Here is a 56686-nt window from a genome sequence, read left to right on the forward strand (position 1 = left end):
CCACCGGCCACCGCACCGGCTGCGGGACCACCCGCGGGAGCCGCCGGCGGTGGTGGTGTGCCCAGTCCGCCGCCGACACTGCCACCGCCGCCGATACCACCGGCACCACCGCCGATACCACCGGCGCCCATGCCGGGAACACCACCGGGCAGTGCGCTGGCCGCGACCGTGCTCGCCGGCGAATCCGGGTCTGCGAGTGTGTCGGGTCCGAGCTCACCGAGACTCTGGGCCGCGTCGGTCGGCAGGCCGGAAAGGGCATCATCGCCCGGCACGGCGGCGGGGCTGGTTCCCGCAGTGGTGTCAGGGTTTGCGGGCGTACCCGGCTGACCGGGGGCGTTCGGGTCGGTGGACGGGCCACCCGGTGTTCCGCCCGGTGACGGTGATCCGCCGAAGGGGCCACCGAAACCACCGGGGCCACCACCAGTAGGCCAGCCCGTCGAGTCATCGGCGACGGGTGACTCCACGGCGGGGAAGACGGGCATACTTTGCGCCGTCGGGGAGATACCGCTGCCGTAGTAGACCGTGTTGAGAAGCCGCACCGCCTGCTGCTTCGCTTCTTCGCGGCGTTCGTCGTCCCACCCGTCGGCGCCGAGGAACCCGAGAATCTTTCCCGGAACCGTTGCGGCGGGTTCGGCGGGGAAGTTGGTTTTTGTCCGATCCAACGAGTCGGCCAGCAAACCCACCTGCCGCGCAACCAAATTCGACGCATCAGCTGTCTTTGCTGCGTTCTTCGCATAGTCGACCATCGACGTGGCTACGGCGTCTCCCGCAGGCCCAGCCCACTTTTCGGCAATGGCGGCGCCGATCTTCGCGGCGAACGTTTCGAACGCGTCGGTGAACGTGTTGGTGCCGCTGGCCCACTCGCGTCGGAATGCCTCGTTCGACTCCGCCTGAATCGGGTTGACGTTCGCCACCAGTTCGCTGTGCTCGAAGGCATCGAAGAACGTGCAATGTACTGCCCGGCCGGGTATTTCGAGGTCGGCGTATTGTTCGGAGTTGGCGACGTTCGGTGGGCCGGAACCGGCCGGCCCGATGAACTGCTCCGCCCGACCGGTGACAAAGGGAATGCTCCGCAGATTCGCGATGACTTCGTTCATACCGGGTATCTGTGGCTGCGTCGGTGGTGCCATGCGTCAGCTACGCGATCTCGCCGGTCACCCGCGCCAGCGCCTGACTGGTCTGCTCATCGGTGGTCAGTGATTCAGCGATCTGGGCACCCACCGTGTCATGAATCGCACTCAAGCAGAGGATGTGGTCATCGATGCGGTCGATGAACTGCTGGGTCACCTCGGTGAGAATCTTCGACAAATCATCCCCGCACGCGAAGTCACCCAACGGCGGAGTCTTCGCGCGCAGGATCATCCCGTCTTTCACTTCCCGCAGGGAGGCAATCGCCTCCGTGCACGCGTTCGCGCAATCCTGCGCCACGCTGGGATCGAGAACGAGCTCCCCCGCCTTCGCCCGCGCCGCATTCGCCATCAACACATCCATCGTCGACGCCGTACCACTCATCTCAGCTACCCCCTCATGAAACGCCTGATTCGTCCGAATGGCCTCGATACTTTAACCGGCGTCAAGGTATCTCGGCAACGAGTGCGTCGCCGACTCGCACCGCTACTTCGCACATCGGCGTAGTGTCTTTGGTGAACGCCGACCTAGCGGCCTGCATCAGCACCAGCCCCTCACCCCGAAACGGGATGACCAGATGGCAGAAGGTGCCCTTCTCGTCGCTTGCTGTACGGAATGTTACTGCTGAACGGTCTCCGAGTGTCACGTTCCGAAAATCGATGTTGTCTGGACGGTCACGGAACTGGTCGATCGTCGTCGTGGATAGGGCACTCATCTGTACTCCGGTGTCGTCGTAGGCTCTCCATCCGCAGTTCTCTTCGCCGGTAGCCTCGGCAGCCAGCGCTTGCCCTCCGGTTGTCGGGTCCAGACCCGCGCTGCGCAGTATTTCGTCGGATAATGTGCACGGGTCCCACGGCTGCGGGATGGTCGTGGTACTCAGAGATTCTGAGGTGTCATCACTGCTGCACCCGGCGGCACCCAACGTGATTACCGCCAACAGTGCCGCCGCGCCTGCGGCCACTCGCCTCGAGGTCATGTGCTCATTCTTTCGCACTGCCCGAAGGGGCCCTGTATCGGATCGAGTTGCAGCTTGAATCGGACGGTTCCACCTTCGGTCAAGGTATCTCGGCAACAAGTGCGTCGCCGACTCGCACCGCTACTTCGCACATCGGCGTAGTGTCTTTGGTAAACGGCGACCTAGAGACCTGCATCAGCACCAGCCCCTCGCTCTCGAACGGCAGCAGCAGCCAACAATATGATCGCTCCTCGTCCCCTTCGGAACGGAACGTCAACGCTGAACGATCTCCCACTGTCACCGTCCGAAAATCGATGTTGTCTGGACGGCTACGAAATTGGTCGATCGTCGTCGTAGACAGCGCATTCATGCTCACACCGATATCGTCATAGGTCTTCCATCTGCAATTCTCTTCGCCGGCAGCCTCGGCGGCCAGCGCTGGCCCTTCGGTTGTCGGGTCCAGGCCCGCGTTGCGTAGAATTTCGTCGGATAATGTGCACGGGTCCCACGGCTGCGGGATGGTCGTGGTACTCAGAGATTCTGAGGTGTCATCACTGCTGCACCCGGCGGCACCCAACGTGATTACCGCCAACAGTGCCGCCGCGCCTGCGGCCACTCGCCTCGAGGTCATGTGCTCATTCTTTCGCACTGCCCGAAGGGGCCCTGTATCGGATCGACTTGTCGCCGAGCGAGTCGAACTGTCCTATCCGAGGTTCGCTCTTCGATTAGGGCATCTCAGGGACGAGTGCATCACCGACCCTCAGCGCCCACTCACACATCGGGGTGGTGTCCTTCGTGAACGGGGACTGCGAGAATTGAAGGATCACGAGTCCTCCCGACTGGACAGGCACATTGAGGAAGCAAAAGGTGTAGGGATCGCCGCCTAGGTCAAGGACCTGGGTGAACGCAGTCCTGCCACCGACCGCGACCTCCCGGAATTCGATGTTTCGCGGGTCGTTTCGAAACTGGTCGATGGTTGCCAGAGTGGTGAACGTCGCGATCACCCCGATGTCGTCGTTCTCCCAGCTGCAAGCTTCCTCCCCCGGCGCCTCGACAAGCCCCTGGTCCTTCGTTGCCGGGTCCAAACCCGCCTCTCGCAACGTCTCCTCGGACAGGGTGCACGGATCCCAGGGCTGCACGGCATCTGCTGTCGTCGACGTCTCGGAGGTGTCGTCGTTGCTGCACGCGGTGGCGCCCAACGTAAGTGCTGTCAACAACGCTGTGGCGCCTGCTGCTGCCCGAACCGACTTCATTCGCGCATTCTGTCAGAGGACCTTGCCGAGGAAATCCTTGGTGCGGTCCTGCTGCGGATTGCCGAATATGTCTTCCGGACTGCCTTCCTCGACGATGTACCCGTCGGCCATGAAGATGACGCGATCGGCCACTTCCCGGGCAAAGCCCATCTCGTGGGTCACGACGACCATCGTCATGCCGCCCTCCGCAAGATCGCGGAGAACTTGAAGTACCTCGCCGACCATTTCGGGGTCGAGCGCGCTCGTCGCCTCGTCGAACAGCATGATGTCCGGGCTCATCGCGAGTGCTCGTGCGATCGCGACGCGTTGCTTCTGGCCGCCGGACAGGTTCGCGGGCTTCGCGTCTGTCTTCTCGGCGAGTCCGACCTGACCGAGCAGCTTCACCGCCGACTCGCGCGCTTGATCCTTCGATGCCTTCTTCGTCTGCACGGGAGCGAGCATCACGTTCTCGAGCGCGCTCATGTGGGGGAACAGGTTGAAGTGCTGGAACACCATCCCGATGTGCTGACGCACCTGGTCGATGTCGGCCTTCTTGTCGCTGATGTCCGTGCTGTCGACCACGACGCTGCCGTCGGTGATGTCTTCGAGCCGGTTCAGGCATCGCAGAAACGTGCTCTTGCCGGACCCGGAGGGGCCGATCACACACACCACTTCGCCTGCGGTGATCTCGACATCGAGCCCCTTGAGTACTTCGTTGTCACCGAAGGACTTCTTCAGTCCCGCCACCCGGATCTTCGTTTCGGGTGCGGCGGTTTCCGGTGTTGCCGTTGTGGTCTGGTCGGTCATGCGTTGATCCTCTTCTCGAGGCGGTTCGACAACTTGGTCAGCGCCATGATGATGATGAAGTACATGATGCCGATGATCAGCCACATGTTGAACGACTGGAAGTTGCGGGCGATGATGATGCGCCCGGTTTGGGTGAGCTCGGCAAGCCCGATCACGGACAGGATCGACGTGTCCTTGAGCGTGATGACGAACTGATTGATGTACGACGGGATCATCGTGCGAACAGCTTGCGGCATCACCACTTTCCGCATCGACTTCAGATAGCTGATGCCGAGGCTGCGGGATGCTTCCATCTGGCCCTTGTCGACGGACAGGATGCCGCCGCGCACAATTTCTGCCATGTAGGCACCGGCGTTCAGTGACAGCGTGATGACACCGGCGGTGAAGGCGGACATCTGAAATCCCAGTGCGGTGGGAATGCCGAAGTAGATGAAGAACGCTTGCACCAGTAGCGGTGTGCCACGAAAGACGTCGACGTAGGTGGTGCCGACCGCCCGCAAGACGATGTTGCCGGACACTCGGAACAGGCCGAAGATCGCACCGAGGACCAAGGCGATCGCAATCGATACGGCGGTGAGAACGATCGTGAGCCACAGTCCCTCCAAGAGCTGTGGGTAGGTGCTCTTGATCAGTCCGAGGATGCTGTTGTCGTCGTTCGACGCGTCGGCTCCGAGGTATGTTTCCAGGATCTCGTCGTACTCGCCGCTCGCTTTGAGGTTCGCCAGCCCGTCGTTGAACGATTCGAGAAGCTGCGCGTTCTGTCCCTTGGCAACCGCGAATCCGTAACTGGCACCGGGTTCCTTGTCCGTCACGGTCTTGAATCCGTTGCCCTGTTTGATGCCGTACGCCAGTACGGGGTAATCCTCGAAGACTGCGGCCGAGTTGCCGGTGCGCACCTCGTTGAACATGCTCGAGGAGTCGGCGAAGTACTTGGTGCTGAACCCGTACTGGTCTTTGATGGACTCGGCGAACGCAGCGCCTTCGGTGCCGTTCTTGACGGCGACCTGCTTGCCCGCCAGGTCCTCGTAGCTCTTGATGTTCTCGTTCGATTCGGGGACGGCCATCTGGACGCCGGAATCGAAGTACGGGTCGGAGAAGTCGAATGTCGCCTTCCGCTCGTCGGTGATCGACATACCGGCGATCATCCCGTGCACCTGACCGCTGGTGACGGCTTGGAGTGCGGAGTCGAATCCGACCGGCTGGATCTCGACGTCGAAGCCTTGGTCCTCGGCAATGGCGCGAAGCAGGTCCATGTCGATTCCGACGAGTTCGCCGTTCTCGTTCTGGAACTCGAACGGGGCGAAGGTGATGTCGGTGGCGATCCGATACGTAGGACGGTCGCCGGGTGGTGCGGGTTGTGCCACGGCGAGTGATGGCGCGAAGACCATCGACAGAAGGGCGAGTAGGGCGGCGAGTATCGGTATCCGCCCGCGCGGCGTCGACCGTGCGGATCCGCCGGATCGATCGGGTGTGGTGTGCACGCAGTCCCCAGCTTTCTTTCGGCGCGTTACCTGCCTTTGCGCTCGAAAGTACGTCGTCCGGCTCACGTCCGTGGGGTTATCGGTCAAACGGCGCAATAGTCCCGATCTCAACGAGTTATCGAAACTTTATGCAGGTGAAACCCTATAAGTTGCCACATTGGGGCCTATTCGTTACCGTACCGTGACAATACATTCGTCAGCTTTGGGAAGTCTCGTGTCACCTTTCGCCAAGATCAACACCAGCACGTCGCCGTTGCTCTACGCGGTGATCGCCGCCCTGCTCGTCACCCTCATCGGTGGTGGTGTGCTGGCCGTGTCCCAGCACAAGAACGTCACCCTGGACGTCGACGGCGAACGAATCTCGCTCGGCACCATGTCGTCCTCCGTCGAGGGCGCCATCGAAGACGCCGGGTACGACATCGGAGAACGCGACGTCGTCGCACCGTCGGCCGCCGCGTCCATCGACGACGGCGACACCATCGTCTTCCGGCGAGCCCGCGAGGTCACACTCACCGTCGACGGTCAGCCGCGCACCGTGTGGACGACCGCGCTCACGGTGGACGAGGCGCTGAAGCAATTCGATCTCGCCGGCGACGTTCACCTGACGGCGTCGCGTTCGGATCGTCTGCCGCTCGAAGGTGCATCGCTCGGCGTGGTCAGCGCCAAGAAGGTCACGGTGATCGATGGCGAAGCCGCGCCCAGCGAGATGAACATCGCAGCACCGACCGTCGGCGAACTCCTCACGAAGATCGATGCCCCGCTCGAGCAGGCCGACTCGGTGACTCCCACAGCGGATACCCCGCTGACCGACGGACTCGAGGTGAAGGTCATTCGGGACCGCACCGAGACCGTCGTCGAGAAGCAGCCGATCGCTCCGCCCCAGAACCGAATCGAAGATCCGGAACTCGAAGAGGGCACGACGACCGTCGAGAATCCGGGCGTTCCCGGCGAGCGCGAAGTGACGCTGTCCATCCACAAGATCAACGGGGTCGAGGTCGGACGTGACGAGATCTCGTCCACGCCGATCCGAGAGCCCGAGCCGGCAACCATCCGGGTCGGAACGAAGCCGAGTTCGTCGGCCCCTGCAGTCCGCAACGGCTCCACGTGGGATGCACTCGCACAGTGCGAGGCGACCGGAGACTGGTCCATCAACACCGGCAACGGCTTCTACGGCGGACTCCAGTTCACCCAGAGCACGTGGTCCGCGTTCGGCGGCAACGAGTATGCTCCCCGCGCCGACCTTGCCAGCCGCCAAGAGCAGATCGCCGTCGCACAGAAGGTGCAGGCCCAGCAGGGCTGGGGCGCTTGGCCTTCCTGCACCAGCAAGCTCGGGTTGCGTTAACCGACAACGAGGAACGAATGTCACCGTTTGCCAAGATCAACTCCGCTCGATCGCCGCTGCTCTACGCGGTTGTGGCAGCACTTCTGGTGACATTGACAGTCGGTGGGTTCGTTGCCCTTTCCCGCCACAAGACCGTCACGGTCGACGTCGACGGCGAGGTCACGTCGCTGAACACCATGTCGTCGACCGTGAAGGACGTGCTCGCCGATGCGGGCTATTCGTTGAGCGAACGGGATGCGGTCGCCCCGGCCGCGGACTCCGAACTGTCGGACGGCGACACGGTGGTGTTGCGGCGTGCGAGGTTGGTCGATCTCACCGTGGACGGACACCAGCGTCCGGTGTGGACCACCGCCCTGACGGTGGAGGAAGCGCTCGAGCAGTTCGAGCTTGCCGACGACGTGCACGTGTCCGCCTCACGTTCGCAGAGACTGCCGCTCGACGGTGCAGCCCTCGACGTCGTGGAACCGGTTGTCGCCATGTTGTCCGACGGTGGGAGGGCTTCCGAGAAGGTGCGGTTGGCCGCGCCGACCGTGGGGGAGTTTCTCGCCGAACTCGGTCGCCCACTCGAGCAGGCCGACACCGTGGAGCCGCCCGCCGATACTCCGATGACGAACGGGCTCGCGATCACGGTTACTCGCGATCGCGTCGAGGAGGTCGTCGAAACCCTGCCTCTGCCGCCTCCGGTGGAACGTATCGAGGACGTGACCATGAACATGTCTCGCTCCGAGGTGGAGGACCCCGGGGTCCCCGGAGTGCAGGACGTCACCTTCGCCGTCCGTACGGTCGATGGTGTCGAGGTCGAACGACGCGAGGTCGATTCGGAGGTCACGACGCCCGCGCAGCCGAAGGTGGTCCGTGTCGGTGCCAAACCCGGCACCGAGGTTCCCCCGGTCGAGAACGGGGCAACGTGGGATGCGCTGGCGCAGTGTGAGGCCGGCGGAAACTGGCACATCAACACAGGCAACGGTTACTACGGTGGCGTCCAGTTCTCTCAGGACACCTGGGAACGTCAAGGCGGCCTGAAGTATGCGCCGCGCGCCGACCTCGCGACCCGCGAGGAGCAGATCGCGATAGCAAGCAAGACGCAGGAGAAGCAGGGTTGGGGCGCATGGCCGTCCTGTTCCGGTCGCATCGGCGTGCGTTAAGTTCACCTGGTGTCCGACACCCCAGATTCCACGTCACCCAGAGGTCTCGCCGCCCTGCTGGGGCCCGCCGAGGTGCGCCTCCTGGCGGAAGAGTTCGGTGTCCGGCCCACCAAGCAACTGGGGCAGAACTTCGTGCACGACGCCAACACGGTGCGACGCATCGTCGCGACGGCAGGGGTGGGACGCGGGGACACGGTACTCGAGGTCGGTCCCGGCCTGGGATCGTTGACCCTTGCCCTGCTCGACGTCGTGGATCGGGTGGTGGCGGTGGAGATCGATCCCAATCTGGCAGCGCGCCTGCCGGTCACGGTGGCGGACCGTTGCGCCGACCTCGCCGATCGCCTGACAGTGGTGGAAGCGGATGCCATGCGAGTGCAACCGTCGCAGATCCCCGGTGAACCCACGGCCTTGGTGGCGAACCTTCCGTACAACGTTGCGGTTCCCGTGTTGCTGCATCTGTTCTCGGAACTGCCGAGTCTGCGCACCGCATTGGTGATGGTGCAGGCGGAGGTGGCCGACCGGCTCGCGGCCACGCCGGGAAGTAAGATCTACGGAGTGCCCAGCGTGAAGGCCAACTTCTTCGGGCGGGTGCGACGAGCCGGCTCCGTCGGTCGTGCCGTGTTCTGGCCGGTGCCGAAGGTGGAGTCCGGGTTGGTGCGTATCGACCGGTACGACGATCCGCCGTGGCCGGTCGACGACGCGACACGTAAGCGCGTGTTCGCTGTGGTCGATGCTGCATTTGCGCAGCGCCGCAAGACATTACGTGCCGCGCTCGGTGGCTGGGCTGGATCGTCGGCGGAGGCGGAACGCCGGTTGGTTGCTGCAGGGATTCAGCCGTCTGCGCGTGGGGAAACCCTCGATGCAGCAGCGTTCGTCGAACTGGCCGCCCAGGGGCGGTAGCGTGACGCATGTCACATTGCTGAGCGTTTGCGGCCAGAGTGTGTTTCACTATGGGCGGTCGTAAGTGTTTGTGTTTGTGTTTCCACGCTCGCAAAACGATGGTTGCGAGCGTTCTGACTTCCTCCACAGGAAAAGTCTCAGCGCGTTCGTTCTACTGGACCCGGACAACCGCGTTGGTTGTTCGAAGAAGACACTGTGTTAGAGGAGATTTACATGGCAGAGGGCACCGTGAAGTGGTTCAACTCCGAGAAGGGGTTCGGCTTCATCGCCCCCGAGGATGGCAGCGCTGACGTGTTCGTCCATTACTCGGAGATCCAGAGCAGCGGCTTCCGCACGCTCGAGGAGAACCAGCGCGTTTCGTTCGAGATCGGTCAGGGCAACAAGGGCCCGCAGGCCACCGGCGTGACGCCGCTCTGAGACTCGCCATGATTTCCCGGGCAACCGGGACCTGAGGCGATTCGACGAAGGCCCCGTTCCATCAGGAGCGGGGCCTTCGTCGTGTTTCAAGCATTGTCGTAGCGCTGCGCGACGAGGCGGTGACGTTCCGCAACGGCTCGGCATTCCTCCCGCAGTTCGGGTGGGTCGACGACCGTGAAGTCGACGTCGAACGCGCTGAGCCAGCCGGCGATGGAGCCCAGTGACTGACCGCGAATGGTGACTACGCACCTACCGTCGGGTGATTCTTCTATCGCGCCCCAATCTTCGTGAACCATGGGCGCGATCCGATCGAACGGTGCATGAAGCAGCACCTGCGCGCGACTGCTCGATCTCGCGCGGTCGATTCCGCGTTCGACGAAGTCCGCGCCCCCTCCATCCGGCAGTGGACGCGGCGTGAAACGCGGGCCGGTCGGAATCTTCGGCGTCATACGGTCGAGACGGAACGACCGCCAGTCGTCACGGCCGAGATCCCAGGCCACGAGGTACCACCGCATCCCGGACCGTACGAGTCGGTGTGGTTCCACCTCGCGGCGGCTCTCGCTGCCGTCGTGGCGGCGGTAGTCGAACCGCAAACGTTCGTGGTTGTGGCATACGGCCGCCACATCGGCGAGAACGGTGGCATCGACGGCACTCGGTGCCGGGGCGTGCGGCACGACGTCCACCTGCAAGGTGTCCAAACGATGCCGCAGCCGGGACGGCATCACCTGTTGCAGCTTCGCGAGTGCCCGGGTCGACGCCTCGCCGATGCCGACGACCGAACCGGTGGATCCTGCCTGCAGGCCGAAGGCCACCGAAATGACTTCTTCGTCGTCGAGCAGTAGCGGCGGCATCTCCGCGCCGGCGCCGAGCCGGTATCCACCGCCGACACCCACGGTCGCGTCCACGGGATATCCGATGTCGCGGAGTTTGTCGATGTCACGACGAACCGTGCGCTGTGTGATACCGAGCCGACTTGCGAGCTCCGCACCGGACCATTCTCTGCGGGTCTGCAGCAAAGAGAGCAAGCGCAACAGCCGTGCCGATGTTTCTCGCATGATCCGAACGATGCCAGAAATCGAGGACGAGGAGTGTCCTCGATTGCCTGGTGCAGTGCGTGTGTCGACAGTACGTGTGTCGACGCCGTGCCCACGCAACCGCTCGGTGTACAGCCTCCGCTGGGCATCCGTGCCACCCAATATATGAGCGTAAGTGCGCACATATTGACGTATTGTGTGTGAGTAGTCCGATCCCTTCAGGAGGTGCGCGGGTGCTCGCGATATTGCGGAATCGCACGTTCCGCTGTCTGTTCACTGCTCAGGTCGTGGCGCTCGTCGGTACCGGCTTGCTGACGGTGGCGCTGGGCCTGCTGGCATACGACTTGGCTGGTTCCGAGGCGGGTGCGGTGCTGGGGACGGCATTGGCGATCAAGATGGTCGCCTATGTGGTGGTGGCGCCGGTGAGCTCGGCGGTCACCGACCGGATACCGCGCCGAGTGTTGCTCGTCGGTGCGGATCTGGTGCGGGCGTCGATCGCGTTGTTGCTGCCGTTCGTGGATCATCCATGGCAGATCTATGTGCTGATTTTCGTGTTGCAATCGGCGTCGGCCACATTCACTCCCGCGTTTCAGTCCGTCATCCCCTCGGTTCTGGTGGACGAGGACGACTACACGCGTGGGTTGTCGTTGTCGCGGCTGGCCTACGACCTCGAATCGTTGCTGAGCCCGATTCTGGCGGCGGTGTTGCTGTCGGTGACGACCTACAACTTCCTGTTCCTCGGCACAGTTGCCGGGTTCGTGCTGTCGGCGTCTCTGGTGGTGGCCACTGTGCTCCCGGCGATCACTCCGGCGGATCGGTCCGTTCCCTTGCCGCACCGAATTACGTTGGGGGCTCGGGTGATGGCCACTCGTCCCGTGCTGAGGGGTTTGTTGGCGATGAACTTGGTGGTCGCGGCTGCGACCGGGCTGGTGTTGGTCAACACCATCGTCTACGTCCGCGATCTTCTGGGCGGGTCGAACACCGGTGTTGCCGTCGCGCTCGGCATTTACGGTGGCGGTTCGATGCTGGTCGCGTTGACGCTGCCACGACTGCTGGGCCGGGTACCGGACCGGCGGGTGATGCTCACCGGCTGCACCGTTGTTCCGGTCGGCCTGGCCGCCACCGTCGTGCTGCTGCTGGCCGACCCTGGTCGAGGGTGGGGATGGGCGCTGCTGGCGGTGATCTGGCTGACGTTGGGTGCGGGGACATCGTCGATCAACACCCCGTCGGCGCGCCTCTTGCGTTACGAGTCCACACCGAGCGATCGGGGCGCGGTATTCACCGCACAGTTCTCCCTCTCCCACGCGTGCTTCTTCTTCACGTACCCGATCGCGGGATGGATCGGAGCGACCGCGGGACAACCTGTCGCAGCACTCATCCTCGCGGTTATCGCTACACTCGCAGCACTGGTAGCCGTGCGGGCCTGGCCGGTAGAGACCAAGCGGGGCACCGAGGCGGTGTCGATAGAGAGAGTGTGAACGATGAAGCCGGTCACGGAGTCGCCGCAAGCCGCGAGCCTCGTCCACCCGGTCACGCCGGACCGGCAGCGACTCGACGCCGCGACGTCCACGTTCCGGATGCTCGCCGACCCGACCCGGCTGCACATCCTCTGGCTGCTCACCCAGAACGAAGCCGACGTCACCGCGCTGACCGAAGCGTGTGAGGCCTCGCGCACCGCAGTCAGTCAGCATCTGGCCAAGCTCCGCTTCACCGGCCTCGTCGACACCCGCAAGGAAGGCCGCCGGGTCGTCTACCGCATCCGGGACGGGCATCTGGCCCGACTTGTCCTCGAGGGCATGAACCACGCCGATCACCTCGTCACGGGCGAACCTCCACACGAATAGGTCGTTGTGTCGAGCTGGTCCCACGGTGACGTTCTCACCTCCACCGGCGCTGCGTAGACACATTCCCGCTTCGTCGAGCTCCGTGTAGGCGAATTCTGCGTGTGCCCTGGCAGCGCCTATTGTTGTTCTCTGTGCCTTCCGTCGCTGAACACTCCGTGATCGTCCGGGCACCGTCCAAGGTCAATCTGCACCTCGCGGTCGGTGACCTGCGTGAAGACGGCTATCACGAGCTGACCACCGTGTTCCAGGCGTTGTCGCTGAGTGACACTGTGTCCGTGACACCCGCCGACACACTGTCGGTGATCGTGCGCGGTGACGACGCCGAGTCGGTGCCCACCGATTCGACCAACCTCGTGTGGAAAGCCGCCGAACTGTTGGCGACCGAGGGCGGGCTGCGTCCTGACGTCGCGATCAAGATCGACAAGGGCATCCCGGTCGCCGGCGGTATGGCCGGCGGTAGCGCGGACGCGGCTGCCGCGCTGGTGGCGTTGAACGCATTGTGGGAACTCGAGATGGGCCGCGACGAACTGGCGATGTTCGCAGCCGAACTCGGCAGCGACGTGCCGTTCTCGCTGCACGGAGGAACCGCGATGGGGACGGGTCGTGGCGAGAAACTCCTTCCGGTGCTCTCGCGGAACGAATTCCATTGGGTGCTTGCACTCGCGAAAGGCGGGCTCAGCACGCCCACCGTGTTCCGGGAACTCGACCGACTGCGCGAACAGGGCGCACCGCCGAGACTCGGGGGAACCGACGAGTTGCTGCAGGCGCTGGCCGCAGGTGATGCCTCCGCGCTGGCCCCCCTACTCGGAAACGATCTGCAGGCAGCAGCTCTGTCACTCGCTCCGGCCCTACGGCGGACACTGCGAGCCGGGGTCACCGCAGGAGCGCTCACCGGCATCGTGTCCGGCTCGGGACCCACCTGTGCATTCCTGTGCACCGACGCGGACGCCGCGGTCCGCGTCGGCGCAGAACTCGCCGGAGCGGGGGTGTGTCGCACCGTCCGCGTTGCGCACGGCCCGGTGCCCGGCGCGCGAATCGTCGACCACGCGGCAGAAGGATCACGCTGACATGGCCAACTTGATCAATCTCGAGCAGGTGTCGAAGTCCTTCGGCATCAAACCGCTGCTCGACTCGGTGTCACTCGGTGTAGAAGAGGGCGAACGTATCGGCGTCGTCGGCCTCAACGGCGGCGGCAAGACCACCATGCTCGAAGTCCTGGCCGGACTCGAGCCACCGGACTCAGGTCGAGTGTCTCGGGTCGGCGGATTGCGGATGGCCGTCGTGACGCAGCGTGGGGTGCTGCCCGCAGGCTCGACGGTCGAAGACGTCGTGCTCGGCCCACTCGGTCTCGAACATCACGAGTGGGCGTCAGACGCTCGGATTCGGAGCATCCTCACCGGGATCGGCATCGACGAACTCGGTGGCCGCGAGTCCGCGCTGACCGTGAAGGTCGACGGACTGTCAGGTGGCGAGCGCCGCCGCGTCGCGCTGGCAGCAGCCCTCGTCCAGGATCTGGATCTACTCGTTCTCGACGAGCCCACCAACCACCTCGACGTGGAAGGGGTGCAGTGGCTGGCCGAGCATCTGGTGTCGCGGCGCAGCGCGCTCGTCGTCGTCACGCACGATCGTTGGTTCCTCGACACCGTCGCGAACCGCACATGGGAAGTCGTGGGCGGCAAGGTCGAAAGCTACGAAGGCGGATACAACGACTGGACCTTCGCACGTGCGGAGCGTTCCCGCCAGGCCGATGCCGCGGAGGAGCGGCGCCGGAATCTCGCGCGCAAGGAACTCGCCTGGCTGCGACGTGGCGCTCCGGCACGCACGTCCAAGCCGAAGTACCGGATCGAAGCGGCCGAGGCGCTGATCGCGAACGTGCCCCCTCCGCGTGATTCGGTGGCCCTGTCGTCGTTCGCGCAGCGCCGTCTCGGCAAGGTCGTGATCGAACTCGAGAACGCCCGTCTCGAGACCCCCGACGGCCGCGCACTGGTGAACGATCTGACGTGGCGGCTCGCCCCCGGTGAACGTATCGGCCTCGTCGGGGTCAACGGTTCGGGCAAGACGACGTTGCTCCGAACCTTGGCAGGGGAGATCGAACCGGCCGCGGGTACACGCAAACAGGGGCAGACCGTCCACATCGGATGGTTGCGCCAGGAGCTGGACGATCTGCCGACCGACATGCGGGTGCTCGAGGCCGTCAAGGACGTCGCCGAGCGAATCACGTTGGGTGACAAAGAGGTATCGGCAGGTCAACTGGCTGAGCGACTCGGTTTCACGCCCGCGCGTCAGCGCACCCCGGTGGGGGATTTGTCCGGCGGCGAGCGGCGCCGGTTGCAGCTGACGCGCGTGCTCATGGCGGAGCCGAACGTGCTGCTTCTCGACGAGCCGACCAACGACCTGGACATCGACACCCTGCAGCAGCTCGAGGACATTCTCGACGGGTGGGCGGGGACCATGGTGGTCATCAGTCACGACCGTTACCTGATCGAACGCATCTGCGACTCCACGTGGGCGCTGTTCGGTGACGGGAAGCTCACCAATCTGCCGCGGGGGATCGAGGAGTACCTCGAACGTCGGGAGCTCATGGGTGATGGCGGCGCGCCCTCGGTCGCATCGACGGCCGCGGGTGCTTCCTCGAAGAAGACCCGAGACGGTGCGGCCGACCGCGCGGCCCGCAAAGAACTGTCTCGACTCGAGCGCTCGGTGGCGAAGCTGGACGACCGCGAAACGAAGCTGCACGCGCAGCTGGCCGACGCTGCCACCGACCCCGAGCGTCTGCAGAAGTTGGATGCACAGTTGAAGGAGGTCGTCGCCGAGAAGGAAGCGACCGAGGAGCGATGGATGGAGCTTGCCGCCGAGCTCGAGTAGCCCCGGAACGGTCTCAGTCGCGGTGTCAAGCGCATTTGGTCAAGTTTCGGCCCCTATTTCGGTACAGACGGACTAGCCTTCAGTAAGGGCTAGATGCTGTGCTGCACAGGAGGCGGGGCCATGGATCTCGAAGCGATCAAGGATATCGAGAGGCTCAAGTATCGCTATACGCGCGCGTTGGATACGAAAGAGTGGGGTGAGCTGGGGGAGACACTTCTCCCGGATGCCACAGCAATCTACGGCGAACAGTTGCAGTTCGACTCGCGAGACACCTTCGTGTCGTTTCTGGAAAACACGCTGGGCACCCACATGATCACCGAGCATCAGTGTGGTCAACCCGAAATAGATGTCGAGGGAGATTCGGCCACCGGAGTGTGGTTGCTCGCCGACACGGTTGTGGTGCCCGAAGACGGAATTCTGATGCGCGGCTCAGCGTTCTATCACGACCGGTACTCGAGATGTGAGGACGGTCGGTGGCGCATCGCACACACCGGCTACGACAGGATCTGGGAATCGGTGATCTCGTTGGCGGACGTTCCGAGTTTCCGGCTGGCGTCCGACCGGTGGGCAAAACTCGTGACGATACCGTCGAAAACCGTAGGGGTGGCGTATCCGGACGGACTCACAGCGTGACCGATTCATCGCCGTACACGGCAGGCCTGCCTACACCTGGAGCTCTGCCGTATCTGGCCGTGCGGAATGCGCGCGAAGCCATCGACTGGTACACGACGGTGTTCGGTGCGGAAGTCGTCGGTGAACCGGTCGTGATGGACGACGGCCGGGTCGGTCACGTCGAGTTGCGATTCCTCACGGGCTTGATCTACCTCGCTGAAGAGTTTCCGGAGATGGGGGTGACCGCCCCCGAATCCGATTCCACCTCCGTGAGTCTCATGCTGCCGGTAGTCGATCCCGAGGGGGTCTTGATGCGTGCACGGGACGCAGGCGGCAACGTCGAGCGGTGGATCGCGGAAACTCATGGTCACCGCAACGCGACTCTGATCGACCCGTTCGGGCATCGATGGATGCTGATCGAGCAGCGCGAGATCTGACTACATAGTTCTACGTGCCGGCGAGGCCAGATTGACGACAATCGACTGGCCCGCAAGTTTGGCATGCAGTTCGGGTCGGTCGAACCCTGCCGCAGTCAGGTACTCGCCCAGGAGAGTGAGAAGGTGGTCGGCCTCGGACGTCGGGTCGCCGGCGTTCGAGCCCTCCTGGAGCAGTTCGGTGTGGGCGAGTCGGCCCGCGATGCGAACTGCAGCTTCGCCCATTGCCTTTCGGCGCATCGACGTGCGTGCCAGCGCGTCGAAGTCGATGGACGGTGCGCCGTCCTCAGGCGTCGACGGCGAAGCTGGAGCCGGAGGCGGCGTCGGAGCGGGTCCTGGGTTGGGCATCTCGGGCTCTGTGTGCGATGGCGTGCTGTCGGTTGCCGTGTACGCGGTGTCCGCGCTGTACGTGCTGTCCGTGCTGTGCGCGGTGTCTGTGCTGTACGTGCTGTCTGTGCTGTGCGCGGTGTCTGTGCTGTACGTGCTGTACGACGTCTCGGTGCTGGGGGTGGAACCGTTGCTGTAGGACTCGGCTCCGCTCGGTCTGTCGTCGACGCTGTTCTGCGCGGCCTCGAGGTAGCTTCCCGGGGTCCGGCGCGGTAGCGGGAACGTGAACGTCTCAGAGTGCGTGGACCTGGTCCCACTCGGCGACGAGGTGCCTGTCAGACCACTGCCGTTTCCATTGGTGGAACCATTCGTCGAGATCCCGTTGTCCATCGTTGTCGTCGCTCCTGGTTCCGCAAACAGCCCGCCAGTTTGCTCAGTGGTTGTGAAAGTTACCAGCAACCGTTCGATCAGCGCACAAGTCGGTTGGGCATGGCGCCAGTTCGGTGATCAGTCCGCGGCCGCTACCAGCGGTTCCAGCGTCAGATCCGGGTGCTCCTTCTGGATGTACTGGAGCCGCCACTTGTCACTGACCAGTGCGAGAAGCACACCATCGGAACGGGTGAAGACCTCGACTCCCCGCTGGCGATTCAGTTCGTTCTCTGAGGTGCTGTCGGTGCGCCGAGCGAGGGCATAGCCCAACGGTTCCATTCGGGCCTGCACACCGAACTCCGCCTTCATGCGCGCGGCCACCACCTCGAACTGCATGGGACCGACCGCCGCCATCACCGGCGACGCGTCGCCGCGGATGTCGTTGCGCAGAATCTGGACGACTCCCTCGGAATCGAGTTGGTCCACTGCCCGCCGGAATTGCTTGTACTTTCCGGCGCTCTCGGCCCGCACGATCGAGAAATGTTCGGGCGCGAACGACGGGATCGGCGGGAATTCGACCTTCTTCCCGAAGAACAGTGTGTGTCCCGGGGCCAGAGCGGTCGCGTTGACCAGGCCGACGACGTCACCCGGGTACGCCGACTCGACGGTGGCGCGTTCGCGGCCGAACACCGTGAGCGCGTACTTCGTCGTGAACGGTTTTCCGGTCTGTGCGTGGGTCACGACCATGCCGCGCTCGAACACGCCGGACACGATGCGCATGAACGCGAGACGGTCGCGGTGTGCGGTGTCCATGCCGGCCTGCACCTTGAACACGACGGCGCTGAACGCATCGGTCACCTCTCGCGGATTCCCGGCGAGGTCGTCGCGGGCGTGCGGCGGCGGCGCGATCGAAACCAGGGTGTCGAGAATCTGCCGGACACCGAAGTTGAGCATCGCCGACGCGAAGATGACCGGTGAGGTCTGTCCGGCGAGGAACATTTCCTGATCGTGGTCCTGCCCCGTGGCGGAGAGCAGTTCGCTCTCCTCGGCCGCGGTCTCCCACTCTTCGCCGTCCTTGGCGAGTGCACCCTCGGCGTCCAGGATCTCCTCGGGTGCGATCTTCGCACCTCCGGCGGTGCGGGTGAAGCGGATGTACTCGCTGGGCGCACCATCTTCGCCACGACGCAGCAGCCCCCGGAAATCACCGGCGATGCCGACCGGCCAGTAGAGGGGAGTGGGGGTGAGTCCGATCCGTTCGTGGATCTCGTCGAGCAGTTCCAGTGGCGCACGGCCGGGGCGGTCCCATTTGTTGATCACCGTGATGACAGGGATACCGCGGTGGCGGCACACCTGGAACAGTTTCAGCGTCTGCGGTTCGAGGCCCTTGGCGGCGTCGATCAGCATCACGGCCGCGTCGACGGCCGTGAGGACGCGGTAGGTGTCTTCCGAGAAGTCGGAGTGGCCGGGAGTGTCGACGAGGTTGATCACATGGTCGACCGCTCCGTCGATGCCCTCGTCGTTCTCGGTCGACCGGTAGTTGAACTGCAGGGCCGTGGAGCTCACCGAGATGCCGCGCGCCTTTTCCATCTCCATCCAGTCGGAGACGGTCGACTTGCGTCCGGCCTTACCGTGTACCGCGCCCGCTTCGGAGATGACCTTGGCGTGCAGAGCAAGGGCCTCCGTCAGCGTCGACTTACCGGCGTCGGGGTGGGAGATGACTGCGAACGTGCGGCGACGCCGCGCCTGCTCGGCCAAGCCCTTCGTGGGAGCCGGGCTGCCAGACGATGGCGCGGCAGTTGTCTCGTCGGCGGAAAGGATTTCGGCCGAGTCGGACGGGGTAGTCAACGGGAAGCCTCTCGGAGAAAGTGGTGTGTGTGCGGCCGGCAACGGCGTGAGCGGCCGACGATCGCATACCAGGATACGCGGGGCCGCCTGCGGAATTCCTCGCCCATTCGCAGGCGACACCGTAACGACCTCCTCTGCGGGCCTGAAGAAACGTAGTAGGTCGGCGATGTACCTGAGAAGGAGAGTCCCGTGAGCAGGTTCACCGAGGAAATGTTCGCGACGGCGCAGACCACGACAAAGGGTCTCGTGACGGGGGAACCCGGCACCCCGCGGCGGCAGACGTGGGGAGAGATCCACACGATCGCCCGATCGATGGCAGGAGCATTGGCTGACGCCGGTATCGGTCACGGCGACGCGATCGGTGTTCTGGCCGGAGAGCCGGTGGACATCGCGCCGGCCTGCCAGGCGACGTGGATGCGTGGTGGCGCCGTCACCATGCTGCACCAACCGACACCGCGCACCGACCTCGAGGTGTGGGCGCGCGACACCGAGACGATCATCCACATGATCGGCGCCAAGGCAGTGGTGCTGGGCGCCCCGTTCGAAGCGGCTGCCCCTTTGCTGGAGGAACGCGGTGTTCGCGTCGTCACCATCGACGAACTGCAGGCAGGCTCGCCCGTCGAACCCGTGACGACCGCCGAGACCGACATCGTTCTGCAGCAACTCACCTCGGGATCGACGGGTACACCCAAGGCGGTCCGGATCACCCACGAAAACTTCTACGTGAACGCCTACGCGATGATCGATCGGATCAAGTTCGCCCTCGACGACGACGTCATGGTCAGCTGGTTGCCCCTGTTCCATGACATGGGCATGGTCGGATTCCTCAGCGTCCCGATGCAGGTGGGTGCCGAGGTCGTCAGCGTCACGCCGATGGACTTTCTGCGTAGGCCACTGCTGTGGGCGGAGCTGATGGGCAAGTACCGAGGAACGGTGACAGCGGCACCCAACTTCGCGTACTCACTGTTGGCGCGCAGGCTGCGTCAGGCCGAGGACGGTGCCGTCGATCTGTCGAGTGCTCGGTACATGTGGAACGGCGCCGAGCCGGTCGACCCGGACACCATGGAGGCTCTCGCCGAAGCAGGCGCCCGATTCGGTCTGGACCCGTCCGCTCTCGCCCCCACATACGGGATGGCGGAGACCACCCTCGCCGTGTCCATCCCGGACCCGGCCAAAGGAATGGTCCTCGACCTGGTGGACCCGGACTTCCTCGAAGCCATGCAGCGGGCGGTTCCCACTGGCAAACCGAATGCCCGTCGGCTCGCCACGCTCGGGAAACTCGTGCCCAATCTCGAAGGTCGCGTGGTGGACGCCGACGGGCGAGTGCTGCCGGACCGCGGCGTGGGTGTCCTCCAGGTGCGGGGGAGGGCGGTGACGCCCGCCTACATCACGCTCGACGGGAAGAAGGAGGCGCAGGACGGCGACGGCTGGCTGGACACGGGTGACGTCGGGTACTTCACCGAGGAAGGGCTCGTCGTGGTGTGTGGCCGAGTGAAGGACGTCATCATCATGGGTGGCCGAAACATCTACCCGACCGACATCGAACGTGCGGCCGGTTCCGTTGCAGGTGTCAGGCCGGGTAACGCAGTCGCGATCCGGCTGGGCGCAGGGCAGAAGCGGGAGAGTTTCGGTGTGGCGGTGGAAACCAACAGCTTCGAGAACCCCGAAGAGGTGAAGCGCATCGAACGCGAGGTGGTGCACGCAGTGTTTTCGGAGGTGGGTGCGCGCCCGCGAACCGTGGCGGTGCTCGGGCCCGGGAGTATCCCCAAGACGTCGTCGGGGAAGCTACGCCGAAATTCCTCGTCCGCACTCATCCCCCCTGTGAGTGGGTAACGAGTCTCCGGACTCGCAACTCACGCACGGAGATCAGTGCAGGCGGTTCTGGGCGGCTTCCAGTCCGACCTCCAGGAGCAGCTCCACGGCATCCGCCGCTTCTTCGCAGACGAGCGCCAACTCCTTGCGCTCCACCGACGAGAACGGTTTGAGGACGTACGCGGCGGGATCCATCCGTCCGGGTGGGCGGCCGACACCGACTCGGGTTCGCAGATAGTCCTTCGTGCCGAGGGAACTCGAGATGGAGCGAAGGCCGTTGTGCCCGCCTTCGCCGCCCCCCTTCTTGAGGCGCACCGTGGAGAAATCCAGGTCGAGTTCGTCGTGAACCACCACGATGTTCGACGCATCGATCGAGAAGAACCGTGCCAGCCCGGACACCGGTTTTCCGGACAGATTCATGAACGTACGTGGTTTGGCCAAGATCGTTGGACGTCCGGCGAGGCGGCCCTGAACGATCTCGGCGCCGCTCTTCTTGTGCGCGCTGAACTTGCCGCCGCCCATGCGTCCGGCGAGCACCTTCGCCACCATGAACCCCACGTTGTGCCGGGTCTTCTCGTATTGCGGGCCGGGGTTGCCGAGCCCTACGACCAGGACGGTGTCGTCACTCATCCGAGAGTCCTTTCAGCGTGATGGGAAGGGACGGCGCACAGATTGTCGTACGCGAACGGCGCGTCGTCCCGGAACCAGGGACGACGCGCCGTTCGCGTCGTGGAGAGAGTGGTGTCACGCCTCGGAGGAGGACGCTTCTGCTGCTTCGGCAGGAGCCTCGGCACTCTCGTCGAGAGCCTTGGCGGACGGTGCCTCGGTGACGTTGACGATCAGCAGTTCCGGGTCGGACTGCAGCGATGCGCCCGCGGGAAGCTTGAGGTCCTTGGCCAGGATCTGGCTGCCCATCTCGGCGTTCTCGATGGAAACGACGATCTCTTCCGGAATGTTCAGAGCGTCGGTCTCGATGGAGACGACGGTGGACTCCTGCGACACGAGGGTGCCGGGACCTGCCTCACCGGTCGTGACGACGTGCACGTCGATGATGACCTTCTCGCCCTTCTTGACCACGAGGAGATCGGCGTGCTCGATGTACTTGCGGATGGGGTGAACGACGACCGACTTGGTCAGTGCGATCTGCTCGGTGCCGTCGATGTCGAGGGTGAGGACGGCGTTGGTGCCGTGCGCACGAAGGATGGCGGCGAACTCGAGCGCAGGAACCGTGAGGTGGCGGGGGTCGGTTCCGTGGCCGTACAGGACGGCGGGGACCTGGCCGTCGCGGCGTGCCCGACGTGCGGCACCCTTGCCGAACTCGGTGCGGGTGGCGGCTACGAGATTGTTTGCGTCGGACATGGTGAAACGGCTCCTACAACTCACGGTGAATACTGGCTGGCGTCTTCTCGCCTCGGGCGCGGACAGACGCGCACGGCCAGGAGCACATGCTCACGCAGAAGCCGTGGCCGCGTCGATCACGGTGAGCCAGCTCTTGGAACTTCGCGGTTCACCCTCGCCGAGACAACTCGTTCGACTTTACCGGACGAGCCGCCTCGGTGGTTAATCGGTCCGTGAGTCAGGGAACCTACGCCTCGGGCTCGACTTGGAAAGGCCGGACCTCGACCGGGCCACGACACGCACGGGTCGCTTTGCCGGCCCATTCGAGGGCTGCGTCGAGATCAGGGACTTCGAGGATCCAGAAACCACCGATGTGTTCCTTGGCTTCCGAGAACGGGCCGTCGGTGGTGACGATCGTGTTGTTCTCCTCCTTCACCACCGTCGCGATGTCCGCAGGTTGAAGGCCGTTCGCATAGACCCACACTCCCCTTTCCTGCATCTCCTTGTTCACCGCATCGGTGTCCCTGTACATCTGTTGCATCGCATGCCCGCTGGGAGCAGGTTCGCCCTCGACCATGTGCACGGAAAGCAGGTATTGAGCCATGACGGTTCCTTTCGACGTGGCCGGCCTTCTGGTTACTGCGCTTGCCGACCCTTCATCAGAACTACGAACGGGAGCATGCCCGATCGACAGTTCTCGGGGAGGGAATTTCACGCGGTGAGAACGGTGGTCATCGTGTAGTCCTTTGCCGGGCCTGTGACGTTCCAGCTGACGTTCCAGCGAAGTGGGCGGGAGGCTGGCGGTGAATCCGGTACGACGTCGACACGACCGACATACAGATCCTTGCCGCAGGGATGCTCCACCTGCTGTCCGGGCGACCAGGGGTGGAAGTAGCGGCCGTCCTCGAAGGTGACAATCCAGGCCCCCTCACGCATCACGATCCACAGGGTGCGGAAGACCGGAAGCTCGCGATCACCTGTGACCAAGGTGCCCGTTTCGTGCCATCGGACGGCGGTTTCGCTCTCGGCAGTGAGTTCGGCGTCGCCCGTCACCGTGCTCTGTTCCCCGGACAACCGGTCGTCGATGACACGTGAAAACGTCCACCGCCCCGTCAGGGAAAGGGGATCCACCATGCATCGATCGTCCACGTGACCGATGTTAGGGCAGAGTGATGTCAGGGCAAGAAAGGAGTGGCGATGGCAGTGTGCAAGAAGATTCTGACCGGGCAAGAGACTGCCCGGTTCGGATTCACCGCCACCGACCTCGGCTACCTGGCGCAGACGAATCACGGCTACGCGATCGCAATCTTCGGGGACACGTTCGACGACACGCCCGACCTTGTGTCGGTTCCACAGAATTGGCGCTCGCCAGTGGGACTGCGGCAATCCAACACCGACATCGAGAACGGCATCTGCTGGGACAACGCCATCGGTGGTGACATCGCGCGCCAGATGATCCCGTACCGTCACGCCGGTACGCCACGAGCGGGTCGTCTGCCCGACGGATTCACGAACATTCCGAACGATTTGATCCACCTCCCGGACGGCCGATTCATCATGACCACCGCGGCGGTGAGTTCGTGGGACCCCGCCCTCACCGACGGCAGCTGGTCGACCTTCCACTCACGAATGTGGACCTCGACCGATACCCACGCCGAGAAGTGGGAGCGCACCTGGGACATCGAGGACAACCATGTCGACATGGACTTTCCCAACTCCGGTGAATGGCGCCATTTCCAGAACAACACGATGCTGAAATTGCCGGACGAACCGTGGATCTATATCCATGGAACCGACGAGGGGCGCCGACCCGACGGTGGTATCCATCTGATGCGGGTGCACTGGGAATCGATGTGGAATCGCAGCACCTACGAATTCTGGGGCTGCGACAGCACGGGGGAGTGGGCATGGCGTCGAGGCGGCTGTACGACACCGATGCTGACGCCGACGCTGCCACGCAACGGGATCGGTGAGGTGTCGACGCAATACATCGACGGTCGGGTCGTCATTTCCTACTGTGACGGGCTGCTCGGGGCAGTGACCCGCACGGCGGCGCGGCCGGAAGGGAAGTGGACGGTGCCCCGCATCCAGGTGTCGCCTGCCGAGGCGCCGAGCCCGTACGCGCCCTGTATCCATCCGTTCAGCACAATCGGCCGCGCACAGATGCTGTTGTCGCAGTGGACGAAACACCCGAAGAAGCAGAACCGCACCACATTCTACGGGGTCAAACAGTGGGAAGTGGATATCTCGTGCGACACCCATATCGATACGGCGTCGCTGGCGTCGAACGACCTCGCCGCCGTGTTGGGTGAACACGCCGACTCGGATGTCGACCGCGGCTACATCGACGAGGTGGTGTCGGCTACTCGGTCGGGTTCTTCGCAGCGCTGATCCCAGCGCGCCGACCGTAGAAACTGCCGTCGCCGAGCGATGTGCCGCTCGCGTAGCCGCCCGCGCAGACACCGGAGGTGCACCGGCCGGCAGCGAACAAACCGGGAATCGGCTCACCCGAGACGTGCAGCACTTCGGAGTCGATGGTCGTACGCAGTCCACCGAGGGTGAAGCCCAAGGTCATGCCGCGTAGGTCCAATGCGGCGACGGGGGTTCCGATGGGTTTGACCCACTCCGTCTTCTTCTTCAGCAATGGGTCGGAGCCTTCGGTGGCGTGCTTGTTGTAGACCTCCACCGTCGTCTGCAGCGTCCCCGCGGGCAGCCCCATGTCGGATTCGAGTTCCTCGACGGTTTCCGCCACCCACTTCGGCTGTGGCCGTAGGAACGGTGTTGCCGACGTGCTGGCGGCCCCCTCATCGTAGGCAGCCTCGTCGATGACGAGAAACGCCTGGTTGTCCTGGTGGAACAGCGTCGCCTGCCCGATGCGCCCCGAGTACGTGTCCTCAGCGATGTAGCGCTGACCGCGTCCGTTGACGAGAATCCCGCGCACCATCAACTGGGGGTCGCACAGGAAGGCGACCTCGGTGGCGTCCATGTGTGCGAGATCGGCACCGAGTGCCTGTGCCATACGGACGGCACGGCCGTCGTGTTCCTCGATCGCGGCGCCGGGCCGTCCGATCATCCGTGGCACGTAGGACTCGATCATCTTGTCGTTGTAGGCGAAGCTTCCGGTCGCCAGAACCACCCCGCGACGCGCTTTGATCGTCAACTCTTTTCCGTACTGTTTGGCGATGATTCCGACGACGCGTCCCGATTCGTCCGTGACGAGAGTCTGTACGCGTACGTCGTATTCGGTGCGCACTCCCAGCTTTTCGGCGGTGTCGACGAGCGGCTGCATCAGCATGTAGCCGCCACCCTTCTCACCGGTCCGCTTGTTCTCCATCTGCGGAACGTGGCCGCGCGGTGCGGGGGTGGCTATCTCGTTGAACGGCGCCGCGTTCTCGCCACCCGAGTACATGAGACCGTCGTCGAAGGGGGGTTCCCAGCCGGGCTCTCCCCAGAACGACTGCTTGAACGGGACTCCGCACTCCACCAGCCAGTTGTAGTGCTCGACGCTGCCGTTGCAGTAGTCGGTGATTTTCTCCTCGTCGGCGCCGGGTCCCAGCGCGGCCAACATGAAGGCCTTCATGTTCTCGGGAGAATCTTCGAAGCCGCAGGCAGTCTGCAGCGGAGTGCCGCCACCGAGGTAGACGAACCCACCGGCGAGTGCTGCCGCGCCGCCCCAGCCGCTCGTGCGTTCGAGGACCAGGACGTCTGCACCGGCTCGCGCGGCCTCGATCGCTGCCGTGACCCCGGCGATTCCGTAGCCGGCGACGACGACGTCCGCCTCCTTGTCCCACACCTCGATGTCGGACGCGGGGCGGGGGTGGACCTGGGTGGCGTCGTTCATGGTCGACCTTTCTGGGCGGGGCAGGGTGACCAAAACTATAACGTGTTACAACCCCCTCTGTGAGTGGTTGTGGTGTGGGTGGGGGGGGCAAACACACACAACGGGGGGGGGGGGCGGTCGGGCCCCGCGGCGTCGAGGTCCGAGTACGAGGTGAAGTAATGCGGTGACGCACGCACGACGGAAACCAGGTCGCGGCCGGTCATGTCGAGCAGTGTCGACCCGCGGGGGCTCGCGGTCACGGTGACGTTGCTGTGTGACAGAGCGGTACGCACGCTTCCGGAGTCACACCCGTCGACGGTGAAGGTGACGATCCCGCAACGCTGTTCACCGAGGTCACGAACGGTGACACTGCGAATTCGGGCAAGTTCGTCGCGCAGGTACTGCGCCCGCTCCGACACCTGCTCCTCGGCCGTGGCAACACCCAGTTCGAGCAGATAGTCGACTGCCGAGCCCAGTCCGAGCCGGCCTGCGATGTCGCATTCCCAGAACTCGAAGCGTGATGCGTCCGGGGCCATCGCGAAGTCGGTCGGTGCCGTCCAGTCGGCGCCGTGCAGGTCCAGCGCGCGTGGTTCGAGGGACTCGGCGAGGCCGCTGCGAAGCGCAAGAAAGCCCGTTCCACGCGGCCCGCGCAGCCATTTGCGGCCGGTTGCGGACAGGGCGTCGACGCCGAGTTCGTTCACGTCGATGGCAATCTGCCCGACCGACTGGCACGCGTCGAGCAGGACCAACCCACCCACCCGGTGGACCATGTCGGCAGCCTCGCGCACCGGATTGACCAAGCCGCCGTTCGTGGGCACATGCACCAACGACACAATCCGCACGCGTTCGTCGAGCATCGCCTCCAGTGCGCCCAGGTCGAGTTGTCCGTAGGCGTCGCTCGGAATCACGTCCACCACCGCGCCCACCCGACGTGCGCGTTGGAGCGCCGCGATCGCGTTGCTCGCGTACTCGACTTCCGAAATCAGCACTCGGTCACCGGCTTGCAGCGGAATCGCCTGGAAGAAGTCGTTCCATGCGCGCGTGGCGCTGTCGCAAAGGGCGACGTCCGATTCCGTGCATCCGATCAGGGAACCGATCGACGCCTTCACCGCGGCGAGGTCATCGGCACGTTCGGCCGCGGCGATGTATCCGCCGACCTCGGCTTCGCGACGCAGGTGCGCGATCACGCTGTCCGTCACCGCGGTGGGGGGTAGCGACGACCCCGCACTGTCGAGAAAGACCTTGTCTGTGCACCCGGGGGTGTCGAGTCGGTACCGCTCGAGGTCGAACATGTGGCGTCCTTCCTGACTGCGGCCCCGACCGATGTCACACCCGTTCAGCTCATACGAACCGGTGTGACATCGGTCGGGGGTGAGGGTGATGGGTCCACGGTAACCAGCGACATGCGTGCGTGTATGCGTGCGTCCGGCGGCGCAGCGTTCTATGGTCGGTAATGAAGCTCGGCGTCACCCGGAACGGGAGGTCGAATGGCTACTGCAGTGCAAACGTTCGAGTTCGATTCGTTCGAAGACGACAGTCTTCCGTCACGACCTGCGGCGGAGGCGTACCTCGAAGGTGTCTGCTTCGACGTGCGTCCACCTCAGTTGCTCGGCGCCGAACTGGAGTGGATGTCCGCCCGCAGGTCCGACGGCGAACGACCCGACCTGATGGCCGTCGCCGCCGCGCTCGGTTCGCATTCCCCCAAGACGATCAACCCGTGGTCGCCAGGGGAGCCGCTACCGGCGGGCAGCTTCGTCACCGTCGAACCGGGCGGTCAGGTGGAGTTGTCCAGTGCGCCTCGGCGGTCTGCCCGCGAACTGTGCGACGACCTCGCAGCCGACCACCGCGTGTTGTGCGAGCTGTTGGCGGCACATTCGATCACCCTCCACCCCGTAGCGGCGGACGCGAATCGGCCGGCCGAACGACTCCTGCAGTCGCCGCGGTACTACGCAATGGAATCACGGTTCGGCGGAATCGGCCCGTACGGCAAGCTGATGATGTGCAACACCGCTGCGACGCAAGTGAGTGTCGATGCCGGTGGTGACGCCGATGCCGTCGAGGACCGGTGGACGTTGCTGCACGATATCGGCCCGGCGTTCGTCGCTGCGTTTGCGTGCTCACCGCACTTGTGCGGCGTGCCCGAGGGGGCGTGGGCGTCGCAGCGTATGCGGACATGGCTCGAGCTCGATTCGCCGCGTACCGCTGTCGTCGAACATGCCGGCGATTACACGGCATGGACCTTGGACGTGCCGTTGATGTGTATCCGTACCGGTGATGCGGACTGGACGGCGCCGTCAGGTGCGACGTTCGGTGACTGGATCGACGGTCGTCTGGACGACGAGGTCGGTCGCCTCCCCACGTATGCGGATCTCGACTATCACCTCACCACCCTCTTTCCGCCCGTGCGTGCCACGGGGCACCTCGAGGTGCGTTACGTTGATGCGCAGCCGGGTGATCTGTGGCGGGTTCCGATCGCGGCCTTCGATGCATTGTTGTCGGGTCCGGGCGCGATGTCCGAGGCCCGCGGTGCGGCACGTGCGACCGCCGGACGTTGGCGAGATGCGGCGGAGTTCGGCCTTGCGGATCTTGACTTGCGTTCGGCGGCAACGGCATTGCTCTCCCTGGCTGCGTCGTATTCGCCGGATCCGGAGTTCGTACGGTTGTTGGATACGGCAGCCGAGCGTTGTTGTCGGGGGCAGGCTCCGGAGCCGCCCGGTGAATGACACTCGCGAACGCATTCGCGCGGCGCTGAGTCGGGCCCGCGAGCGCACCGGAGTGCTCACGGACAGCGTGAACGATGCGGAACTCATGGCACAGCACTCACCGTTGATGAGCCCACTCGTCTGGGATCTCGCGCACATCGGCAATCAAGAAGACCTGTGGTTGGTCCGTGGCGTCGGCGGCCGTGCCGCAGTGCGTGGTGATCTCGACGACCTCTACGACGCGTTCCAGAACGCGCGTGCCGATCGACCTGCGCTCCCGTTGCTCGGTCCCGACGAGGCCCGGTCGTACGTACGGACGGTTCGCGAGCACACCTGGGAAGTACTCGACGCCAGTACGTTGAGCGGCAACCCCCTCGAAGAACGGGGGTTCGCCTTCGGAATGATCGCCCAGCACGAGCAGCAGCATGCCGAAACGATGCTGGCCACTCATCAACTACGAATCGGTGACCCTGTTCTGTCCGCACCGCATGCACCCCGTATCGGTGCAACGGTCTTGGACGACGAAGTGGTGATTCCGGGCGGCGCGTTCACGATGGGCACTTCCGGCGAACCGTGGGCGCTCGACAACGAACGCCCCGCGCACAGCGTGAACGTGCCGGCGTTCTCGATCGACACCACTCCGGTCACCAACGAACAGTTCTTGGGCTTCATGGCGGACGGTGGGTACGAGCGGCCCGAGTTCTGGAGCGAACGTGGATGGCAGCACCGACGCGAGGCGGGCCTTGTTGCACCGCAGTTCTGGGAGGACGACGGCTGCGGCACTTGGTGGCGCGACCGGTTCGGGGTCATGGAACCGTTGCACATGCAGGAACCAGTCGTCCACGTCTGTTGTTTCGAGGCGGAGGCATATGCGCGGTGGACGGGAAAGCGGTTGCCCACCGAGGCGGAATGGGAGAAGGCGGCCAGGTGGGATCCGGTATCGGGGCACTCGCGCCGATTCCCTTGGGGCGATGCCGAACCCGATGAGTCGTTGGCCAATCTGGGGCAGCGATTTCTCGGACCCGCTGTCGTCGGTTCGTATCCGACGGGAGCATCACCGTTGGGCGTGCATCAACTGATCGGTGACGTGTGGGAGTGGACATCGTCGCCGTTCGAGCCGTATCCGGGATTCATTTCCTTCCCCTACCGCGAGTACTCCGAGGTGTTCTTCGGAGGCGACTACCGAGTATTGCGTGGCGGCTCGTTCGGAACCGACTCGGTGGCGTGTCGAGGAACCTTCCGGAACTGGGACCACCCGGTGAGACGACAGATCTTTTCCGGATTTCGCTGCGTACGGGACCTAGCGGGAGACGGCCGCTGAAATGTGCCGCCACCTGGGATACATAGGTCCGTCGCGTTCGGTTCACGATGTGCTGACATCCGGTGCTCACTCGTTGTCGCGGCAATCGTGGGCGCCGAACGATATGCGTGGCGGCGGAACCATCAACGCCGACGGATTCGGTGTCGCCTGGTGGGGGCACGGTGGGCAGGGCAGATACCGCTCTGCGCAACCGATGTGGTCCGACCCGGCGGTAACCGAGACGCTACCTGGTATCAGATGCGGGGCTGTTCTCGCCGCCGTGCGGTCGGCCACCGAATCCATGCCGGTCGAGGAAAGCGCGTGTGCGCCGTTCGTCGACGGCCGATGGGCGTTCAGTCACAACGGTGTGGTCAGGGGATGGCCGGATTCGTTCGAGAAGTGGGCGCAGCAATTGCCCGTGCGGGACCTGCTGAGGCTCGAAGCGCCCACCGACTCTGCCGCGCTGTGGCTGATGCTGAGACATCGGCTCCGTGAACAGGATCCGATTCTGGCGATGACGTCACTGTTGCGGGATATCGAGGAGACCGCGCCGGGTTCGAGAGTGAATGTGCTGCTCGGAGACGGACACGAAATGTGGGCGAGCACGTGGGATCACGCATTGTCCGTCCAGGTAGCCGACGACAGGGCAGTGATTGCCTCGGAACCGTACGACGACGATCCGAGCTGGCAGTCCGTCCCGGACCGGCATCTCGTGAACGCGCGCCCGGGCCACCTGATCGTTACCCCGATCTGATCGCAACGATGCAGTGAAATGGAGAACAATGAATGCTCCGACGCTCGATGTGTACCTGAAACCGAACGCCATGGCAGAAGCCCTGCGCGCCGACGTTCGTATCGGGTTTGCAGCACAACCGAAGTGGTTGCCGCCCAAGTGGTTCTACGATTCTCGGGGCAGTGAATTGTTCGAACGGATCACCACGCTGCCCGAGTACTACCCGACGCGGACCGAACGTCGGCTACTGGAGCGGTATTCCAGCGAGATCGCCGAACTGACGCAGACCGAGATCCTCGTCGAACTCGGGTCGGGTTCGTCGGAGAAGACCAAACGCCTGCTGACTGCCGGTGTCGAACACGGGACCTTGCATACGTATGTTCCCCAAGACGTTTCGATCAGTGCACTCGAAGGCGCAACCGAACACATCGCCGAAGTCTTTCCCTCCCTCACCGTCCACGGCGTGGTCAGTGACTTCACAGAGTCGCTGCGTCATCTCCCCGGAGACGGCCGCCGCACTGTCGTCTTTCTCGGGGGCACCTTGGGCAATATGGTGGCCGACGAGCGTGCGGAGTTTCTGTCCGGTATCGCGGACGTGTTGTCGGTGGGGGAGTATCTCGTGCTCGGTGTCGGCCTGGTGACCGACGCGGACGTGCTCGTGCGCGCCTACGACGATTCGGCCGGGGTGACCGCCGAATTCAACAAGAACGTTCTCCGCGTACTCAACGACAGCCTGGGTGCGGACTTTCCGATCGACGAATTCCGGCACGTCGCGCTGTGGGATGCGGCGAACGCCTGGATAGAGATGCGACTCGAGGCGACGCGGGACCTCGAGGTGCAGGTAGCCGATCTCGACATGTCGGTGTCCTTCGCAGCAGGGGAACAAGTGCGTACGGAGATCTCCGCCAAGTTCACGATCGACGGAATCGAGGCGGAACTGGCGAACGCAGGCTTTGCGATGCAACGCAGTTGGGTGGACCCGGATAAGCGATTCGCATTGGTGTCGGCAGTGCTGTCGTAGTGGTTCGTCGTGATACAGCGCAATCGCCGCGCGGGTGCCGAAATATCCCTTATAGTCTCTCGGAGACTGCACCGCTCAGACGATCCTCGGAGAACTGTATGCGTCGTAATCTTGCCGTAGTCGCGTTCGCAACCAGTGTGTTGGTGACATTGCCGTTCGGTCAGGCATGTGCCGACCCGCTTCCTTTCGATACCGGAAGCATCGATACAGGAAGTCTCGAGCAGGACACCGATGACGGTCCACCTGTCGAAGACACGCTCCCGGCGCTCGATGTGGTGCCCGTGCTCGAAGGGCTCGATCATCCGTGGGATGTTGTGCAGGCGCCGGACGGTGCCGTGCTGACGGGGCAACGTTCGGGTGGTTTCGTGGTCAAGCGCCCGGACGGAAGTGCAGGGCCACTTTCCGCCGATCTTTCCGATCTGTACGCCGAGGGCGAGACCGGCCTGATGGGCATCGCATTGGCGAACGATTTCGCGCAGTCGCGGAAATTGTTCACCTGCCAAGGATTCCAAAACGGTGACGTGAATGATATTCGGGTGGTTGAGTGGACGGTCGATCCGGGATGGACGACACTCACGCGTGGGGAGACGGTGATCGAGGGAATCCCGGTCAGTGATACCGGCAGGCATGGCGGATGCCGGATTCTCGTGGCCGACGACGGCACACTGTTCATCGGAACGGGAGACACTGCCTCGCCCACGGTCCCGCAGGATCCGAACTCGCTCGGCGGCAAGACGTTGCACATCAACCCCGATGGGTCGCCCGCCACGGGAAACCCACGCACCGACAGCGCTGTCTACACCCTGGGGCATCGGAATGTGCAGGGCCTCGCGCAGCATCCGGAAACCGGCGGGATTTATGCGATCGAACAGGGCACGAGTCGTGACGACGAGGTGAACCTTCTGGTCGCGGGCGGCAATTACGGTTACAGGCCGGACCGCATTCCGTTCATCTACGACGAGTCGGTTCCGATGACCGATCCAGTTCGGGTTCCCGGTGCGCTGGAGGCTGTGTGGAGTTCGGGCAGCCCGACGTTGGCCACAGCCAGCGGTGCGTTCGTCGACGGTGCGGAATGGGGGCCGTGGGACGGCGCGTTGGTGATCGGTGGGCTCAAGAGTCGGCAGCTCCTGTTCCTGCGTCTGTCGGACGACGGACAGGCAGCGACGGCGCAGACGACTGGCTTGAAGAATCAGTACGGGCGTATTCGGTCGGTTACGCCCACACCTGATGGTTCGGTACTGATCACGACGGACAACGGCGAGACGGACCAGGTGCTGCGCGTATCGCCTCGGCCGTGATGCGCCGGCTGGGTTCAGAACAAGGCAAGTACACGGGCCGGACCACCCGAGCCGCCGGCGTGGGTGGGCGCCCCGACCATCACGGTGGCACCGGACGCAGGGATTCGGGACAGGTTCGCCAAGACTTCGATCCCGTACTTGCCTGCGCCGAGTGCGGCCAGGTGGGCGCCGTAGGTGGTGCTGCGACCGGCGTCGATGCTCAACGTGTCCGAGCCGATCGCCACGATGTCGCGTTCGTTGACGAGGAAGTCGACGGCGTCCGGGTCGAACCCCGGCGTGTGCTGGATGCCCAAGGAGTCCTGGTTGGTGAATGCGCCCGGGGTGGCCACACGGGTATCCCATCCCGAGTTCATGGCGACGATGCAGCGAGCAGGTAGGCGTCCGTGCTGGTTCTCCCAGTCGAGGATGTCGGTTCGGGTGAGCAATGCGTCGTTGTCCGTGGCTGCGCGGGCACTGATGTCGACAACTGCGATCGGTGCGATGAGGTCGGCCGCTGGGATCTGTTCGACGGTGATGCCGTGTTCGGCGGCGTGTGCGGGCGCATCGACGTGGGTGCCGGTGTGCTCTTCCAGTCGGAGTTCGTTGAGGTAGAAGGCGCTACCGCCGAGGGGGCCCAAGGATCCGGTGGAGCCGTTTCCCGCGGTTATGGAGGCCACGGTGCGCATTTCGAACGGACTGGATCCAGGCCACACAGGGAACTGCGGCGTCAGGACGTGCGTGAGATCGACGATCGAACTCGCGTCGGCCGGGGAGGCGGACGCCTTCGCCGCAAGGGTAGGTGCCAGCGCGACGGTGATTGCGGCACCACCGAGGACGCCGAACAGTGAGCGACGGTTGACGCGGCGACCACTGCGTCCGATGCGCTCGTACACGTCGGACATGATCCTGGGCGAGCACACAGCTCCCGCTCCTTCGCTCGATTCTGCCGGTCACACGCTGTTCGCGTGTGCCCCTTCCCACCGCTCCGCCAGCATGTCGCACCTTTTGCCCTGTTTGCGAAGCCATTCGATCCGGGCCGTGCGATCGTGCGTTCCGATCACCGCATCGACGAGAGCGAGAGTGTTCTTGGTGGTGCGCCCACCGGTCAGCAGGTACAGATGTATGGCATCTCGCCGGGCGGGCGGGGCATCCCATGCTTTGATCGCCAGGGACACCCGTGCGGCGCCGCCGGGGCTGGCGACGTGCGACACCAGGCCCAGTGCCAATTCCTCCGGGCACACCGGGTGCAGGGCGATTTCGAGGAGTCGTGGGAAATGGTGCCGTGGCATCGCCGACCGCATGTAGCGTGCACTCTCCGCATCGGCCAACTTCTGGAAGACGTTGTCCGGAAGGGTGGATCGTTGCAGGAGGACCGATGCGGTCCGTTCGTCGGAGGCGACTCCGAGGAGAACTTCCTCCGGGCAGTGCGGATTGCACAATGCCGCGTCCTGAACGGCGCTGTTCGGGTACTCGGTCGCGATCCATCCGATGAGGACCGAGTCGGTCCCGCGCCTGGCTGTGGTCATGGCGGCGCGGTACTCGAGCGTGTGATCGAGGCCGTATCGCACCGTCGGGTGGAGTGGTAGTTGCTCGACGGTGAAGTGCCGACACGTCCCGGTCTTCATTGCTGCGCTGGTGATTCGCTCCGAATGCGCGACGGCCAGTGCGAACTCGGCGCTTATCCAGGTCGATTCGCTCGAAGGCAGGATGCGTTGGAGGACCTGGCCCAAGGTGTTCCGGATTCGTTCGGCACTCCATCGTGCATCGCACACGGTGGTGTCGTAGGTGCCGTCCTTGCTTGCGGATACCTCTATCAGTTCGTCGGAGATCGCGGTTGCGGTGATGTGTGCACCGTGGAGGTCGGTGTGCGCACGGCCGTCCGTGTCCGGACCGTCGAACCCGAGCTTCAAGTACGGGTGCAGCCAAGTGTCGGTCATACGGCAACTCCCATCCGCGCAGCGACGAGGCGCTGTTGTCGGCAATCTCGACTCGGCTTCGGTCGGGACACCAGCCTCGTAGTTGCGACTAATCGCGGCCACCGATTGTGTCGGCGGTCTTGTTCAGGGTGTGGCCGGGACGACCAGGCACCCAGGTGAAGCGTACCGCTCGGTCGGCAGTGCGGGTACGAATCGAAACCGGAAGTGCGGAAACCGATGTCGACAGGTTGGTGCCCTGATCCCGGAAGGTGGATTTGCTCTCGTATCGCTGTGATCGTCATTCTTTCTGGGGATCGAGTTCCGGATGGAATGTCTTCAGGTAGCGGCTGCGTGCGGCCGCATACCTCGACCAGCTTTTGATTGCCAGCTGATAGCTGTGTTGTGGCAGTAGATGAAATACGGCATCGTTGTGCGTTCACATCATGTGACTTGTCTCGAAATTCGACCCCAAGCGCCGCAGAAAAACGTCGGAAGGAATCGCTTGGAGGACGAAATCCCGGGCCGCGGTGCCGACAGCGCTGCGGGGCAGTATCGCCCTGGACGCCTGTCTGGCGAGTTTTTGCAACCGGTGCGTTCGCGTGGTGCGTAGCTGGTCGTAGACCGCCAAGTCCTCGGCGTGGGTGCCGAGGGCAACCGCGTCTTCGAGCGCCTGACACGCCCCCTGTCCCAGATGCGGTGCCATGGCGTGTGCTGCATCGCCGAGCAGCGCGACCTTCCCTCGCACGAAGGACGGCAAGGGCGGAAGGTCTCGAATGTCGTGAAACAGGATCTGCTCCGGATCGGCGGCCGCGATCAGCGGAGGTGCAGGATGCGGCCATTCGACGAAATCCCAGACCGAAGGCTCCACCGGTCCAGATTTCCGGCGGGACGCCGCGAACGCGTACACGCGGCCGTCTCCGAGCGGGACTATTCCGAACTCGGCACCGGGTCCGAGGATTCCCCCGCCGTCGAGAATCTGATCGTTCTCGACTATCCACCTCCACGCGCGAATCCCCGTCGGCCGTGGGCCGGGATACTCGGGAAACACGTTTTCCCTGGTGAAACTGTCGATGCCGTCGGCTCCGACGAGCAAATCGAAATCTTCCGTGCGCTCGCCGCACTGCACCCAACCGGCCTGATCCATGCCGTCGACTGTGACCCCGAGCCGTAGATCCACCGAATCCGGGAGGGCGGCGCGCAGGACGTCGATCAGATCGCCGCGGTGAATCGCAACGAGGTCTCCGTACATGTCGTGGAATCGCTGGCGACTCGTGGACAGCAGCCACTTCCCGGTGTGGTTGCGTAAACCTCCGAATCCGCCCGACACGGCCCTGCTGCGAATCGCGTCACCGATTCCGAGGTGGTCGAGGGCGGTAACTGCATTCGGCCACAGGGTGACCCCGACCCCCACCTCGGTCAGTTCCGGTGCCCGTTCGAAAACAGTCACCGACCAACCTGCCTGGTCGAGTGCGATCGCGGTGGCCAGACCGCCTATGCCGCCCCCGACAATTCCCGCACGCTTCATAACTCCGCCCCCTCCGAGGTCCTGAGATAGCTGTGGACTGCTGAGATTATGGACTGCCGAGATTCTGTGTGATGCACGGGTAGTTCTACTACGTCTCGGTGCCGGATGTTCACCCGAGCCCGGATGCATTCACGGTGAGTCGGACGAAACGGGTACGGTATGACTTTCGATCGACGATCTCGGGGGGATTCATGGTGCACGACGACGTGCGGACCACCACGGCGGCGGGGCGCACGCTGAGCGGCAAGTGGCAATTCAGGTTCGACTTCTTCGACGCGTATGGGATTCCTGGGTGGATGAAGCCCACTCCGGAGTATGCCGCCGCGTTCAGAGCGCTGTCGTTCCGCGACCGTATGAAGATCACGACCAATTTTTGTGCCGTCTTCTTCAACGTCTTCTACCTGCTGTACCTCGGGCTGTGGCGCAAGGCGATCACCGTTTTCGCCGTGGGAGTTGCTCTGGGTGTGGTCAGCGTTGCACTGAACCTCCCCGGAGCTCTCGACATGGGCATCAGTGTGGGGTGGTGGATCTTCGTCGGGCAGCGCACCAACATCTACTACTACGAACATGTGGCGAAGGGTCGGCGGACCTGGGGTCTTTGAGACCAGGCTGCGAGGTTGTGAGGGTATATCCATGGATTCCGAAGCACGCGAGAAGTTGCTGCACGCCGACGTGCCCACGGTCGAGAAGGAACTGTCCGGTGCGTTGAACCGTCTGGTGGCGGTCTACCGAGATGCGCAGGCGCGGATGGATCCGGATACACCTGCCTACAAGTGGTGTGACACCAAAGTCGGTGCGGTCCGCGACTACGCGTTGTCCGCGCCGGGCCGACGCGAATGGATCATCGCCACCATCGAGATGGCGGAGCTCGAAGAGAAGCTGGCGCCGTCCCTCGTCGAACAATTGGCGACGACATATGGGTTCGCCGAGGCGGAGCCGGAACCCATACCGGCCGAGCCCGAGCCCGAGGCTCCACAGTCTGCTGAACCCGCTACTCAGGCGCCCACTGCGCCGGCCGGAGCGTCTGCGCCCGATCCGATGGCACGACTGGCCGAGCTGGCAAGACTGGCGGAGGCGGCCAGGGTGGCAAAACTGGCCGAGTCCGGTCAGGAGGTGGAGCAGACGATGGTTATGGAGCGGGTAACTGTTGGCGCCGGGGAGACCGAGCCTGCCCCGCTGACGGAACCGGACGAGCGGGAAGAGTCTGCCGATGAGACGACTCGCGATTCGCTGTTCGTCGTGGTGACGCGTTCGGAGGTCGAGGCGGGCGACACCGAGCGTGTTCTGTCATTGCTGAACGCTCTCACGGACAACCCCGAGATCGCCCGACGCGCACAAGGCACGGTGGACCTGCGATTCGACGGCTACGACGACGAACCCGACGAGCTGTTCGAGATAGATGACATCCGTGACTATGTCGGGAAACTCGATGACGGATTTCCGTACTGGTTGTTCTTCGGGGACACCCGCAAGATGTCTCTGCAGACCATCACGCAGTGTTTCCTGCCGAAGTTCCTCACGATGGACGAGCAGCTCGAGCAGATTCCTCGCGAGCTCAACGAGCTGCTGACCACCCGGTGGATCCCCGCGCTCGACTACATTGCCGAGTTCGCGGGCTTCACGCCCGGTGAGCGGGCGGCTCTTCACGAGACGGCGCTCGTCTACTACACGAAAGTTCCTGCGCAGCTGCAGGCTTGAATCGTTCCTGTCGCTGGTCGGTCCCGGAGTCGCAACTGGATTGCCTTGGTCATCTACTTCGGGTCACCAACCGGGGAAGGATGGCTCCGGTTCGGGAACCTTTTCGGGTGGGATGAGTGGGTCATTGAGGTCTTGTACTTTTGAGGTGCGTTCGGGGTGTCGTGCGAAGAACCAATCTTCGCACTGTTGTTCGGTGTCGAGGCTGACGCCGAATTCGGTTACTTCCCAGCCGGCGAAGGCGTCGTAGTTGGGGGCGCGCCGTGGTTTGCTCGGGGGTGCCGTGGGTGAATCGGTGCTCGTCGGTGAGGGGTTGGTGGGATTTTCTGTGCGGGGTCGCAGCCGGACGGCGAAACTTCGCAAGCTACCGAGTTCGTGGTCGAATCGGTTTCCGGAATCGATCGAGAAGGGTGCGCTGGAAATATCGACGCAGTAGGGGATCAGATTTTCGTTGCCTTTGGGTATGACGTCGAGGATGCGGGCGTGGATTGTTCCGGTGCGGCGCCAGTTGCCTTCGAACCGGCCTTCGGGCTCGTAGAAGTAGTCCGACGTCTGCCACATTTTGGTGCTCCAGCTGTCGACGTAGCCGGGGAAGGATGCTGCGTTGCCGACAGATTGACTCAAACGGTAGGCCTCTTCGACGGCTCTGGCGACTGATGCAGGCGGGGCGAGCAGGTTGATTCCGGGTGGTGCTTCCCATTGGTACGTGTAGTTGCCTGCGGCGTCTGTGGGGAACCGGTAGCCGGCCGGTGCCACCTGGGTGGGTTCGGGCGTGGGCGCCGGTTCGGTGGGTGGTTCGGATGCGCAGCCTGCGAAGGTCAGCACGAGGACGGCGGCAAGTGACGCCGACAGTGTGCGTGGGGATTTCACGGTTCGTGGCCGGTCAGAGTTCTGTGTGTTGGTGGTGTGCCTCATGCGCCGTTGCGGTGTTCCCATCCGGGGAACGGGGGTTGTGGTTCGGGGACCTTCCCAGGTGGGATGAGTCGGTCGAGGTCTACAACTGTCGAGGTGCGTTCGGGGTGTCGTGCGAAGAACCAGTCTTTGCACGCTTGTTCGTCGCGTCCTTTAACGCCGAAGTCTGTTACCTCCCAGCCGGCGAAGGCGTCGTAGTTGGGGGCGCGCCGGGGCTCCTGTAGAGGTGTCGTGGGAATCGGGTTGGTGGGCTTGTCCGTGCGCGGCGACAGGCGGACCGCAAGGCTCACCAGCTGCACGCGTTCGTAACCGAACCGATCACCGGCGTCGATCGAAAATGGAGCACCGGAAATATCGGCACAGTAGGGGATCAGGATCTCGTCGCCTTCGGGTATGACGTCGAGGATGCGGGCGTGAACTGTTCCGGTGCGGCGCCAGTTGCCCTCGAACCGGCCTCCGGGTTCATAGAAGAGGTGCGATCTTTCCAGCAGTTGCGGGGTCCAGCTGTCCACGTAGCCGGGGAAGGATGCGGCGTTGCCGACGGATTGGCTCAGTCGGTAGGCCTCTTCGACTGCTCGGGTCACCGATGCGGGTGGGGCGAGCAGGTTGATGCCGGGTGCTGCTTCCCATTGGTACGTGTAGTCGCCTGCTGCGTCCGTGGGGAACCGATAGTCGGCTGGAGTCGCCGGGGTCGACTCCTGTGTGGGAATGCGTTCGGTGGCTTCAGGTTCTGGTTCGGATGCACAGCTGGCCGACACCAGAACGAGGACGGCGGCAACGAATACGGAACGAAGCCCATGCCTAATGCGCGTCATCGATCGCCCTCACCATGAATCAGATCCTCGTACGTTTCCGAGGAGTTCACTTCGAAATGCGGTACCCCAGGATCTCCGCTACCGTTCATACCGGCACTAACTTGGCTGTCATTACCTAACCATGTCGTAGCCTTGCTGTTCGAGCAGTTCGTAAACGTCGGTTCTGGTCATGCCCATATCCAGGTCACCCGCCACGTTGCGCTCGTTGATCTCGGAGAATGACATCACGCGCGGTACGCCGTCGGCAGTGCGGGTCGTAACACTATCGGGGAGTTGATCGGCCGTGATTCCCGATTCCGTTGCGATGAGGAGATATTGACGGAGGAGTGTGCCGTCTTCCGTGGACGACGCCTGTGGTCTGTCCACGTAGGTGCCGTCCGGTACGGCGTCCGCCTCGCCGTATCCGAAGAGGTGAGTAGTGGCGTCGGCGAGCGTGCCTGCAAACTTGCCGACCCCGGGCACCAGTCCTGCGGCATCCTTGCCCAAGTTGACGTAGCTGGCGCGCTCGGCCTTCTCGATCGCGGCCGATTCGTCTTCGAACGTTTGCGCGCTCATTTGTGCCGTCTCGAAACCAGATACGAGGTTCGCCTGCAAGCGACCATTGGTTTCCGCCAGTGATACATACGTATTGTCGTCGGGTCCCAGCTGTCCGACGGCGATGGCATTCTGATCCTGCTGCATGTGGACTGCGGCGGCCAGTTGTCCGGCGGCCGTCTCGTCGGTGGAGACGAGTCCCATGTATCGAATGGCGTCTCCCTGGGAGATCGGCACGATTCCGTGGTTGCCGGAGGTGACGTGCGGCATCCCGCCGAGGTCGTTCAAGTATGGGGTGGCAGCCCGCACCAACTGTTGCGCAACTTCGGGGTTTCGTTCACCCAATGACTGGCCATCGTGACTCAACAGATCGGCGAAATTGTTTTTACCGGAGCCTGTTTCGGTTTCGGTGGTGATCTCGACCAGATCCCGGAATCCACTCGCGGCTCGCTCACGGACGGCAGGGTCGTCACTGGTGGCATCGTCGGAGACGAACTCGAACAGATGGTTCACGGCCGGGCCACCGTCGGAGTCAGGCCAGTCGCGGTTGAGTAGCGTCATCATTGCGTGATCGCGGTTGTAGTCGGCGCCGAGTACCTCCGGACCGCCTTCACCGGACAAGATCGCCGCCGAAGCCTCGGTGTTGCGCGCTCCCACGTTCAAGAGGTCGTCGACGACTCCGTTGGTCTTGTCGGCGTCGAGCACGTGGATCAGCCCGTCGTGCTGCTGCAGATCAGCGACGTGCGCGGCTTGGCGGTCGAGCTCGGTCGCGAGGTACGTGCCCGGCTCGTAGGCCGGGTCGCTATCGCTCAAAAGACCACTGAACTCGGAGAGGTCGTTGAAGAAGTCGGCCTTCTCCGGTAGTTGCCCACCGATGTCCCGGCCCGGGTCGGTGTCCGGGTATGCGTCGGCATTCGCATCGGGGAGGATGTCCGGTGAACCCACCCGCGTCGATACCAGCTCCTTGATGTCCTGTGGTAGCTGCTCGTAACCACCGGGGGAGAGCAGGTTGCCGTTCTCGTCGACGCCTGTTCCGATCGATTCGTTCGACAACATGAGCACGGAGTTACCCAATGCCTGTGCGTGCGCATCACCTTCGGGTGTTCCTTGGGCGAGGAACTGCTCTCGCAGGTCGAGGAGACCGTCCTTTCCGGCTCCGTTCACCAACTCTCGCACATAATCCTGGGTGGACTGCGGTAGGTCCGTGACCACGCCGCCGTTGGCGAGGGTTTCGAGTTGGGCGCTGGTCAAGTTGGCGGCAATGAGGTCGTTGCCGATCTCGGTGAGGACCTCCTTCGGGATGGTGCCGCCGTCAGTCACGGCCTCGACCTTCTCGCCCAGCGAGCGGCCCTCCGCACCGGAGAGACCTTCGCCATCGCCCGCGTTCTTCGCGAGATCCTCCAACACTGCGTTCATCGCAGTTGCCAGCTTGGCGTCCGCCGCACGGAGGTCCGTAACGGCTTCCGTGAGGCGCGGACCCAAATATTGCGCATCGTCTTTCTGCTTCTCGAGCGCTTCCGCGGTAGGCGTGGGCAGTGCGACGAGCTGAAAGTCGTCCGAAACCTCGAAAGCATGGTTCTCGACCTCGGTGATGACGCCTCTCAGGAAATCGGCGGCACCGATGAATGCGCGCGCGTTGTCGGAGAAGGCGTCGGAAACGGTCTCGATCGACTTTCTGATACTCCCGATTTCTCGGCACTCGGCCTCCGTTCGGCCCAGCGCCGCGTCATAGGCGATCCCGGACCAGCCCGGTGACATGTCCTGCACACCATGAAGAACTCGTTCGCCGAGGTCCTTGACGGATCTCGCAAGCGTCTCCACGTCGTCACCGACGTCGTTGAGGTCCTGCACGGACCAACGGAGAAACTGCTCCTTCGACAAAATCACAGCAGATCGCCCATCTTGTCGACGCCGGTGGCGAACGTGCCGTCGGTGACTTGGTAGTTCTCTTTCGTTCCCTTTGCGAGGGTCGCCATCTCTTCCAGGCGGCCCGCCGCACTGCGCAGCGCACCGGTGATGGCCGTGGCGACATCGGAACACGCTCCCGCGGTGTCAGAGCCAGGCACGGCGAGCGCCGCATCGTTGAGCGCGGTCTCGGAGCGTATCGCTTCCAAATCCGTTGCCGCGCGGTGGTCAGCTTGCGGGCAAGTGATTCCAGGTCCTCGGGATGAACGGCAAGCACACCCTGTGCGGTGACGGGCGCGGCGGGCTGAGCCGACGTCAGTTTCCTGCAGCGATGCGCGCCTTCTCGAGTGCGGCTAGGGTACGCAGCACCGTGGCCTTCTGCTTGTCCAGGTCGCTCAGGCGGGCGCGTGCGGCCAGGCCGGCCGGTTCGCCGATCTTGGACACCTCGGCATCGATACTCGCGAGTTGATCGAGGAGTCCGGTCACGCGTGCCTCGAGCACGTTCACATCGACTCCAGCAGTGGGAGCAGGCGGCGCGGGCCGGCTCTGCTTCCGAGGAGCAGCGGCGCGTGTCGACGTGGCCCTTCCGGTGTCCGACGACGAAGGCGCTGGACTGGTGGACTCTGCCACCACGGATGCGGCGCGGGGGCGCAATGCTTTACGGACGGCGGCCGGGTCGGGCAGTTCGCTCAACCGGGTCTCGTTGAGGGCGCGGCGGGCGTCTCGGGCGCCGAGTCGGTGCTCGTACTCTTCGTCGTCGTCCGCTTGGAGAGTTCCGCCGATCGGCCGCAGTCCGTACATGCCGACGAACTTGCGTGCTTCCTCGATGATCGACTCCTGCTCGCGGCAGGCTCCGCACCGTGGTTCGTTGCGGTACATCTCGACCGACGAGTCGTCACCGCACCACACGCAGGCCCCTGGCGCCCACCTCCGAACGTTACGAATTGCGTGGATATCAGTGCCCGGAGAAAGTGTTTGCGCGTCGATCACGACGAGCCACAGTAGGGGACTGGGCGCTCTCGAACCACATCCGTGAAATTGTGACCTGGGGTTCTTCGGGGGTACGTGACCAAGATCATGGTCGGGGTGTCGGTGTGATTGCAAAAGTCATGCGGCACACACGGTTCCGGTCAGCGGGTTTGGATACGACAGTGCGCCTTCCGATGGCGAAAGCCACCGAAAGGCGCACAGCGGTCGTATGGGTCAGGCGTGCCCGTTGAACAGCGAGGTGACCGATCCGTTCTCGAAGACTTCCTTGATCGTCTGAGCCAGGAGCGGAGCGATGGACAGCACCGTCAGGGTCGGGAACTTCTTTGCCTCGTCGATCGGCAGCGTGTTGGTTACGATGACCTCGCGGGCACCGCAGTTCGCGAGGCGCTCGGCGGCCGGGTCGGACAGAACACCGTGCGTTGCGGCGATGACGACGTCGCCTGCACCGGCCTCCTTCAGGATCTTGACGGCGCCGGCGATGGTGCCGCCGGTGTCGATCATGTCGTCGATCAGGATGCAAGTGCGGCCCTCGACATCGCCGACGACGCGGTTGGACTTGACTTGGTTGGGCACCAGCGGGTCACGGGTCTTGTGGACGAATGCCAGCGGTGCACCGCCCAGGGTGTCGGCCCACTTCTCGGCGACACGCACGCGACCCGAGTCGGGGGAGACGACGGCGATGTTGTCCGTGCTGTAGTTGGCGCGGATGTAATCGGCGAGCTGCCCCTGCGCGTGCATGTGGTCGACGGGGCCGTCGAAGAAGCCCTGGATCTGGTCGGTGTGCAGATCGACCGTGATGATGCGGTCGGCACCCGCCGTCTTCAGCAGGTCGGCGATGAGGCGAGCGGAGATCGGCTCGCGTCCGCGATGCTTCTTGTCCTGACGGGCGTACGGGTAGAACGGCAGGATGGCCGTGATGCGCTTGGCGGATCCACGCTTGAGGGCGTCGATCATGACGAGCTGCTCCATCACCCACGTGTTGAGCGGTGCCGGGTGGCTCTGCAGAACGAATGCGTCCGAGCCGCGCACCGACTCCTCGAAGCGAACGAAGATCTCACCGTTCGCGAAATCACGGGCGGTCTGCGGCGTAACCCGAATGTCGAGTTCCTTCGCGACTTGCTCGGCCAGTTCCGGATGTGCGCGACCCGAGAAGAGCATGAGGTTCTTCTGATTGTCGATCCAATTCGAGGTCACTGCTCGTTGCCATCCTTTTGTTCTGCTGCTGCATTCTGTCTGCCTGCTTCCGAGGCTGCCTCGGCCGCGGGTGTACCTGGGCGGTTTCTCTCCACCCAACCTTCGATGTTGCGCTGCTTGCCGCCGGAGACTGCAAGCGCCCCAGGCGGTACGTCGTCGCGCAACACCGTGCCGGCTCCGGTGTAAGCACCGTCACCGACCTGCACCGGGGCGACGAACATGGTGTCCGACCCGGTCCTCACGTGCGACCCCACCACAGTACGGGTCTTGTTCACGCCGTCGTAGTTGACGAACACACTCGACGCGCCGATATTGCTGTACTCGCCGATTGTGGCATCACCGACGTAGGTGAGATGGGGAACTTTGGAATGCGCACCGATCTCCGCATTCTTGGTTTCCACGAACGCGCCGAGTTTGCCCGACGCGCCGAGCACTGTGCCGGGGCGCAGGTAGGTGAAGGGGCCGACCGTGGCAGACGGGCCGATGACCGCGTCGCTGCCGTGAACGCGGACGACGCTGGCCTGCTCGCCGACCGTGACGTTCCGCAGCGTCGTATCGGGGCCGATGACGGCGTCTTCCCCGATCGTGGTGGCGCCGTGCAGGTGCACGCCCGGGTGCAGGGTGACGTCGCGCGAGAGAGCCACGTCGACGTCGACCCAGGTGTTGGCAGGATCGACGACCGTGACGCCGGCGCGCATCCATTTTTCGAGGAGGCGGCGGTTGAACTCACCGGCGAGAACCGACAACTGCACACGGTCGTTGGCGCCCGCGACCAGCAATGCGTCGTCGAGCATCCGGGCTCGCACGGTTTTTCCTGCGCGGCGCGCGATGGCGATGACGTCGGTCAGGTACAGCTCGCCTTGAGCATTGTCGGAGCTCAGTTCCGACAACGCCGAGCGCAACGTGACGGCATCGAAGGCGTACACACCCGAGTTGACCTCGGTGATCGCTTTCTGTGATTCGGTGGCGTCGGCTTCCTCGGCGATGGCATTGACCTCGCCGTCGGTGGTCCGCAAGATCCGCCCGTAGCCCTTGGGATCGGGCGCAGTGGAGGTCAGGACCGTGACGCCGGCCGCAGGTGCCTCGTTGTGGGTGGACAGCAGCGCCGACAGTGTCTCGCCGTCGAGTAGGGGGACGTCGGCGGCGGTGACCAGCACCGTCCCGTCGAAGTCGTCAGGAAGTGCGGACAGGCCGCAACCGACCGCGTGCCCGGTTCCGTTCTGTTCGGCCTGGACCGCTGTGGCGACATCGCGTGCGGACTGGGCGGCGAACCGTTCGACGGCTCCGGTGACGAGTTCACGATCGTGGCCGACCACAGCGACCAGATGTGTTGGGTCGAGGGCAGCGGCGGCGTGCAACGAGTGCGACAGCATGGTGCGGCCGGCAAGGGTGTGCAGAACCTTGGGGGTTTTCGACCGCATACGAGTTCCGGCGCCTGCGGCTAGGACGACCACGGCGGTCTGCACTGGCATGGAGCTCCCTCTGGGTCGTTCAGCTTGCTCGGGTCGCACATCCGGCTCTGATGGAGAACCCGCTCCGCCGCCAGGATTCGAACCTGAACTATCTGAACCAAAATCAGAGGTGCTGCCTTTACACCACGGCGGATTACCGCTCGAACGGGTGAGACACCCATCCGCGCGTGAGAATCCTCGCACGAACACCCGTCGTAGGTCGAACCGCTCTGCAAATATGCGGTGTAGCTACGGATAGGGTGAGGATTACCAGGGGGGATACCCGGTCGATTTGGAAGGAACGGTGTCAGCAGTGTCTCGAGCAGCCCGGCAGGACGAGACCGCGCATCGGACGGTGCGGACCCGGATGACGGGAACGCAGCGTCGCCGGCAACTCATCGAAATCGGCCGATCCCTGTTCGCGGAACGTGGCTACGAGGCCGCGTCGATCGAAGAGATCGCCCAACGGGCAAACGTGTCGAAGCCGGTCGTCTACGAGCACTTCGGGGGCAAGGAAGGTCTCTATGCGGTGGTGGTCGATCGGGAGATGTCCAGGCTGCACGAGATGGTGATGTCCTCGCTGGCCGAGGGCCGATCCAGAGTTCGTCTGGAGCGAGTGGCCCTCGCACTCCTGACCTATGTGGAGCAACACACGGACGGGTTTCGGATTCTGGTCCGAGACTCACCGGTGGCCGCGTCGGAGGGGACGTACTCGAGTCTTCTGAACGAAGCGATCAATCAGGTTTCCCATCTGTTGGCCAACGATTTCTCGCGCCGGGGATTCGACCCCGAACTCGCAACCATGTATGCGCAGGCGTTGGTCGGGATGGTGTCGACCACTGCGACGTGGTGGCTGGACGTCCGTACACCGCCGAAAGAGGTGGTGGCTGCGCATCTGGTCAATCTGTCCTGGCACGGACTCACCAACCTCGAGGCGGAACCGGAATTGCGGGACGCATCCGACTGAACAGTCTTCGTTGCCCGGATTCCGGTAACGCCAGGGGCACCACGAGGCGATAACTCCCCGAACGCTGTGTCAGACATGCTCACGGGGGAGAGACTGTGACGGACTTCGATGGTCAGTCGGTCGGGTCGGCGACCCGAATGCCCGAGGTGCTCCGGGCGGTGGACGGTGTAGCGGCGATCGCGGACCGCTGGGCAGGGGAGGTGGACGCGCACTCGCGGTTTCCGCACGAGGCCGTTGCGGCGATGCGCGACCGGCAGTTGATGACCTGCGGGCTTCCCCGATTCAGGGGAGGGTACGGCTTGTCGCTGAAGGAGATCGCGGCCACGGTTCGAATACTCAGCAGTCGGTGTGCGGCTACAGGCATGATATTCGCGATCCACCAAACCCTCGCCTTGACGCTGGTTCGGCATTCCGAGGGGCCGGAGCTCGAAGCGTTTCTGGGCGAAATGCTCGAGAACCAGTATCTGCTGGCGGCCGCGACAACCGAATCCGCGAACGGCGGCGGCGTGATCGACGCGCAGTCGGGTTTCGTCGGCCTCACCAAGCACGCACGCATGATCGCCTACGCGGAATATTGCGACGCGATCCTCGCCACGGCGACACCGTCGTGGGACGCCTCGCCCGCCTCGCAGGTACTCGCGGTGTGCAGGCGTTCGAACCTCACCCTCGAACGTACCGAGTCCTGGGAGGTCATGGGCTTACGCGGAGTCCACAGCCCGAGTTACGTGGTGCGGGCGACCACGGTGCCGAAGCTGATTCTTCGTGAGCCCTACCCGTCGATCTTCGTCGAGACCGTCCGCCCGATCGCCTTCGTTCTGTGGGCGGCGGTATGTCTGGGGATCGCGGACGCCGCGGTCGAGAAGGCGTTGCGCTACGTGGCCGACGAGGGTTCCCTGATGCGACCGCCGCAGAGTGAAAGTCGGTTGCGTCTGCCTGGTGTGTTGACGCAGCGGGATATGCTCGCGAGCATCGTGGACCGCGCGGCCGATTCGTGGGATACCACCGAGCTCGAGACGCTGGCTTCGCAGTTGGCGGTCGATATCGTCGCGTCCGCTTTGACCGTCTGTGGGATGGACGGCTACCGCAGGACCGGCGCGTACACGATCGAACGGCATCTACGGGACGCTCACGGTGCCGCGCTCTTGCTGAACAGCTACCGGGCTGTCGCCGATTCGGTGTAGGGGTCCGGGCGCAGTTCCGCCGCAGCGGTCGCGGACTGCCCGGATCGACTACTCTGGTTCAGTCCGCAACCGGCCGCCGCGGCGCGGCCCGAGCTGTTCGCCGGCAGTTCGTCATCACTGCTCAGGAGTGCTTCGTTGTCTTCATCGCCCGCAACCTCGTCGCTGTCGGCCGATACCCGCCTGTCCGGTCCGGTGCCACTGTCCTCTCTGGCGTCGGCCGCGTTGAGCGATGCCGTGTTGGGTGAAGTCACGAAGCGGGTCGGTGCCGCCGAACTGGATGTCGTCGCTCCCGGTGCGGCACGCCCGTTCGTGGCAGCCGCGTTGGCCGAACACACCCAGCTGCTGCTGGTCACCGCCACCGGCCGCGAAGCCGACGATCTCACCGCCGAACTCCGCGAGATGATCGGCGCCGGCGTCGCCCAGTTCCCTTCGTGGGAGACCCTGCCGCACGAGAGGTTGTCGCCCAGCGCCGACACGGTCGGCCGCCGGCTCGAGGTGTTGCGCAGGCTGGCACGGCCGGACGACACCCTCTACGGTGCGCCGTTGCGGGTCGTCGTGACCACCGTCCGCTCCCTGGTGCAACCGATGGCCCCCGGTCTCGGGGAGATCGAGCCGGTGGTTCTGCGCGCGGGTGTCGAGATCGACTTCGACGGCCTGGTCCAGAGGTTGGTCGAAATGGCGTACACCCGCGTCGACATGGTCGGAGGGCGTGGTGAATTCGCGGTGCGTGGCGGCATTCTCGATCTGTTTCCCCCGACCGCCGATCACCCGGTGCGTGTCGAGTTCTGGGGTGACGAGGTGACCGAGCTGCGGTCGTTCTCCGTTGCCGATCAGCGGTCGTTGCCCGAACTCGAGACCGCCGCGGTGATCGCCCCGCCGTGCCGCGAGTTGTTGTTGACGCAGGACGTGCGTGATCGCGCCGCCCAGTTGGCGCTCGACAATCCCGCCGATGCCGCGCTGGTGGAGATGCTCGACAAGATGTCCGGCGGTATCCCGGTGGAGGGCATGGAGGCACTGTTGCCGGTGCTGCGTCCGGGTCAACTGCAGTTGCTCACCGATGTGCTGCCGGACGGATCCCACGTGCTGTTGTGTGATCCCGAGAAGATCCGCACGCGCGCAACGGACTTGGTGCGGACCGGTCAAGAATTCCTCGAGGCGTCGTGGACAGCGGCTTCGATCGGCGGCGCAGCGCCCCTGGACACCTCGATCCTGAAGGGTGACGACATCGACCTGGGTGCCTCCGCGTACCGGTCGCTGCGCCAGGTGCGTGAGTCCGCCGAGGCGTCCGGCCGCCCGTGGTGGACCATCAGCCCCCTGTCGTCGGGGAGCGGCGACGAACTCGAGCTTGCCGTACAGGCAGCGCCGCAGATCCGCGGTTCCGACGAACTGCTGTCGGAGCTGTTCGTCACCTTGCGCGCGCATGTCACGTCCGGGGGGCGCGCGGCGGTGGTGGTTGCGGGTTCCGGTACGGCCCAGCGCATCCTCGAGAGGCTGAAAGAGGCCGAGGTGCCTGCTGCTCTGTTGCCCGACGGAACGCCTCTCGGCCGGGGGCAGGTCGGTGTGCTGTGCGGATCGTTGCACGACGGAATCGTGTTGTCGGGTGACGAGTCGACCCCCGGACTCGTGGTGGTCACCGAGACCGATCTCACCGGCAACCGGGTGGCTGCGGTCGGCGACGGGAAGCGGCTGCCGGCCAAGCGCCGTAACCAGGTCGATCCGCTGGCTTTGTCCGCCGGTGACATGGTGGTGCACGACCAGCACGGCATCGGACGTTTCGTCGAGATGGTCGAGCGCACCATCGGCGGGGCCCGTCGTGAGTATCTGGTGATCGAATACGCGGCCAGCAAGCGCGGCCATCCTGGTGACCGCCTGTTCGTTCCGATGGAATCGCTCGACCAGTTGTCTCGCTACGTCGGCGGTGAACTGCCCGCGCTCAGCAAGCTCGGTGGATCGGACTGGACCAACACCAAACGCAAGGCACGCAAGGCGGTTCGGGAGATCGCCGGAGAACTGGTCCAGTTGTACGCGGCACGTCAGGCCGCACCCGGCCACGCGTTCGGGCCGGACAGTCCGTGGCAGAAGGAAATGGAGGACGCGTTCGCGTTCACCGAGACGCAGGATCAGCTGACAGTGATCTCCGAGGTCAAGTCGGATATGGAGAAGGCGGTCCCGATGGACCGCGTCGTGATCGGTGACGTCGGCTACGGCAAGACCGAGATCGCCGTGCGGGCCGCTTTCAAGGCCGTACAGGACGGCAAGCAGGTTGCTGTTCTGGTACCCACCACACTGCTCGCGCAGCAGCATCTGCAGACGTTCACCGAGCGGATGGCGTCGTTCCCGGTCAAGGTTCGGGGGCTGTCTCGATTCACCGACCCGGGAGAGTCCAAGGAGATCGTGGCCGCGATGGCGGACGGCGACGTCGACATTCTCGTGGGCACCCACCGGCTGCTGCAAACCGGTGTGCGCTGGAAGGATCTCGGCCTCGTGATCGTGGACGAGGAGCAGCGTTTCGGTGTGGAACACAAGGAACACATCAAGGCGTTGCGCACCCACGTCGACGTGCTCACCATGTCGGCCACTCCGATTCCGCGAACCCTCGAGATGAGCATGGCCGGTATCCGTGAGATGTCCACCATCCTCACGCCGCCGGAGGAGCGGCACCCGATCCTCACCTACGTGGGTGCGTACGCCGACAAGCAGGTCGCCGCCGCCATTCGGCGTGAACTTCTGCGTGACGGTCAGGTCTTCTATGTGCACAACCGGGTCAGCTCCATCGACAAGGCCGCCAAGAAGCTCCGTGAACTCGTCCCCGAAGCCCGGGTCGTCGTCGCGCACGGGCAGATGAACGAGGAGCGTCTCGAGAAGACGGTGCAGGGGTTCTGGGAACGCGAGTTCGATGTTCTGGTGTGCACCACCATCATCGAGACCGGTCTCGATATCTCGAACGCCAACACCTTGATCGTCGAACGCGCGGACTCGCTGGGCCTGTCGCAGTTGCACCAGTTGCGTGGCCGCGTCGGACGTAGCCGTGATCGCGGTTACGCCTACTTCCTGTATCCACCGGAGAAACCGCTCACCGAAACCGCCTACGACCGGTTGGCGACGATCTCGCAGAACTCCGACCTCGGTGCCGGTATGGCGGTGGCGATGAAGGACCTCGAAATTCGTGGTGCCGGCAACGTGCTGGGCGCCGAACAGTCCGGCCACGTGGCCGGGGTCGGTTTCGACCTGTACGTCCGCCTGGTCGGTGAGGCGGTGGAAGCGTTCCGTGCGGCCGCGGACGGTCGTCCGATCACGACGGACGATGCCCCCAAGGAAGTGCGGATCGACCTGCCGGTCGACGCCCATATTCCCCCCGATTACGTGACGAGTGATCGTCTGCGACTCGAGGGATATCGCAAGCTGGCCGCGGCCACCGATCACGACGGCATCAAAGCCGTGGTCGACGAACTGGTCGACCGGTACGGACCGTTGCCGGAGGAGGTGCGTCGCCTGGTATCGGTCGCGAAACTGCGCCTGCTCGCCCGCGAGTACGGGCTCGAGGAAATTGCGGTGGTGGGTACGCAGATCAAGATCTCGCCGATGCAGTTGCCGGACTCGAAGCAGATGCGTCTCAAACGCGTCTATTCGAGTGCGCAGTACCGCGCCACCACCGGCATGGTGCAGTTGCCGCTTCCGCGGGCCGGTGCCGGTGGCATCGGTGCGGACCGGGTCCGCGATGTCGAGCTTCTCCAGTACATCGCCAATCTGATCCTCGCCATGGACGGACGTGCCGCCGACGCCGTCGTGATGGAGGCATGAACACGTGACCGTGGTACTTCTCGACCCACGCCGGCCCACGATGGTTCCGTTGGAGGCGGTGGCGTTACTGGGTTCAGGAGTGCAGTTCACGGCGGAAGTGCCGGAGTCCACTCGCATGCTGCTCATCGAATCCGAGCAGTCGGACGTATTGGTATCGACGGACCGCGACCACCGAACCGTCCGTGATCGCATGGCGGCGGGGGACACAGTCATCGCGGCGCCGAGCGTGCCGGGCGACGAACTGTCCGAAGCCGTCGAGGTGATGGACCGGCTGTGGAGTTACGGCGGCTGGGAAGTGACGCAGACCCACAAGAGCCTCGCGCACTATTTGGTCGAGGAGACGTACGAGGTCGTCGACGCCATCGAGGCCGGAGATTCCGGGTCGTTGCGCGAAGAACTGGGGGACCTGCTGCTGCAGGTGCTGTTTCACTCGCGTATCGCAGCTGCGGCGGATCGGTTCGACGTCGACGATGTTGCGGCAACCTTGGTGGCGAAATTGGTGCACCGCAGTCCACACCTGGCGCAGGACGTGGTGGGGCCCATCGACATCGCCGAGCAGGAACGGGCCTGGGAGATCCGTAAGGCTGCGGAGAAAGCCCGAGCGTCGAGTATGGACGGCATCGCACTGAGTCAACCGGCGGTATCTCTGGCGCGGAAGGTCATTCAACGAGCAAACGTTCCCGTCGACGAGGTTCCGTCGCGGATCGCCGAGGGGATCGACCGCGTCACCGAGGCAGGAGATCGTTTGCGTGCCGACATCGCCCGATACATGGCCGACATTCGCGCCGCGGAGGGACGCGCCCGCGAGGACACGACTGGCGAGTAGCCCGCTTAGGTCAGGTCGGGAACGGCGGTGTTCACCCGAAGGGCAGTGTCACTCCCCGCTCGTGTGCCGGTCGGGTGCCGAAGATGCGGCGTTCGGATTCGAGGATGGGGATGTCGTTGATGCTCGATTCGCGGCGATTCATCAGGCCCTCCTCGGTGAACTCCCACAACTCGTTGCCGTAGCTGCGCCACCATTGTTCGCTCCCGTCGCGACATTCGTACTGGTAGCGAACCGCAATCCGGTTACCGCGAAAAGCCCACAACTCTTTGCGTAGAGCGTAATCGCGCTCACGCGCCCATTTCTGCTGCAACAACTCCACGATTTCGGCCCGCCCGGTGACGAACCGATCTCGGTTCCGCCACACAGAGTCCGGTGTGTAGGCCGCTGCTACTTGTTCGGCATCGCAAGTGTTCCAGGCATCCTCGGCGGCCTGCACCTTCGCAAGCGCAGACTCCTCATCGAACGGGGGTAGTGGGGGACGTGTGGTCATCGTCGTACTCCTATTGTTCTGCCCGATCCGGAGAACGATCGTTCTCCGATGGTGAGCTAGTGTAGAGAATGAACGTTCTCCTGGGAAGTGTGGTGTGCCGTGAACGAAGTAGAAGCCCGGCAACGATTGCTGTCCGCAGCCGAAACGCTGTTCTACCGGCGGGGGATTCAGGCAGTCGGGATGGACGAACTACGGACGGCGGCCGGAGTGTCGCTGAAGCGGCTCTATCAATGTTTTCCATCCAAACAGCAACTGGTCGAGGCATACCTCGAGCAGCGGGACGAGAAGTGGCGAGGAGAGCTGGTCGCGTACGTAGAGCGATCTGCTACAGACCCGACTGCACGGCTGCTCGCCGTATTCGACTGGTTGAACGTGTGGTTCACACAGCCCCATTTCTGTGGATGCGCGTTCATCAACTCGTTCGGCGAACTCGGGGGTACGTCCGTTGGAGTCGCGGATTCTGTCCGCCGTCACAAAGCCGCCCTGCAGCAGTACATCACCGACCTGAGTGAAGGTTTGCCTGTCGGCGACCCGGATATGCTTGCCCGCCAGCTCTTCCTTCTCGTGGAAGGTGCGATCACCACCGCCGCGATCGTCGGTGATGCAAACGTCGCTACTGACGCGCGAAGCGCCGCAACCAGCCTGATCGGTGCAGCGACCACTGAACCGTGAGCAGGCGGAAGACACAGCGTGATCGGGTGAGCCGTATCTCGATCTACGGACAGCAACGCCATCGTGTGGATGATGGAGGCGTGCCCAGAAGAAGTCTTGCTGCTGCCGCACTGGCGGCCGTGATCGTGACCGTGAGCGTCGCCTCGTGCTCCGAGCGCTCGCGCGTCGACATTCCGCAAGGCATTCCCCCCGGGCCAGGCGCTCCCATCCCGCCGATCGACATCGAGGCCCCCGGGCGCTCCGCGGACCAACTGCATGCGTGGGCGGCGGAGCAGAGCGGCATCCTGGGCATCGGCCGGACAGCGCTCGAGGCCTATGGCTACGCCGCAGCAGTGATGGAGTCTGCCCGCCCGGAGTGCGGGATCGGCTGGACCACGCTGGCGGGTATCGCCAGTGTGGAGAGCAAACACGGAACCCATGACGGGTCGCAGGTGGCGCCGACGGGGCAAGTGGATCCGGTCATCAGGGGAGTTGCCCTCGACGGCAGGCCCGGTGTCGCCGAAATACCCGACACGGACGGTGGCGCCCTCGACGGAGATCCCGTCCACGATCGGGCCATGGGGCCGATGCAGTTCATCCCCGAAACCTGGACGCGGTGGGGTGTCGACGCCAACGGCGACAGGGTCGTCGACCCCGACAACATCGACGATGCGGCACTCACCGCAGCCCGGTACCTGTGCGAACGCGGCGGGGATCTCACCACGCCCGAGGGCTGGCGCAACGCGCTGATGGCCTACAACCTGTCCGGTGAATACCTCACACTCGTGCGGGACCGGGCGTCCGCCTACTCGGTGGGCGTACCGATCGACTGAGAAGCCCGGGGGCGCCGACAGGTCACATCCCGCGTGCCGAGGGCGCGTCGGTGCCGGCGTGCATGGCGCTCCGGTTAGGCTGTGTGCTGGCAGGAACCCGAGGCCGAGAACGAGTCACGGCCCTCGCTCGACCCCGGAGCGGTCGATGCCCAGTGCGAAGCCCATCGAAGGAGAACCACAAAGTGGCCATTATTGAGCAGGTCGGCGCCCGCGAGATTCTCGATTCCCGTGGTAACCCCACGGTGGAAGTCGAGGTTCTGCTGGACGACGCAACCTTCGCACGTGCGGCTGTGCCTTCCGGCGCGTCGACCGGTGAGCACGAGGCCGTCGAGCTTCGCGACGGTGGTGCCCGCTACAACGGCAAGGGCGTGGAGAAGGCCGTCGAGGCCGTCCTCGGTGAGATCGCGCCGGCCATCATCGGCCTGGACGCCACCGAGCAGCGCACTGTCGACCAGGCGCTTCTCGACGCCGACGGAACCCCGGACAAGTCGCGCCTCGGCGCCAACGCCCTTCTGGGGGTCTCGCTGGCCGTGGCCCGTGCGGGTGCCGAATCCTCCGGACTCGAGCTGTTCCGTTACGTCGGCGGCCCGAACGCGCACATCCTGCCCGTCCCGATGATGAACATCCTCAACGGTGGGGCGCACGCCGACACCGGTGTGGACGTCCAGGAGTTCATGGTCGCGCCCGTCGGAGCGTCGAGCTTCAAGGAATCCCTGCGCTGGGGCGCCGAGGTCTACCACGCACTCAAGGCCGTCCTGAAGGAGAAGGGGCTGTCCACCGGCCTCGGTGACGAGGGTGGCTTCGCTCCCGACGTCGCCGGCACCAAAGAAGCTCTGGACCTCATCGCCACCGCGGTGTCCAAGACCGGCCTGAAGCTGGGCAGCGACATCGCCCTGGCCCTGGACGTGGCGGCCACCGAGTTCTACACCAAGGGCACCGGCTACAAGTTCGAGGGCGAGAACCGCACGGCCGCACAGATGGCTGCGTTCTACTCGGAACTCGTCGACGCCTACCCACTCGTCTCGATCGAGGATCCGCTCGACGAGGACGACTGGGAAGGCTGGGTCGACCTCACAAACTCCATCGGTGACAAGGTGCAACTCGTCGGTGACGACCTGTTCGTGACAAACCCGGACCGCCTCGAAGAGGGCATCGTCAAGGGCGCCGCCAACGCGCTGCTGGTGAAGGTCAACCAGATCGGCACCCTGACCGAGACGTTGGACGCCGTCGACCTGGCACACCGCAACGGCTACAAGACCATGATGAGCCACCGTTCCGGCGAGACCGAGGACACCACCATCGCCGACCTCGCGGTTGCCGTGGGCAGCGGTCAGATCAAGACGGGTGCCCCCGCCCGGTCCGAGCGGGTCGCCAAGTACAACCAGTTGCTGCGCATCGAGGAGAATCTCGGTGACGCTGCGCGCTATGCGGGAGAGGTTGCGTTCCCGCGTTTCGCTTTCGACAGCTGATGTGGAGCTGATCTTCCAGTGGCACAACGCGGCAGACCGCGGTCATCCGGAGCAAGTCCGGGTGGTCGCGGTTCCGGGCGTCCCGAACGGACCCGCCGCACGCGCGGTGGTGCATCGGGTAGGGCGCGTCCGCCTCGTAAGGCCAAGACAACCTCGGGCACCCCACGGGCCGAGTCCGTCGATCCGGCGGACGGTGGAACGATCCTGCCGGGCCGTGCGAAGCCACGGAAGGTCAGTGCCGAATCTCGCGACAGTACAGACAGCCGACGCAAGCCCCTCGCATCCGAGCACACAATTCTCGGTCTCTCGACCGGACGGGCACTGATCCTCGCAGTCGTCGTTCTGGTGCTGGCACTGACGTTGGCGGTGCCATTGCGTACCTACATGACACAGCGCGCCGAAGCTGAGCAGGTTGCCGCCGAGCGGGTTGTACTCGAACGGGAGTTGGACAGACTTCGAGATCTCGAGGAGCGGTACTCCGATCCGGCATACATCGAAGCTCAGGCCCGTGAACGCCTCCGGTTCGTCAGACCGGGAGACACCCCCTATCAGGTGCAGCTTCCCGGTGACTACCAAAAACCGGAGACGCCGGAAGAAGAGGCGGCGAAGGTTACCGGGCCGTGGTACCGGGATCTGTGGCGGACGATTTCCGAGCCACAGCCCGAACCCGAATCGCCGCCGCCACCCGATCCCGCCCAGCCGCCAACCCCCGCGCCGCAGCCCCCACCAGAAGCACCACTTCTCGAACCAGGAGTACCCACCGGGTGACACCATCGTCCGACAACCCCAGC

General features: G+C 64.2%; 55 protein-coding genes, 1 tRNA gene and 1 pseudogene (1 of these 57 cut by a window edge). 29 read left to right on the forward strand and 28 right to left on the reverse strand.

Going from position 1 to position 56686, the window contains the following annotated elements:
* The 7 genes and pseudogenes from ACZI8Q_RS18765 to ACZI8Q_RS18795 all read right to left on the reverse strand — a co-directional run.
* Nucleotides 1-1097, reverse strand: a pseudogene (locus tag ACZI8Q_RS18765) (hypothetical protein); the annotation flags it as partial.
* Between the two features lie 40 nt (nt 1098-1137).
* A complete protein-coding gene (locus ACZI8Q_RS18770) occupies nt 1138-1512 on the reverse strand; it encodes a hypothetical protein (protein WP_463375087.1) in 375 nt (124 codons plus the stop codon).
* Between the two features lie 61 nt (nt 1513-1573).
* On the reverse strand, nt 1574-2104 hold the full coding sequence (locus ACZI8Q_RS18775; protein WP_463375088.1) for a DUF3558 domain-containing protein: 531 nt from the start codon (nt 2102-2104) through the stop codon (nt 1574-1576).
* Nucleotides 2105-2183: 79 nt separating this feature from the next.
* A complete protein-coding gene (locus tag ACZI8Q_RS18780) occupies nt 2184-2714 on the reverse strand; it encodes a DUF3558 domain-containing protein (RefSeq protein WP_463375089.1) in 531 nt (176 codons plus the stop codon).
* A 94-nt stretch (nt 2715-2808) separates the two neighbouring features.
* A complete protein-coding gene (locus ACZI8Q_RS18785; protein ID WP_463375090.1) occupies nt 2809-3336 on the reverse strand; it encodes a DUF3558 domain-containing protein in 528 nt (175 codons plus the stop codon).
* A 12-nt stretch (nt 3337-3348) separates the two neighbouring features.
* Nucleotides 3349-4122, reverse strand: a complete 774-nt coding sequence (locus tag ACZI8Q_RS18790; RefSeq protein WP_463375091.1) for an amino acid ABC transporter ATP-binding protein — start codon at nt 4120-4122, stop codon at nt 3349-3351.
* The gene (locus ACZI8Q_RS18795; protein ID WP_463375165.1) at nt 4119-5510 is read right to left on the reverse strand and encodes an amino acid ABC transporter substrate-binding protein/permease; all 1392 of its coding nucleotides are present in this window, start codon (nt 5508-5510) and stop codon (nt 4119-4121) included. The genes ACZI8Q_RS18790 and ACZI8Q_RS18795 overlap by 4 nt, the downstream gene beginning before the upstream one ends.
* A 307-nt stretch (nt 5511-5817) precedes the next feature.
* On the opposite strand from ACZI8Q_RS18795, the gene ACZI8Q_RS18800 reads away from it, so the two are divergent.
* The 4 genes from ACZI8Q_RS18800 (at nt 5818) to ACZI8Q_RS18815 (ending at nt 9407) form a co-directional block, all read left to right on the forward strand.
* Nucleotides 5818-6945 (forward strand): transglycosylase family protein, encoded by a 1128-nt coding sequence (locus ACZI8Q_RS18800; RefSeq protein ID WP_463375092.1) that lies wholly within the window; start codon nt 5818-5820, stop codon nt 6943-6945.
* 17 nt (nt 6946-6962) lie between these two features.
* Complete coding sequence (locus ACZI8Q_RS18805; protein ID WP_463375093.1) at nt 6963-8090, forward strand: transglycosylase family protein; 1128 nt, start codon at nt 6963-6965, stop codon at nt 8088-8090.
* 9 nt (nt 8091-8099) lie between these two features.
* Nucleotides 8100-8990, forward strand: a complete 891-nt coding sequence (rsmA, locus tag ACZI8Q_RS18810) for a 16S rRNA (adenine(1518)-N(6)/adenine(1519)-N(6))-dimethyltransferase RsmA (RefSeq protein ID WP_463375094.1) — start codon at nt 8100-8102, stop codon at nt 8988-8990.
* 213 nt (nt 8991-9203) lie between these two features.
* Nucleotides 9204-9407 (forward strand): cold-shock protein, encoded by a 204-nt coding sequence (locus ACZI8Q_RS18815; RefSeq protein ID WP_463375095.1) that lies wholly within the window; start codon nt 9204-9206, stop codon nt 9405-9407.
* An 86-nt stretch (nt 9408-9493) separates the two neighbouring features.
* On the opposite strand, the gene ACZI8Q_RS18820 is transcribed toward ACZI8Q_RS18815, so the two are convergent.
* Nucleotides 9494-10462, reverse strand: coding sequence for a helix-turn-helix transcriptional regulator (locus tag ACZI8Q_RS18820; protein ID WP_463375096.1), 969 nt, complete (start codon nt 10460-10462; stop codon nt 9494-9496).
* Nucleotides 10463-10674: 212 nt separating this feature from the next.
* Here ACZI8Q_RS18820 and ACZI8Q_RS18825 point away from each other — a divergent pair, with 212 nt between their 5' ends.
* From ACZI8Q_RS18825 to ACZI8Q_RS18850, 6 genes are all read left to right on the forward strand, one after another.
* On the forward strand, nt 10675-11919 hold the full coding sequence (locus tag ACZI8Q_RS18825; protein WP_463375097.1) for an MFS transporter: 1245 nt from the start codon (nt 10675-10677) through the stop codon (nt 11917-11919).
* Nucleotides 11920-11922: 3 nt separating this feature from the next.
* Nucleotides 11923-12285 (forward strand): ArsR/SmtB family transcription factor, encoded by a 363-nt coding sequence (locus tag ACZI8Q_RS18830; protein WP_463375098.1) that lies wholly within the window; start codon nt 11923-11925, stop codon nt 12283-12285.
* Nucleotides 12286-12407: 122 nt separating this feature from the next.
* The gene (locus ACZI8Q_RS18835; protein ID WP_463375166.1) at nt 12408-13352 is read left to right on the forward strand and encodes a 4-(cytidine 5'-diphospho)-2-C-methyl-D-erythritol kinase; all 945 of its coding nucleotides are present in this window, start codon (nt 12408-12410) and stop codon (nt 13350-13352) included.
* A gap of 1 nt (nt 13353) precedes the next feature.
* Nucleotides 13354-15150, forward strand: coding sequence for an ABC-F family ATP-binding cassette domain-containing protein (locus ACZI8Q_RS18840; RefSeq protein WP_463375099.1), 1797 nt, complete (start codon nt 13354-13356; stop codon nt 15148-15150).
* 120 nt (nt 15151-15270) lie between these two features.
* Complete coding sequence (locus tag ACZI8Q_RS18845; RefSeq protein WP_463375100.1) at nt 15271-15783, forward strand: nuclear transport factor 2 family protein; 513 nt, start codon at nt 15271-15273, stop codon at nt 15781-15783.
* Entirely contained in the window at nt 15780-16199 is a 420-nt protein-coding gene (locus ACZI8Q_RS18850; RefSeq protein WP_463375101.1) for a VOC family protein, read from the forward strand. The genes ACZI8Q_RS18845 and ACZI8Q_RS18850 overlap by 4 nt, the downstream gene beginning before the upstream one ends.
* On the opposite strand, the gene ACZI8Q_RS18855 is transcribed toward ACZI8Q_RS18850, so the two are convergent.
* Nucleotides 16200-16544: a hypothetical protein gene (locus ACZI8Q_RS18855; protein WP_463375102.1), complete on the reverse strand. Its 345-nt coding sequence runs from the start codon at nt 16542-16544 to the stop codon at nt 16200-16202. It lies immediately after the preceding gene.
* Here ACZI8Q_RS18855 and ACZI8Q_RS18860 point away from each other — a divergent pair.
* Complete coding sequence (locus tag ACZI8Q_RS18860) at nt 16537-16722, forward strand: hypothetical protein (RefSeq protein WP_463375103.1); 186 nt, start codon at nt 16537-16539, stop codon at nt 16720-16722. The two genes, ACZI8Q_RS18855 and ACZI8Q_RS18860, sit on opposite strands and share 8 nt — an antisense overlap.
* A gap of 308 nt (nt 16723-17030) precedes the next feature.
* Here the strand turns inward: ACZI8Q_RS18860 and ACZI8Q_RS18865 are convergent, their stop codons facing one another.
* Entirely contained in the window at nt 17031-18737 is a 1707-nt protein-coding gene (locus ACZI8Q_RS18865; RefSeq protein WP_463375104.1) for a peptide chain release factor 3, read from the reverse strand.
* A 189-nt stretch (nt 18738-18926) separates the two neighbouring features.
* Between ACZI8Q_RS18865 and ACZI8Q_RS18870 the strand changes: the two genes are divergently transcribed.
* On the forward strand, nt 18927-20570 hold the full coding sequence (locus ACZI8Q_RS18870; RefSeq protein WP_463375105.1) for a fatty acyl-AMP ligase: 1644 nt from the start codon (nt 18927-18929) through the stop codon (nt 20568-20570).
* A gap of 33 nt (nt 20571-20603) precedes the next feature.
* Here the strand turns inward: ACZI8Q_RS18870 and pth are convergent, their stop codons facing one another.
* From pth to ACZI8Q_RS18890, 4 genes are all read right to left on the reverse strand, one after another.
* On the reverse strand, nt 20604-21179 hold the full coding sequence (pth, locus tag ACZI8Q_RS18875) for an aminoacyl-tRNA hydrolase (protein WP_463375106.1): 576 nt from the start codon (nt 21177-21179) through the stop codon (nt 20604-20606).
* Nucleotides 21180-21293: 114 nt separating this feature from the next.
* Entirely contained in the window at nt 21294-21908 is a 615-nt protein-coding gene (locus ACZI8Q_RS18880; RefSeq protein WP_463375107.1) for a 50S ribosomal protein L25/general stress protein Ctc, read from the reverse strand.
* 226 nt (nt 21909-22134) lie between these two features.
* Nucleotides 22135-22491, reverse strand: a complete 357-nt coding sequence (locus ACZI8Q_RS18885) for a YciI family protein (RefSeq protein ID WP_463375108.1) — start codon at nt 22489-22491, stop codon at nt 22135-22137.
* Nucleotides 22492-22598: 107 nt separating this feature from the next.
* Complete coding sequence (locus tag ACZI8Q_RS18890) at nt 22599-23021, reverse strand: DUF6314 family protein (RefSeq protein ID WP_463375109.1); 423 nt, start codon at nt 23019-23021, stop codon at nt 22599-22601.
* A gap of 63 nt (nt 23022-23084) precedes the next feature.
* On the opposite strand from ACZI8Q_RS18890, the gene ACZI8Q_RS18895 reads away from it, so the two are divergent.
* The gene (locus ACZI8Q_RS18895; protein WP_463375110.1) at nt 23085-24278 is read left to right on the forward strand and encodes a DUF4185 domain-containing protein; all 1194 of its coding nucleotides are present in this window, start codon (nt 23085-23087) and stop codon (nt 24276-24278) included.
* Here ACZI8Q_RS18895 and ACZI8Q_RS18900 read toward each other — a convergent pair.
* Nucleotides 24250-25728: an FAD-dependent oxidoreductase gene (locus tag ACZI8Q_RS18900; protein WP_463375111.1), complete on the reverse strand. Its 1479-nt coding sequence runs from the start codon at nt 25726-25728 to the stop codon at nt 24250-24252. The genes ACZI8Q_RS18895 and ACZI8Q_RS18900 overlap by 29 nt on opposite strands.
* A gap of 35 nt (nt 25729-25763) precedes the next feature.
* Complete coding sequence (locus ACZI8Q_RS18905; RefSeq protein WP_463375112.1) at nt 25764-26999, reverse strand: aminotransferase class V-fold PLP-dependent enzyme; 1236 nt, start codon at nt 26997-26999, stop codon at nt 25764-25766.
* A gap of 195 nt (nt 27000-27194) precedes the next feature.
* On the opposite strand from ACZI8Q_RS18905, the gene egtA reads away from it, so the two are divergent.
* The 5 genes from egtA to ACZI8Q_RS18930 all read left to right on the forward strand — a co-directional run bounded on the left by egtA (nt 27195) and on the right by ACZI8Q_RS18930 (nt 32761).
* Nucleotides 27195-28430: an ergothioneine biosynthesis glutamate--cysteine ligase EgtA gene (gene egtA, locus ACZI8Q_RS18910; RefSeq protein ID WP_463375113.1), complete on the forward strand. Its 1236-nt coding sequence runs from the start codon at nt 27195-27197 to the stop codon at nt 28428-28430.
* Complete coding sequence (gene egtB / locus ACZI8Q_RS18915; RefSeq protein WP_463375114.1) at nt 28423-29730, forward strand: ergothioneine biosynthesis protein EgtB; 1308 nt, start codon at nt 28423-28425, stop codon at nt 29728-29730. The genes egtA and egtB overlap by 8 nt, the downstream gene beginning before the upstream one ends.
* A gap of 1 nt (nt 29731) precedes the next feature.
* Entirely contained in the window at nt 29732-30463 is a 732-nt protein-coding gene (egtC, locus tag ACZI8Q_RS18920; RefSeq protein ID WP_463375115.1) for an ergothioneine biosynthesis protein EgtC, read from the forward strand.
* Between the two features lie 28 nt (nt 30464-30491).
* Nucleotides 30492-31463, forward strand: a complete 972-nt coding sequence (gene egtD, locus ACZI8Q_RS18925; RefSeq protein WP_463375116.1) for an L-histidine N(alpha)-methyltransferase — start codon at nt 30492-30494, stop codon at nt 31461-31463.
* A gap of 98 nt (nt 31464-31561) precedes the next feature.
* Nucleotides 31562-32761, forward strand: a complete 1200-nt coding sequence (locus ACZI8Q_RS18930) for a PQQ-dependent sugar dehydrogenase (RefSeq protein ID WP_463375117.1) — start codon at nt 31562-31564, stop codon at nt 32759-32761.
* 14 nt (nt 32762-32775) lie between these two features.
* On the opposite strand, the gene ACZI8Q_RS18935 is transcribed toward ACZI8Q_RS18930, so the two are convergent.
* The 3 genes from ACZI8Q_RS18935 to ACZI8Q_RS18945 form a co-directional block, all read right to left on the reverse strand.
* Nucleotides 32776-33660 (reverse strand): cyclase family protein, encoded by an 885-nt coding sequence (locus ACZI8Q_RS18935; protein WP_463375118.1) that lies wholly within the window; start codon nt 33658-33660, stop codon nt 32776-32778.
* A 30-nt stretch (nt 33661-33690) separates the two neighbouring features.
* Complete coding sequence (locus ACZI8Q_RS18940) at nt 33691-34677, reverse strand: hypothetical protein (protein ID WP_463375119.1); 987 nt, start codon at nt 34675-34677, stop codon at nt 33691-33693.
* Between the two features lie 415 nt (nt 34678-35092).
* A complete protein-coding gene (locus tag ACZI8Q_RS18945; protein WP_463375120.1) occupies nt 35093-36181 on the reverse strand; it encodes an FAD-dependent monooxygenase in 1089 nt (362 codons plus the stop codon).
* Nucleotides 36182-36372: 191 nt separating this feature from the next.
* Between ACZI8Q_RS18945 and ACZI8Q_RS18950 the strand changes: the two genes are divergently transcribed.
* Together ACZI8Q_RS18950 and ACZI8Q_RS18955 are read left to right on the forward strand one after the other, a co-directional pair.
* Nucleotides 36373-36783, forward strand: coding sequence for a DUF2628 domain-containing protein (locus ACZI8Q_RS18950; RefSeq protein ID WP_463375121.1), 411 nt, complete (start codon nt 36373-36375; stop codon nt 36781-36783).
* A 31-nt stretch (nt 36784-36814) separates the two neighbouring features.
* The gene (locus ACZI8Q_RS18955) at nt 36815-37879 is read left to right on the forward strand and encodes a hypothetical protein (RefSeq protein WP_463375122.1); all 1065 of its coding nucleotides are present in this window, start codon (nt 36815-36817) and stop codon (nt 37877-37879) included.
* A 63-nt stretch (nt 37880-37942) separates the two neighbouring features.
* Here the strand turns inward: ACZI8Q_RS18955 and ACZI8Q_RS18960 are convergent, their stop codons facing one another.
* From ACZI8Q_RS18960 to ACZI8Q_RS18995, 8 genes are all read right to left on the reverse strand, one after another.
* Nucleotides 37943-38746 carry a hypothetical protein gene (locus ACZI8Q_RS18960; protein ID WP_463375123.1) on the reverse strand — a complete coding sequence of 268 codons (804 nt, stop codon included), beginning with the start codon at nt 38744-38746 and terminating at the stop codon, nt 37943-37945.
* A 41-nt stretch (nt 38747-38787) separates the two neighbouring features.
* Nucleotides 38788-39603, reverse strand: a complete 816-nt coding sequence (locus tag ACZI8Q_RS18965) for a hypothetical protein (protein WP_463375124.1) — start codon at nt 39601-39603, stop codon at nt 38788-38790.
* Nucleotides 39604-39714: 111 nt separating this feature from the next.
* A complete protein-coding gene (locus tag ACZI8Q_RS18970) occupies nt 39715-42024 on the reverse strand; it encodes a TPR repeat domain-containing protein (RefSeq protein ID WP_463375125.1) in 2310 nt (769 codons plus the stop codon).
* A complete protein-coding gene (locus ACZI8Q_RS18975; RefSeq protein WP_463375126.1) occupies nt 42021-42251 on the reverse strand; it encodes a hypothetical protein in 231 nt (76 codons plus the stop codon). The genes ACZI8Q_RS18970 and ACZI8Q_RS18975 overlap by 4 nt, the downstream gene beginning before the upstream one ends.
* A gap of 106 nt (nt 42252-42357) precedes the next feature.
* Entirely contained in the window at nt 42358-43032 is a 675-nt protein-coding gene (locus tag ACZI8Q_RS18980; protein ID WP_463375127.1) for a hypothetical protein, read from the reverse strand.
* A gap of 213 nt (nt 43033-43245) precedes the next feature.
* The gene (locus ACZI8Q_RS18985; protein WP_463375128.1) at nt 43246-44226 is read right to left on the reverse strand and encodes a ribose-phosphate diphosphokinase; all 981 of its coding nucleotides are present in this window, start codon (nt 44224-44226) and stop codon (nt 43246-43248) included.
* Nucleotides 44223-45698 carry a bifunctional UDP-N-acetylglucosamine diphosphorylase/glucosamine-1-phosphate N-acetyltransferase GlmU gene (gene glmU, locus ACZI8Q_RS18990; protein WP_463375129.1) on the reverse strand — a complete coding sequence of 492 codons (1476 nt, stop codon included), beginning with the start codon at nt 45696-45698 and terminating at the stop codon, nt 44223-44225. Before glmU ends, ACZI8Q_RS18985 begins: the two co-directional genes overlap by 4 nt.
* 62 nt (nt 45699-45760) lie before the next feature.
* Nucleotides 45761-45831, reverse strand: a tRNA-Gln gene (locus tag ACZI8Q_RS18995).
* A 213-nt stretch (nt 45832-46044) separates the two neighbouring features.
* Here ACZI8Q_RS18995 and ACZI8Q_RS19000 point away from each other — a divergent pair.
* The 4 genes from ACZI8Q_RS19000 to ACZI8Q_RS19015 all read left to right on the forward strand — a co-directional run bounded on the left by ACZI8Q_RS19000 (nt 46045) and on the right by ACZI8Q_RS19015 (nt 52452).
* Nucleotides 46045-46644, forward strand: coding sequence for a TetR family transcriptional regulator (locus ACZI8Q_RS19000; protein ID WP_463375167.1), 600 nt, complete (start codon nt 46045-46047; stop codon nt 46642-46644).
* Between the two features lie 95 nt (nt 46645-46739).
* The gene (locus ACZI8Q_RS19005; protein ID WP_463375130.1) at nt 46740-47825 is read left to right on the forward strand and encodes an acyl-CoA dehydrogenase family protein; all 1086 of its coding nucleotides are present in this window, start codon (nt 46740-46742) and stop codon (nt 47823-47825) included.
* A gap of 162 nt (nt 47826-47987) precedes the next feature.
* Complete coding sequence (gene mfd / locus ACZI8Q_RS19010) at nt 47988-51626, forward strand: transcription-repair coupling factor (protein ID WP_463375168.1); 3639 nt, start codon at nt 47988-47990, stop codon at nt 51624-51626.
* A gap of 4 nt (nt 51627-51630) precedes the next feature.
* Nucleotides 51631-52452 (forward strand): nucleoside triphosphate pyrophosphohydrolase, encoded by an 822-nt coding sequence (locus tag ACZI8Q_RS19015; protein WP_463375131.1) that lies wholly within the window; start codon nt 51631-51633, stop codon nt 52450-52452.
* A gap of 31 nt (nt 52453-52483) precedes the next feature.
* Here the strand turns inward: ACZI8Q_RS19015 and ACZI8Q_RS19020 are convergent, their stop codons facing one another.
* On the reverse strand, nt 52484-52942 hold the full coding sequence (locus tag ACZI8Q_RS19020; RefSeq protein WP_463375132.1) for a nuclear transport factor 2 family protein: 459 nt from the start codon (nt 52940-52942) through the stop codon (nt 52484-52486).
* Between the two features lie 99 nt (nt 52943-53041).
* On the opposite strand from ACZI8Q_RS19020, the gene ACZI8Q_RS19025 reads away from it, so the two are divergent.
* From ACZI8Q_RS19025 to ACZI8Q_RS19045, 5 genes are all read left to right on the forward strand, one after another.
* On the forward strand, nt 53042-53614 hold the full coding sequence (locus ACZI8Q_RS19025; RefSeq protein WP_463375133.1) for a TetR/AcrR family transcriptional regulator: 573 nt from the start codon (nt 53042-53044) through the stop codon (nt 53612-53614).
* Between the two features lie 80 nt (nt 53615-53694).
* The gene (locus ACZI8Q_RS19030) at nt 53695-54426 is read left to right on the forward strand and encodes a lytic transglycosylase domain-containing protein (RefSeq protein WP_463375134.1); all 732 of its coding nucleotides are present in this window, start codon (nt 53695-53697) and stop codon (nt 54424-54426) included.
* A gap of 182 nt (nt 54427-54608) precedes the next feature.
* Entirely contained in the window at nt 54609-55895 is a 1287-nt protein-coding gene (gene eno, locus ACZI8Q_RS19035) for a phosphopyruvate hydratase (RefSeq protein WP_463375135.1), read from the forward strand.
* A gap of 18 nt (nt 55896-55913) precedes the next feature.
* Entirely contained in the window at nt 55914-56663 is a 750-nt protein-coding gene (locus ACZI8Q_RS19040; protein WP_463375136.1) for an FtsB family cell division protein, read from the forward strand.
* On the forward strand, nt 56660-56686 hold the 5' portion of the coding sequence (locus ACZI8Q_RS19045) for a DUF501 domain-containing protein (RefSeq protein WP_463375137.1). The gene runs 531 nt beyond the window's last position; only the first 27 of its 558 coding nucleotides appear in the window; it begins with the start codon at nt 56660-56662; the stop codon falls past the right edge of the window. The genes ACZI8Q_RS19040 and ACZI8Q_RS19045 overlap by 4 nt, the downstream gene beginning before the upstream one ends.

Source organism: Rhodococcus quanlei, from assembly GCF_055231015.1.

Excerpts from the sequence above, each read along its gene's own strand:
- ACZI8Q_RS18770 (WP_463375087.1), bottom strand. The coding sequence starts at position 1,512 with ATGAGTGGTACGGCGTCGACGATGGATGTGTTGATGGCGAATGCGGCG.
- ACZI8Q_RS18775 (WP_463375088.1), bottom strand. The coding sequence starts at position 2,104 with ATGACCTCGAGGCGAGTGGCCGCAGGCGCGGCGGCACTGTTGGCGGTA.
- ACZI8Q_RS18780 (WP_463375089.1), bottom strand. The coding sequence starts at position 2,714 with ATGACCTCGAGGCGAGTGGCCGCAGGCGCGGCGGCACTGTTGGCGGTA.
- ACZI8Q_RS18785 (WP_463375090.1), bottom strand. The coding sequence starts at position 3,336 with ATGAAGTCGGTTCGGGCAGCAGCAGGCGCCACAGCGTTGTTGACAGCA.
- ACZI8Q_RS18790 (WP_463375091.1), bottom strand. The coding sequence starts at position 4,122 with ATGACCGACCAGACCACAACGGCAACACCGGAAACCGCCGCACCCGAA.
- ACZI8Q_RS18795 (WP_463375165.1), bottom strand. The coding sequence starts at position 5,510 with ATGGTCTTCGCGCCATCACTCGCCGTGGCACAACCCGCACCACCCGGC.
- ACZI8Q_RS18805 (WP_463375093.1), top strand. The coding sequence starts at position 6,963 with ATGTCACCGTTTGCCAAGATCAACTCCGCTCGATCGCCGCTGCTCTAC.
- ACZI8Q_RS18815 (WP_463375095.1), top strand. The coding sequence starts at position 9,204 with ATGGCAGAGGGCACCGTGAAGTGGTTCAACTCCGAGAAGGGGTTCGGC.
- ACZI8Q_RS18820 (WP_463375096.1), bottom strand. The coding sequence starts at position 10,462 with ATGCGAGAAACATCGGCACGGCTGTTGCGCTTGCTCTCTTTGCTGCAG.
- ACZI8Q_RS18830 (WP_463375098.1), top strand. The coding sequence starts at position 11,923 with ATGAAGCCGGTCACGGAGTCGCCGCAAGCCGCGAGCCTCGTCCACCCG.
- ACZI8Q_RS18840 (WP_463375099.1), top strand. The coding sequence starts at position 13,354 with ATGGCCAACTTGATCAATCTCGAGCAGGTGTCGAAGTCCTTCGGCATC.
- ACZI8Q_RS18845 (WP_463375100.1), top strand. The coding sequence starts at position 15,271 with ATGGATCTCGAAGCGATCAAGGATATCGAGAGGCTCAAGTATCGCTAT.
- ACZI8Q_RS18855 (WP_463375102.1), bottom strand. The coding sequence starts at position 16,544 with ATGCCCAACCCAGGACCCGCTCCGACGCCGCCTCCGGCTCCAGCTTCG.
- pth (WP_463375106.1), bottom strand. The coding sequence starts at position 21,179 with ATGAGTGACGACACCGTCCTGGTCGTAGGGCTCGGCAACCCCGGCCCG.
- ACZI8Q_RS18880 (WP_463375107.1), bottom strand. The coding sequence starts at position 21,908 with ATGTCCGACGCAAACAATCTCGTAGCCGCCACCCGCACCGAGTTCGGC.
- ACZI8Q_RS18885 (WP_463375108.1), bottom strand. The coding sequence starts at position 22,491 with ATGGCTCAATACCTGCTTTCCGTGCACATGGTCGAGGGCGAACCTGCT.
- ACZI8Q_RS18890 (WP_463375109.1), bottom strand. The coding sequence starts at position 23,021 with ATGGTGGATCCCCTTTCCCTGACGGGGCGGTGGACGTTTTCACGTGTC.
- ACZI8Q_RS18895 (WP_463375110.1), top strand. The coding sequence starts at position 23,085 with ATGGCAGTGTGCAAGAAGATTCTGACCGGGCAAGAGACTGCCCGGTTC.
- ACZI8Q_RS18900 (WP_463375111.1), bottom strand. The coding sequence starts at position 25,728 with ATGAACGACGCCACCCAGGTCCACCCCCGCCCCGCGTCCGACATCGAG.
- ACZI8Q_RS18905 (WP_463375112.1), bottom strand. The coding sequence starts at position 26,999 with ATGTTCGACCTCGAGCGGTACCGACTCGACACCCCCGGGTGCACAGAC.
- egtA (WP_463375113.1), top strand. The coding sequence starts at position 27,195 with ATGGCTACTGCAGTGCAAACGTTCGAGTTCGATTCGTTCGAAGACGAC.
- egtC (WP_463375115.1), top strand. The coding sequence starts at position 29,732 with ATGTGCCGCCACCTGGGATACATAGGTCCGTCGCGTTCGGTTCACGAT.
- egtD (WP_463375116.1), top strand. The coding sequence starts at position 30,492 with ATGAATGCTCCGACGCTCGATGTGTACCTGAAACCGAACGCCATGGCA.
- ACZI8Q_RS18930 (WP_463375117.1), top strand. The coding sequence starts at position 31,562 with ATGCGTCGTAATCTTGCCGTAGTCGCGTTCGCAACCAGTGTGTTGGTG.
- ACZI8Q_RS18940 (WP_463375119.1), bottom strand. The coding sequence starts at position 34,677 with ATGACCGACACTTGGCTGCACCCGTACTTGAAGCTCGGGTTCGACGGT.
- ACZI8Q_RS18945 (WP_463375120.1), bottom strand. The coding sequence starts at position 36,181 with ATGAAGCGTGCGGGAATTGTCGGGGGCGGCATAGGCGGTCTGGCCACC.
- ACZI8Q_RS18950 (WP_463375121.1), top strand. The coding sequence starts at position 36,373 with ATGGTGCACGACGACGTGCGGACCACCACGGCGGCGGGGCGCACGCTG.
- ACZI8Q_RS18955 (WP_463375122.1), top strand. The coding sequence starts at position 36,815 with ATGGATTCCGAAGCACGCGAGAAGTTGCTGCACGCCGACGTGCCCACG.
- ACZI8Q_RS18965 (WP_463375124.1), bottom strand. The coding sequence starts at position 39,603 with ATGACGCGCATTAGGCATGGGCTTCGTTCCGTATTCGTTGCCGCCGTC.
- glmU (WP_463375129.1), bottom strand. The coding sequence starts at position 45,698 with ATGCCAGTGCAGACCGCCGTGGTCGTCCTAGCCGCAGGCGCCGGAACT.
- ACZI8Q_RS19000 (WP_463375167.1), top strand. The coding sequence starts at position 46,045 with ATGACGGGAACGCAGCGTCGCCGGCAACTCATCGAAATCGGCCGATCC.
- ACZI8Q_RS19020 (WP_463375132.1), bottom strand. The coding sequence starts at position 52,942 with ATGACCACACGTCCCCCACTACCCCCGTTCGATGAGGAGTCTGCGCTT.